This window comes from Pseudomonas crudilactis (genome assembly GCF_013433315.1).
Classification (GTDB): domain Bacteria; phylum Pseudomonadota; class Gammaproteobacteria; order Pseudomonadales; family Pseudomonadaceae; genus Aquipseudomonas; species Aquipseudomonas crudilactis.
In genome coordinates, this window is sequence record NZ_WXVV01000004.1 from 229,694 (window position 1) to 278,616 (window position 48,923).

The 48,923-nt window shown below is 58.8% G+C and carries 38 protein-coding genes and 1 rRNA gene (1 of these 39 cut by a window edge); 8 read left to right on the plus strand and 31 right to left on the minus strand.

What is annotated here, in order from left to right; genetic code table 11:
- Nucleotides 1-620, minus strand: partial view of an FAD-binding oxidoreductase gene (locus GTU76_RS06720; protein ID WP_016986533.1) — the start only. Its footprint begins 976 nt before the window's first position; 620 of the gene's 1,596 nt are visible here — the first part of the coding sequence; its start codon is at nt 618-620; its stop codon lies beyond the left edge, outside the window.
- Nucleotides 621-831: 211 nt separating this feature from the next.
- On the opposite strand from GTU76_RS06720, the gene gliR reads away from it, so the two are divergent.
- Both gliR and GTU76_RS06730 read left to right on the plus strand, forming a co-directional pair.
- Entirely contained in the window at nt 832-1,848 is a 1,017-nt protein-coding gene (gene gliR / locus GTU76_RS06725) for an AraC family transcriptional regulator GliR (RefSeq protein ID WP_016986534.1), read from the plus strand.
- 516 nt (nt 1,849-2,364) lie between these two features.
- Nucleotides 2,365-2,730, plus strand: a complete 366-nt coding sequence (locus tag GTU76_RS06730; RefSeq protein WP_016986535.1) for a DUF6124 family protein — start codon at nt 2,365-2,367, stop codon at nt 2,728-2,730.
- Nucleotides 2,731-3,110: 380 nt separating this feature from the next.
- Here GTU76_RS06730 and GTU76_RS06735 read toward each other — a convergent pair whose 3' ends face one another.
- The 8 genes from GTU76_RS06735 to mdaB form a co-directional block, all read right to left on the minus strand.
- Nucleotides 3,111-3,479, minus strand: a complete 369-nt coding sequence (locus tag GTU76_RS06735; RefSeq protein WP_180698286.1) for a glyoxalase superfamily protein — start codon at nt 3,477-3,479, stop codon at nt 3,111-3,113.
- Between the two features lie 118 nt (nt 3,480-3,597).
- On the minus strand, nt 3,598-5,055 hold the full coding sequence (locus GTU76_RS06740) for an N-acyl-D-amino-acid deacylase family protein (RefSeq protein ID WP_180698287.1): 1,458 nt from the start codon (nt 5,053-5,055) through the stop codon (nt 3,598-3,600).
- A gap of 1 nt (nt 5,056) precedes the next feature.
- Complete coding sequence (locus GTU76_RS06745; RefSeq protein ID WP_180698288.1) at nt 5,057-5,917, minus strand: MurR/RpiR family transcriptional regulator; 861 nt, start codon at nt 5,915-5,917, stop codon at nt 5,057-5,059.
- 16 nt (nt 5,918-5,933) lie between these two features.
- Entirely contained in the window at nt 5,934-7,283 is a 1,350-nt protein-coding gene (locus GTU76_RS06750) for a GntP family permease (protein ID WP_180698289.1), read from the minus strand.
- 662 nt (nt 7,284-7,945) lie between these two features.
- Nucleotides 7,946-8,563 (minus strand): Fic/DOC family protein, encoded by a 618-nt coding sequence (locus GTU76_RS06755; RefSeq protein WP_016984265.1) that lies wholly within the window; start codon nt 8,561-8,563, stop codon nt 7,946-7,948.
- Between the two features lie 140 nt (nt 8,564-8,703).
- Nucleotides 8,704-9,597 carry an NAD-dependent epimerase/dehydratase family protein gene (locus GTU76_RS06760; protein ID WP_016984264.1) on the minus strand — a complete coding sequence of 298 codons (894 nt, stop codon included), beginning with the start codon at nt 9,595-9,597 and terminating at the stop codon, nt 8,704-8,706.
- A gap of 103 nt (nt 9,598-9,700) precedes the next feature.
- Nucleotides 9,701-10,612 (minus strand): LysR family transcriptional regulator, encoded by a 912-nt coding sequence (locus GTU76_RS06765; RefSeq protein WP_016984263.1) that lies wholly within the window; start codon nt 10,610-10,612, stop codon nt 9,701-9,703.
- Nucleotides 10,613-10,672: 60 nt separating this feature from the next.
- Nucleotides 10,673-11,263, minus strand: coding sequence for an NADPH:quinone oxidoreductase MdaB (gene mdaB / locus GTU76_RS06770; RefSeq protein ID WP_016984262.1), 591 nt, complete (start codon nt 11,261-11,263; stop codon nt 10,673-10,675).
- A 184-nt stretch (nt 11,264-11,447) separates the two neighbouring features.
- Between mdaB and GTU76_RS06775 the strand changes: the two genes are divergently transcribed.
- Nucleotides 11,448-11,762, plus strand: a complete 315-nt coding sequence (locus tag GTU76_RS06775; protein ID WP_016984261.1) for a putative quinol monooxygenase — start codon at nt 11,448-11,450, stop codon at nt 11,760-11,762.
- Here GTU76_RS06775 and GTU76_RS06780 read toward each other — a convergent pair.
- A complete protein-coding gene (locus tag GTU76_RS06780) occupies nt 11,752-12,516 on the minus strand; it encodes a sulfite exporter TauE/SafE family protein (protein ID WP_016984260.1) in 765 nt (254 codons plus the stop codon). The genes GTU76_RS06775 and GTU76_RS06780 overlap by 11 nt on opposite strands.
- 216 nt (nt 12,517-12,732) lie before the next feature.
- Between GTU76_RS06780 and GTU76_RS06785 the strand changes: the two genes are divergently transcribed.
- The 3 genes from GTU76_RS06785 to GTU76_RS06795 all read left to right on the plus strand — a co-directional run bounded on the left by GTU76_RS06785 (nt 12,733) and on the right by GTU76_RS06795 (nt 14,855).
- Nucleotides 12,733-13,614, plus strand: a complete 882-nt coding sequence (locus GTU76_RS06785) for a LysR substrate-binding domain-containing protein (protein ID WP_016984259.1) — start codon at nt 12,733-12,735, stop codon at nt 13,612-13,614.
- Between the two features lie 55 nt (nt 13,615-13,669).
- Nucleotides 13,670-14,245, plus strand: coding sequence for an NAD(P)H-dependent oxidoreductase (locus tag GTU76_RS06790; RefSeq protein WP_016984258.1), 576 nt, complete (start codon nt 13,670-13,672; stop codon nt 14,243-14,245).
- Nucleotides 14,246-14,444: 199 nt separating this feature from the next.
- Nucleotides 14,445-14,855, plus strand: a complete 411-nt coding sequence (locus GTU76_RS06795; RefSeq protein WP_100846316.1) for a MerR family transcriptional regulator — start codon at nt 14,445-14,447, stop codon at nt 14,853-14,855.
- 69 nt (nt 14,856-14,924) lie between these two features.
- Here the strand turns inward: GTU76_RS06795 and GTU76_RS06800 are convergent, their stop codons facing one another.
- The 11 genes from GTU76_RS06800 to GTU76_RS06850 are packed head-to-tail and all read right to left on the minus strand — an operon-like array spanning nt 14,925 to nt 29,611.
- The gene (locus tag GTU76_RS06800) at nt 14,925-17,540 is read right to left on the minus strand and encodes an efflux RND transporter permease subunit (RefSeq protein WP_180698290.1); all 2,616 of its coding nucleotides are present in this window, start codon (nt 17,538-17,540) and stop codon (nt 14,925-14,927) included.
- Between the two features lie 33 nt (nt 17,541-17,573).
- A complete protein-coding gene (locus GTU76_RS06805) occupies nt 17,574-18,410 on the minus strand; it encodes an outer membrane lipoprotein-sorting protein (RefSeq protein ID WP_093442334.1) in 837 nt (278 codons plus the stop codon).
- Between the two features lie 57 nt (nt 18,411-18,467).
- Nucleotides 18,468-19,766, minus strand: coding sequence for a DUF1302 family protein (locus GTU76_RS06810; RefSeq protein ID WP_180698291.1), 1,299 nt, complete (start codon nt 19,764-19,766; stop codon nt 18,468-18,470).
- Nucleotides 19,767-19,768: 2 nt separating this feature from the next.
- Nucleotides 19,769-20,533 (minus strand): SDR family NAD(P)-dependent oxidoreductase, encoded by a 765-nt coding sequence (locus GTU76_RS06815; RefSeq protein WP_180698292.1) that lies wholly within the window; start codon nt 20,531-20,533, stop codon nt 19,769-19,771.
- The gene (locus GTU76_RS06820; RefSeq protein ID WP_016987257.1) at nt 20,530-21,267 is read right to left on the minus strand and encodes a 3-oxoacyl-ACP reductase family protein; all 738 of its coding nucleotides are present in this window, start codon (nt 21,265-21,267) and stop codon (nt 20,530-20,532) included. The genes GTU76_RS06815 and GTU76_RS06820 overlap by 4 nt, the downstream gene beginning before the upstream one ends.
- 9 nt (nt 21,268-21,276) lie before the next feature.
- On the minus strand, nt 21,277-24,147 hold the full coding sequence (locus GTU76_RS06825) for an aminotransferase class III-fold pyridoxal phosphate-dependent enzyme (protein WP_180698293.1): 2,871 nt from the start codon (nt 24,145-24,147) through the stop codon (nt 21,277-21,279).
- A 54-nt stretch (nt 24,148-24,201) separates the two neighbouring features.
- On the minus strand, nt 24,202-25,410 hold the full coding sequence (locus GTU76_RS06830) for a beta-ketoacyl synthase N-terminal-like domain-containing protein (RefSeq protein ID WP_180698294.1): 1,209 nt from the start codon (nt 25,408-25,410) through the stop codon (nt 24,202-24,204).
- Nucleotides 25,407-26,702: a beta-ketoacyl-[acyl-carrier-protein] synthase family protein gene (locus tag GTU76_RS06835; RefSeq protein WP_175555442.1), complete on the minus strand. Its 1,296-nt coding sequence runs from the start codon at nt 26,700-26,702 to the stop codon at nt 25,407-25,409. The genes GTU76_RS06830 and GTU76_RS06835 overlap by 4 nt, the downstream gene beginning before the upstream one ends.
- Entirely contained in the window at nt 26,699-27,757 is a 1,059-nt protein-coding gene (locus GTU76_RS06840) for a beta-ketoacyl-[acyl-carrier-protein] synthase family protein (RefSeq protein ID WP_180698295.1), read from the minus strand. Before GTU76_RS06840 ends, GTU76_RS06835 begins: the two co-directional genes overlap by 4 nt.
- A gap of 1 nt (nt 27,758) precedes the next feature.
- Complete coding sequence (locus GTU76_RS06845; protein ID WP_175555444.1) at nt 27,759-29,033, minus strand: beta-ketoacyl-[acyl-carrier-protein] synthase family protein; 1,275 nt, start codon at nt 29,031-29,033, stop codon at nt 27,759-27,761.
- An 8-nt stretch (nt 29,034-29,041) separates the two neighbouring features.
- Nucleotides 29,042-29,611 carry an acyl carrier protein gene (locus tag GTU76_RS06850; RefSeq protein WP_175555445.1) on the minus strand — a complete coding sequence of 190 codons (570 nt, stop codon included), beginning with the start codon at nt 29,609-29,611 and terminating at the stop codon, nt 29,042-29,044.
- Nucleotides 29,612-30,123: 512 nt separating this feature from the next.
- On the opposite strand from GTU76_RS06850, the gene GTU76_RS06855 reads away from it, so the two are divergent.
- Nucleotides 30,124-30,468: a cupin domain-containing protein gene (locus GTU76_RS06855; protein WP_016987264.1), complete on the plus strand. Its 345-nt coding sequence runs from the start codon at nt 30,124-30,126 to the stop codon at nt 30,466-30,468.
- A gap of 94 nt (nt 30,469-30,562) precedes the next feature.
- Here GTU76_RS06855 and mmsB read toward each other — a convergent pair whose 3' ends face one another.
- Nucleotides 30,563-31,465, minus strand: a complete 903-nt coding sequence (gene mmsB / locus GTU76_RS06860) for a 3-hydroxyisobutyrate dehydrogenase (protein ID WP_016987265.1) — start codon at nt 31,463-31,465, stop codon at nt 30,563-30,565.
- A gap of 9 nt (nt 31,466-31,474) precedes the next feature.
- A complete protein-coding gene (locus tag GTU76_RS06865; RefSeq protein ID WP_180698296.1) occupies nt 31,475-33,001 on the minus strand; it encodes a CoA-acylating methylmalonate-semialdehyde dehydrogenase in 1,527 nt (508 codons plus the stop codon).
- 149 nt (nt 33,002-33,150) lie between these two features.
- Between GTU76_RS06865 and GTU76_RS06870 the strand changes: the two genes are divergently transcribed.
- Nucleotides 33,151-34,098, plus strand: coding sequence for a LysR family transcriptional regulator (locus GTU76_RS06870; protein WP_180698297.1), 948 nt, complete (start codon nt 33,151-33,153; stop codon nt 34,096-34,098).
- A gap of 673 nt (nt 34,099-34,771) precedes the next feature.
- Here the strand turns inward: GTU76_RS06870 and GTU76_RS06875 are convergent.
- From GTU76_RS06875 to rrf, 8 genes are all read right to left on the minus strand, one after another.
- A complete protein-coding gene (locus GTU76_RS06875) occupies nt 34,772-36,643 on the minus strand; it encodes an AAA family ATPase (protein ID WP_180698298.1) in 1,872 nt (623 codons plus the stop codon).
- 119 nt (nt 36,644-36,762) lie between these two features.
- Nucleotides 36,763-37,257, minus strand: a complete 495-nt coding sequence (gene yfiB / locus GTU76_RS06880) for an outer membrane lipoprotein YfiB (RefSeq protein ID WP_180698299.1) — start codon at nt 37,255-37,257, stop codon at nt 36,763-36,765.
- Between the two features lie 5 nt (nt 37,258-37,262).
- Entirely contained in the window at nt 37,263-38,531 is a 1,269-nt protein-coding gene (gene dgcN / locus GTU76_RS06885; protein WP_016987272.1) for a diguanylate cyclase DgcN/YfiN, read from the minus strand.
- A complete protein-coding gene (gene yfiR, locus GTU76_RS06890; protein ID WP_016987273.1) occupies nt 38,528-39,103 on the minus strand; it encodes a regulatory sequestration protein YfiR in 576 nt (191 codons plus the stop codon). Before yfiR ends, dgcN begins: the two co-directional genes overlap by 4 nt.
- Nucleotides 39,104-39,222: 119 nt before the next feature.
- Nucleotides 39,223-41,331, minus strand: coding sequence for an exodeoxyribonuclease V subunit alpha (gene recD, locus GTU76_RS06895; protein ID WP_180698300.1), 2,109 nt, complete (start codon nt 41,329-41,331; stop codon nt 39,223-39,225).
- Entirely contained in the window at nt 41,328-45,017 is a 3,690-nt protein-coding gene (gene recB / locus GTU76_RS06900) for an exodeoxyribonuclease V subunit beta (RefSeq protein WP_180698301.1), read from the minus strand. The genes recD and recB overlap by 4 nt, the downstream gene beginning before the upstream one ends.
- Nucleotides 45,014-48,466, minus strand: coding sequence for an exodeoxyribonuclease V subunit gamma (recC, locus tag GTU76_RS06905; RefSeq protein ID WP_175555454.1), 3,453 nt, complete (start codon nt 48,464-48,466; stop codon nt 45,014-45,016). The genes recB and recC overlap by 4 nt, the downstream gene beginning before the upstream one ends.
- Nucleotides 48,467-48,619: 153 nt before the next feature.
- Nucleotides 48,620-48,735, minus strand: a 5S ribosomal RNA gene (gene rrf / locus GTU76_RS06910).
- Nucleotides 48,736-48,923 lie beyond the last annotated feature (188 nt).

Below are 48,923 nucleotides of genomic sequence, written 5' to 3' on the forward strand. Positions count from 1 at the left end.
TAGCGCAACGACTGCTGACCGCTGGAACGACTGGCCACCCAACCGCCCAGCGTCGACAACTCCCACGACTGCGGGAAATGCCCCAGGGTGTAGCCCCGCGCCCGCAGCTGACTTTCCACCTGCGGGCCACTCGCACCGGGGCCGAACGTCGCCAGCAGGCTCTGTTCGTCGAGGTCGATCAGGCGATTCATCCGCGCCAGCGACACCGTCACCACTGGCCGCGCCGAATCCGGCGGATTGATGTGCCCGGCCACCGACGTGCCGCCGCCGTACGGGATCAGGCACAAGTCCTGTTCGTGAGCGAGCGCCAGCAATTGGCGAATGTGTTCGGCCGTCTCCGGGAACGCCACCGCATCCGGATAATTGCCCAGCGCACCTTCGCGCAACGCAAGCCAGTCCGGCAGGCTCTGACCCCGCGCATGCAGCAAACGATCATGGGCATCGACGCTGTACAAACTGTGCGCCGGCAATCGCGAGGCTGGCACGCGGGCCAATGCGGTCTCCAGTGTCGCGTCGGGCAGCGCTCGCCCCTCGCCCAATCGCTCATGAAGAAACTCCGCGCCCTGGGCCGGCAGTTCGACCACCGTGGTTGCATCTCCCCAGCCGTTCCAGCGTCGCATGCGTGTGTCCTTTTTTGCCGTCAGATCAGTGATATTTCAGGCCCCCATACTAGCCAGCGGCCGTAAAGTGTCACGGTCGCATCCGGCCAGTTCGTGTAGCCAATTGAGTCAAACGTCGCGCAAGCGTCAGCCATTTACTTTAGTCGGGGTTTCAAATTACCTTTCAGGCTATTCGTCCGCCTCCGCCGCCATTGATCAAAGGAATGGGATCATGCAATCGCTTGGCTTCACCTCGGTTCCGCCGCTGCTCAAGTACCTGCGCCATGCCGAACAACTGGGTATGGATATCGAGCCTGCGTTGGCGGCGGCGGGTTTGCAGGCGCAGCAGTTGAGCGACAACACCCTGCGTTTGCCCGGTGAGGCACACGAACGCTTGCTCGATTATTTTTGCGAGCACTCGGGCGATCCGTTGTTCGGGCTTAACGCGGCGAATTTCGTCCTGCCCAATTCGTGGAGCGTGCTCGGCTACATCACCATGAACTGCGCGACCCTGGGCGATGCGATGAGCCGGATCATGCCGTTCGAGAAACTGGTCGGCGACATGGGCGTCAGCCGCGCCGAGGTGCTGGATGGCCACGTGCATTTGATCTGGACGTGCCGTTATCAGCGCCCACGGATTCGCCGGCATCTGGTGGAGAACGTGCTCGGTTCATGGCTGCACTATGCGCGCTGGATCGCCGATACACAGATGTCGCCGGCCGGTGTCTGGCTGGAACATTCGTGCCCGGCCGAAGCGACGCCTGCGCAATACGAGGCGTTTTTCGATTGCCCGGTGTTGTTCGATCAGCCGTATTCGGCGCTGGTTGTGCCGCTGGCGTATTTGCAGTTGCCGTTGCGTCAGGCCGATGCGCAATTGCTGCGCACGCTGGAAGAACATGCGTTGGGATTGATGGCGACGCTGGAGGATGCGTCGCTGGAACAGCAGGTGAAGAACATTCTGCGGCAGTTGCTCAAGGAGGGCTTGCCGCGCAAGGAGCAGGTCGCCGAGCAGCTCGCCGTTTCAGTGCGCACGTTGCAGCGGCAGTTGCATCAGGCGGGGACGTCGTATCAGCAGATTCTCGATGATTTGCGCCAGGAACTGGCTGAGCATTATTTGCTCAACAGCACCTTGCCGATTCAGGACATTGCGCAGTATCTGGGGTTTACCGAACCGAGGTCGTTTCATCGCACGTTCAAGAGTCGGCGGGGGATGCCGCCGGGGGAGTTTCGGCAGATGCATCGGGGATGATTGTTCTGGCCCCTTCGCGAGCAAGCTCGCTCCCACAGTTGATCTCGGCTGCTCACCAATTCGATGTTCACTGCAGATCCATTGTGGGAGCGAGCTTGCTCGCGAATGCGCCAGTTGCAGCAACCGATTCCTACAGGCAAATCTTCGATACTTGAGCGCAATAAACATCCCACACCACTGGTGTTTAATGACACTCAGCGTTACGCGAAACAGCCCACAAATCCTTGCGCCGTAACCTACGCCTAAGCCAGAATCCGCCGGCTTGTGCGCCCTGAGCATGCTGCGTAACTTGATTGCGTCACTGATTCCCAGTGATCGAGCTTAGCGGCTCGGCTACATTCGCTCCCCGCTGCACGAGTATCATCCAGTCAGGTATTTGCCTGCGCTTTATGGTGGCTGTGCGCATGGCACCTTCGGGTGCGCCGGGGTGGGATGCGACCGGTCCGCTAACTTGCGCACAGCTGCCTCCCTTTTGCTTAGCGGCGAAATGGATGCGGCTTTAAAAGGTACGCTCCCATGTTCAAAATAACACCAAACCCGCCGGTCACCGACCCGGCCTCCCCCTACGAATCCGCCGATTCGAAGAAATTCCACGAAGCCGCCGAGCGCGCGCTCGACCACTATCTCGCCCCACCCACCGCGCAGATCATGGCCACGCCCTACCAACCCAACCGCCTCTACATGGCCAACCCGGCATCCGCGACTGAGCCCTTGCTGGTCGACGCCTGTGAAACGCTGGGCTCGGCCTCGGTGATGCTCAACGACTTCGCCGCCGTGCTCGAAGGCTCGCACCGCAAGACTTTGCAGGGTATTGCGCAAGTGGTGATGGTGGCGGAAATGGCCGTCAATCAGGTGCTCGATAAGTTCGTGCCGACCGAGTAACGAAAAAGCCCGCTGCCCGACTGTGATGGTCAGGTGGCGGGCTTCTTTTTGCGGCGGGCCATTTTCCCCTCACCCCAGCCCTCTCCCGGAGGGAGAGGGGGCTGACCGAGGTGTCTGGCGCTATACATCGACCTGAATGACCGAGTCGATTATGGATTCGACCGAGCAGGTTCAGGTCGGTGTCTCTCTCAAACATCCCCGGATCAGTCCCCTCTCCCTCTGGGAGAGCCGACTGTGGGATGCTCGCTAAATACAGCGACCTGAAAGTGCTGCCGTGAATCCATAATCGCTGCAGATCTTTCAGGTCGATGTACAGCGCCAGACACCTCGGTCAGTCCCCTCTCCCTCCGGGAGAGGGCTAGGGTGAGGGGCTTTTCGCTTCAGAGGCAGATCGCATTGGTGAACACCAGCCGATTACCAAACGGATCGGCAATCGTCATGTCCTGACTGCCCCACGGCATCGCCTGAATCTGCGGGTGTGAAAACTGGTAGTCCTTGGCGATCAGTTGCTGTTGGAAAGCCTCCAGCTCATCCGTCTCGATCCGCAGCGCCGAACCCGGGCACGCATCGCCATGATGCTCGGACAAATGCAGCACACACTCGCCCCGCGACACCTGCAGATACAACGGAAAATTCGCCTCGAAGCGATGCTGCCAGTCGATCTTGAAACCCAGAAAATCGACGTAGAACTCAACAGCCTTGGCTTCATCGAAGATCCGCAGGATCGGGGTGGTTTTGCCGAAGCTCATGGGGTGCTCCCTGACTGATTGGCCCCACAGTGTAGACGGGGTGGATGTCAGCAATTCGGCCCGTTGATGGCTTTCTTTAATCGCAATGTGCCATCACTGTGACGCAGTCCGCGAAACCTCAGTGAAAGTTGTCGCGCAGATCACCCTGTCGAGCGAGAAACCGCCCTTCCCTGCGACCGTTTGCCTGCCCGTCGCGATAGCTCAAGACACCGTTGATCCAAACCCCTTCGATACCCTGTGCGGCGCGTTGTGGATCATTGAAATCCGCGACATCACGCACCGTCGCCGGATCGAACAACACCAGATCCGCCCAATAGCCTTCACGAATCTCACCGCGCTCCTTCAAACCAAACCGTGCCGCCGACAAACCAGTCATCTTGTGCACAGCGGTGTGCAGCGGAAACAGGCCGACGTCACGACTGAAATGTCCGAGCACCCGTGGGAAAGCACCCCACAGGCGCGGGTGCGGGAACGGATCTTCGGGCAGTCCGTCAGACCCGACCATCGATAACGGATGCGCGAGGATTCTTCGTACATCCGCCTCGTCCATGCCGTAGTACACCGCCCCTGCCGGTTGCAGACGTTTCGCGGCATCGAGCAGCGGCAGACTCCATTCGGCGGCGATGTCGATCAGGTCGCGGCCGCTGACCTCGGGGTGCGGCGTCGACCAGGTGATGGTGATGCGGTGGGCGTCGGTGACTTGCTTCAAGTCCAGCGTCGATGAACTCGCCGCATACGGGTAGCAATCGCAGCCGACCGGGTGAGTTTTGGCGGCCTCTTCCAACGACGCGAGCAGTTGCGGACTGCGCCCCCAGTTACCGACGCCGGCACATTTGAGGTGGGAAATGATCACTGGCGATTTGGCGTGACGGCCAATCTGAAACGCCTCGTCCATCGCTTCCAGAACCGGTTCGAATTCACTGCGCAGGTGCGTGGTGTACACCGCGCCGAACGCCGTCAGTTCTTCAGTCAGTTGCTTCACTTCATCGGTGGAGGCGTTGTAGGCGCTCGCATACGCCAGGCCTGTGGATAAACCCAACGCACCGTGCTCAAGGCTTTCTCGCAGTTGCTCACGCATCGCGGCGATTTCTTCCGGCGTCGCGGTGCGGAACAAGTCATCCAGATGATTGCTGCGCAGGGCCGTGTGGCCGACCAACGCGGCAACGTTCAACGTGGCATTGGCCGCTTCGACCGCCGCGCGGTAATCGCTGAACCTTGGATAAACGAACGCCGCCGCCGTGCCGAGCAGGTTCATCGGGTCTGGCGGATTGCTCTTCAACGTCACGGGCGAAGCGCTGATCCCGCAGTTGCCGACAATCACAGTGGTCACGCCTTGGCTGAGCTTGGGCAGCATCTCTGGCTGACGAATCACCACGGTGTCGTCGTGGGTGTGCACGTCGATAAAACCGGGCGCCAGCACACGACCGGCCGCGTCGATTTCTTCGGTCGCCGTGGCCTCGTGCAAGTCGCCGATACGCTCGATGCGGCCCTCGCGAATCGCCACGTCAGCGCGGTAACCGGGGGTGTTGCTGCCATCGATGATCAGGGCATTGCGAATCAGGGTGTCGTACAGCATGTCAGTCTCCCAGCGGCAGGTGATCGTCGCCGCCACGGTATTCGTCGAGGGCGAGTTTGATTCGCCGCAGACGTTCTTGATTGTCTTCAGGATTGGCCAGCGCCAGCTCGGTCGCCAGCACGTCGATGGCGAGCAGCATGCCGTAGCGCGCCGCCGTCGGTTTGTAGATGAACGAGGTTTCCGCGCCTTGCAGCGGCAGGACGATGTCGGCCAGTTCTGCCAGCGACGAGTCGGCGCGGGTGATCGCCAGTATGCGTGCGCCGTAGTTGCGCGCCAGTTCCACGGTCTCCAGCAGCTCCGGGGTGATGCCGGTCAGCGAACAGACGATAAGCACTTGCTCGGCGTTGAGGCTGGCGGCAGTGACGCGCATCATCACCGCGTCATGGCACACCGCGATCGGGTAGCCGAGGCGCACCAGGCGGACCTGCAATTCATCGCTGCACAGGGTCGAGCAACCGCCCATACCGAAGGCGTGAATCATCCGCGCCTGGCCGAGCAGTTTCACCGCATCGGCGAAAAGTGATTCATCGAATCCGGCCAGATGCTGACGCAGCGTGGTTTCAATGTCGCCGACAATCTGCCCATAAAACGCCGACTGCTCAGGCGTGCCCGCCGGGTCGAGAAAACGGCTGCCAACGCCGCTGGCCTGAGCCAGTTGCAGGCGCAGATCACGCAGGTCGCGACAGCCGACAGTACGGGCGAAACGCGACAGCGTGGCGGTGCTGACTTCGGCGCGTTGGGCGAGATCTTCGAGGCTGGCGCTGGCGGCAAAACCGACGTCGTCAAGCATCAGCCGGGCGATGCGACCTTCGCCGGCGCTGAAGGAATCCTGACGGGCGCGGATCTGGTAGAGGATGTCCATGGGCGGCGGGCTCCGGTTACAGCAGATAAGAAAGGCCGACAGTCAGGCCGAACGCGACTACCGAGATCAGCGTCTCGAGCACGGTCCAGGTCTTGAACGTCTGCGCGACCGTCATGTTGAAGTATTCCTTGATCAACCAGAAGCCGCCGTCGTTGACGTGGGAAAAGATAACCGAGCCAGCGCCGGTCGCCAGCACCAACAGTTCAGGGTGTGGATAACCCAGACCAATGGCCACCGGCGCGACCACGCCGGACGCGGTAGTCATGGCCACGGTCGCGGAACCGGTGGCGACGCGCATTAACGCCGCGAACAACCAGCCCATGATCAGCGGCGACAGCTGGAATTCGTGAGCGAGGCCGACGATCTGATCGGTGACACCGGCATCCACCAGAATGCGGTTCAAACCACCGCCAGCACCGACCAGCAAGGTGATACTGGCGGTCGGCGCCAGACATTCGTTGGTGAATTTTAGAATCGATTCGCGGTTGAAACCCTGGGCGATGCCCAGCGTCCAGAAACTCAGCAAGGTCGCCAGCAGCAGCGCAATCACCGAGTTGCCGATGAACAACAGGAACTGGTTGAAGCCGCTTCCAGGCGTGGAAATCAGGTTGGCCCAACCACCGATCAGCATCAGCACCACCGGCAACAGAATGGTCGCCATGGTAATGCCGAAACCCGGTAATTTGTCGCGCGGTTCGCGGTCGAGAAATTGTTTTTCCAGCGGGTTATCTGCCGGCAGTTGAATGCGCGGCACGATGAATTTGGCGTACAGCGGCCCGGCAATGATCGCGGTGGGAATACCGATGGCAATCGCATACAGCAAAGTCTGCCCGACCGACGCCTGATAAGCCTGCACCGCGAGCATCGCCGCCGGGTGCGGCGGCACCAGCGCATGCACCACCGACAAGCCGGCGACCATCGGCAGGCCGACCATCAGAATCGACACGCCGACGCGCCGTGCCACGGTAAATGCAATCGGCACCAGCAACACAAATCCGACTTCGAAGAACAACGGCAGCCCGACCAGAAAGGCGATGCAGACCATCGCCCAGTGCGCGTTCTTCTCGCCGAATTTATCGATCAGCGTGCGCGCCATCTGCTCGGCGCCGCCGGACTCGGCCATCATCTTGCCGAGCATCGTCCCCAGCGCGACCACCAGCGCAATATGCCCCAGCGTCTTGCCCACCCCGGCCTCATACGCCCCCACCACGCCTGACGGCGGCATCCCCGCGACCAGCGCAAGACCAATGGAAATCAGGGTGATGACGATGAACGGATTGAGCCGGTAACGGGCGATCAACACGATCAGCGCGATGATGGCGACGGCGGCATAGACCAGCAGCCAATAGCCGAAGGAAGGCGTCATGCGGTACTCCTCGAAAGGGTCACGTTCGAATGGGTTGTGAAACTCATAAATCATTTCGAGATCGAGATTTCAAACCGCATGAAAGTAATTTTCGTGGAGAGGCAAGGCGTGTCGCTGATGGATATGTCTTGTCGTGATTAATGAAAATCGTAGGCCGGGATTTACATGGCTTTTCGGTGAACGAGAAACCAATGTGGGAGCGAGCCTGCTCGCGAAGGTGACTTCACATTCAACATCTTTGCCGACTGATCCACCGCTTTCGCGAGCAAGCTCGCTCCCACAGTTTTGATCGCATTCCTCCAGACAGGATGCGCAAAACCTGCGGGAGCTGGCTTGCCAGCGATGATGGCTGCACATTCAACTTAAATGCTGACTGGCCGACCGCTATCGCTGGCAAGCCAGCTCCCACCGGTTCGGTGTCCAGCCATACGTTATATTTTTCAAATCCAGCCAAGCGCTATACTCGCCTGACAACCTCCGCGGAGTCCCTGCCATGAGCCCCACACCTCGCACCAAAAAAAAACTGACAACCGAAACGTTGATCCGCGCAGTTGCCAGTTCGACAGCCATCGAGACGGGTCAAAGCGTGGAGACCATTGAGCGCAAACTCAAACTCAGATCCAGTAAATTTCTGCATTTGTCCCTGGCCAAGTAGCCCCGCCTCAAGTCCACAACGCCTGTCGTACCCAATACTCCATGGGTTCGTAGTTGCATTTCAGCCCTTGGTTGATGGCTGCAAAATAAGCCTCTTTATTCCGCTCCCAACTGCTGTAGTCCAGCGGCACGTAGCCCGCCTGCACGGCCATGACATCCGCCAGTAATCGCGACAAGCGTCCGTTACCTTCACGAAAGGGATGAATCAGGATGAACTCGACGTGCGTGACAGCAATGGCGCGAATCAGGTTCTCGTCCAGATCGGGCCGACATGGCGTGTATTTGGCAAGACAGTCCCTTTCAAATACGTCGAGCAACCGAGGAATTTGCGGCGCAGCGGCGAAGAAAAATCCATCCTTGCCCAAATTTACCGCACGGACATCGCCCGCCCATGGATAGATGTTCCCGAGCCAGTGTCGATGCCAATCCTTCAGATCCTGAACAGTGATTGACCGATCAGGCAAATGCTCGATGAGCACAGATTGGTAGAGCTTTTCCAACAAAACCAGCTCTGCATCATCCATGTCTTCGGGTTCGATAACTCCCAGTTTATTGCTCAGCACTTGCTCATTCGAGCCGGGCTGAAAGCTGCTTTGCGCCCCTTCTGCGTCATAACGGTTAATCATCCTTGTACCTGCTGAACTGGCAATGTTCAGAGCACCATAGGTCTGACGTGACACAAGCGCAAAGCCCGAAACGAAAACGGCTGCACGATGGCAGCCGTTCTAAAGGGTGATCACAAAGCCCGGCGGGGCTCAAACTGCGATCACACCATTTCGTTACGAATCCATTCAACGACTGAAGTGCGTTTCGGTGCCCAGCCGAGCAGTTCGCGGGCGTGTTTGCCGCGTACGCGGCTGTTGGAGCCGAGGCCGTAGTTGGCCATTTCGTAGCCCCATTCGGCTTCGGCGTCTTGCAGTGGCCAGTCTTGTGGTTGGCCGAGATTCAGCGCTTCGGCCATGGCGCTGGTCATGTCGATGAACGACGCTTCGCCACTTTCAACGAAGTAGAAAGTACCCGGTACGTTCTTGGTCAGCGCCAGCAGATACAGAGCAACGACGTCTTCGATGTGCACGTTGGACCAGATGTTCTGGCCAGTGCCGACATGGCGCACCACGCCGCTTTTGCGTGCCTGTTTAAGCAGACGCGGCAGTTGCACGCTGTCGCGATTGACGCCCAGGCTGTGGCCGTAGATCAGCGTGTTGCAGATGACGGCGGAATTCACGCCGTCCTTCGCCGCTGCGAGGATCAAGTTGTCGATGGCCACGCGGGCGGCCTTGTCGACGGTCGGCTCCGGCAGGTTGTCTTCGAAATAGATGACGTCGCTGGACTTGCCGCCGGATGCATCGCCAACAATGCTCGAACCGCTGGTGTGCAGGAATACTTTGTTGGTACCGCGCAAGGCATCAAGCAAGGCTTCGACGGCGCCGCGATGGTCGCTGCTGGCGGCGTTGATCACGGCGTCAGCGGCGCGGGCCTGTTCGGCGAGCAGTGCTTTGTCATCGAGGGTGCCGATGACCGCGTTGATCCCGATGGCTTTCAGCTCTTCAGCCTGTTCGGCGCTGCGAACCAGGCCTGTGACTTTGTGCCCGGCCTTGACCAGACCGGTAGCGATCGAGCCGCCGATAAATCCGGCAGCGCCGGTGACGAATACGTTCATGGAGTAATTCCCTGCGTGAGTAAGTGATGGGACGAGTATCGACCTGTGGGTCGGAGGGAAAAACCCGCCCCCGGCCAATTCACTCTTGCGCAGAGGTCACGAATCAGCCCTTGAAGTCGGCGCTGGCGTAAGCGGCGAGTTTGCTCTGGATGAAGTCGAGGAAGCATTGAATGCGCAGCGCCAGTTGCGAGTTACGGTAGTACACGGCGTTGATCGGCTGGCGATAGCCGCTGTTGAATTCGCCGAGCAGGACCTTCAGGCGCCCGGCCCGAATGTCGTCGATGGTCATGAAGTGCGACAGGCAAGCGATGCCCTGCCCTTCCAGCGCCAGATGGCGCACGGTCTCGCCGCTGGAGGCGCTGATGGCCGGGGTGATTGGCCAGCGGTCGCCGTGCACGTAGCGCAGCGGCCATTGGTTGAGACCTTCATTCTGGGTGAAGCCGAGCAAGGTATGTTCGCTCAGATCGGCGACTTGCTGCGGCGCGCCATGTTTTTCCAGGTAGGCGGGGCTGGCGACGATCAGCAGCGGGCTGCAGCCGAGCGAGCGTGCGTGCAGCGTCGAGTCGGCAAGGGTGCCGATACGGATGGCGACGTCGGTGCTTTGTTCCAGCAGGTCAATGATCAGGTCATTGCTGTTGAGTTCGAGCTGGATGTCCGGATAGAGACGGCGGAATTCGTCGATGTACGGGACCACCGCGTGGAGCATGAACGGTGATGCGGCGTTTATCCGCAAGCGCCCGGACGGGGTTTGCTGGCGTGAAGACAGGCGCTCTTCGAGTTGCTCCATCTGATCGAGAATCAGCTTGGCCTGCTCGAAGAAATACTTGCCCTCCTCGGTCAGGTCCATGCGCCGCGTGGTGCGGTTGATCAGCGTGGTGTCGAGCTTGGCTTCCAGCTTCGACAACGTGCGGCTGACCGCCGACGGCGTTTGTCCGACCTGTTCGGCGGCGGCGGAAATCGAACCGCATTCGATCACGCAGACGAAAATCTGCAACTCATCGGATCTGGCTTTCACGGGTGTCCTCAAATCGATTGGCCTGCCCCGCAGGCTCAGGCCTTCGATAGTAGCCGAGCATCAGCCCTTGAGGCCAAACACCTCGGTCAAATGCTGCTCATAGCGCGCCACATCAGCCTCGATGTTCGGCCGCTTCATCACGTCCACACAAAGGAACGTCGGCAACCCGGTCATGCCCAGAAATTCGTTGGCCTTGTGAAACGGGAAGTACACCGCGTCGACGCCTTTGGCTTCAAAGAAATCAGTCGGGTCATCAAAGGCCTGCTGCGGTGCGTTCCAGGTCAGCGACAGCATGTATTGCTTGCCCTGAATCAGACCGCCGCTGCCGTACTTCTGCGACGCATCGGAACGGGTGCGGCCATCGCTGGCGTAGAGGCTGCCGTGGCCTTCGGTGAAGACTTCGTCGAGGTACTTTTTCACCGTCCACGGCGCGCCCATCCACCAGCCCGGCATCTGATAAATGATCACGTCGGCCCAGAGAAATTTCGCCACTTCTGCGGCGACGTCATAGCCCTCGTCGATGAAAGTGGTTTTGACGTCGACACCGCCACGATCCAGCACGCTCAGCGCGGCCTCATGCAGGGTGGTGTTGTAGCGACCGTCGGAGTGAGCGAATTTTTTACCGCCATTGAGCAACAGCACTTTTTTCATGAGAAAGCCTCGGCGCAGCCATTGGGCTGGATGGAGAAGGGAAACTGGAATGGCGGCAGATTAACGATCCGCCTCGCGCGGAATAAGCCGGTTTTGCGCAAAATACATTTGATCAAAAAGCACGAATCGAATGCCGATTGTTGCCATAGCATTTGCGGCCATCAGAATTTGAGGAGTTGCTGCGATGAGTGAACGCCAGGGTTTTATCCTGCACGCCAAGACCCGCCCGGAAAAAGCCGAGGCCTTTGAGGCGCTGTTTCGCGCCTACGTTGAGCCGAGCCGCGCCGAGCCCGGCTGCATCGAATACCACATGCTGCGCGACAAGGAAGATCCGACGCTGTTTATCTTCTACGAGATCTGGGCATCGCAAGCGCACCTGGATGAGCACTCGAACCTGCCGCACATGAAGGCATTCTTCGAGCGACGCATGGATTATCTGGAGCGTGATTTTGATATCCGCCAGATTGAAATGCTCAGCGAAGCCTCGGCTAACCGCTGATCAACAAATGAACGCCAAGCGCGCCCATACCAATAAAGAACACCCGCTTGAACAGCACGGCGCTGATCCGTTCGCGTAGCCATTGGCCAAGCAACATGCCGAGAATGGCCGGGATCAGCGCCAGCAGCGAAGCACTCAGTTCGTCGCCACCGAGGGCGCCACGCCAAAGCAATCCACCGGCCAACGCCAGCGTCGAAACGGTGAAGGACAGGCCCAGCGCCTGCACCAGTTGATCGCGATTCAAGCCCAGCGCTTGCAGGTACGGCACCGCTGGAATCACGAAGACGCCGGTGGCCGAGGTGATGACACCGGTGATCAAACCGCACGCCGGACCCAGCCAGCCTTCATGTCGGGGATTGACGCTCAGCGTTGGCAGAAACAAACCGCTCAACGCATAAAGCAACAGCGCCGCGCCGAGCCCGCGCACCACCCAATGCCCGCCTGCCATGCCGATCGACAACGTGCCGATAGCGGTGCCGAGGAAGATCATCAGCAGCATTGGCCAGAGGCGCTTGATCAGTCCTTTGAGGTGACCACCAAAGGCGAGTTGCCAGACGTTGGTCAGGGTTGCCGGGATGATCAGCAAAGCGGCTGCCTGCGACGGTGCCATAGCCAGACCGAGCAAACCCATGGCGACGGTGGGCAGGCCGAGGCCGATCACGCCTTTGATCAGGCCGGCGAGGATGAAGGTCATGATGACCAGCAGGGACAGGGCCAGACCGAGGTGCTGGTAGAAATCTGTGAGTGTGTTCATGGCGCTACTGTGCGCTGGTCGGGGTTGGCTGAAAATCTGCCATATACTGAGGGTGCCTCTGCCCATACAAGAGGCTGATATTTTCTTTGAAGCCTCTGGCCCCTTCGCGAGCAAGCTCGCTCCCACATTGGATGTGTGTCGTACACAACTCCCTGTGGGAGCGAGCTTGCTCGCGAAGGGGCCAGCCCGAACACCCTAAAACCAGAGGCCACCCTCATGCACTTCGACCTCACCGACCTGCGCCTCTACCTGCACATCCTCGACACCGGCAACATCACCGCCGGCGCAGCCCGCAGCCATTTATCCCTGGCCGCCGCCAGCGCCAGAATCCGCGCCATGGAAGCCTCGCTTGGCGTCGATTTTCTTGAGCGCGGCCGCCGTGGCGTCACACCGACGGCCGCCGGAAAGGCGCTGGCCCAGCACGCGCGCATCCTCCTGCAACAGGCCGAACGCCTGCAGCAGGATCTGGCCGACTATGCCCAAGGCGTCAAAGGTCAGGTGCGTTTGCTATGCAACACCACGGCGATCACCGAATACCTGCCGGAAGTACTCGCGGACTTCCTGCGCGATCATCCCAATCTCGACATCGACTTGCAGGAACTGCCCAGCGCGCGCATCACTCACGCCTTGCGCCAGGGCGCGGCGGACCTGGGGATCGTCTCCGATGCGGTCGACACCCACGGCCTGCAAACCCGACCCTTTCGCGATGATCCATTGGTGCTGATCCTGCCCCCCGAGCATGTTTTGGCGAGTCAGGCGTCGCTGACGTTTGGTGAAACCCTGGCGCACGACTACGTGGCGCTTGGCAGCCACAGCGCGCTGGCGATTCACTTGGAGGAACAAGCGCTGCACATCGGCCAGCGCATGTCGATCCGGATCCGTGCCGATGGCTTCGAGGCCGTCATGCGCATGGTGGCGCGAGGTGCGGGGCTGGCCATCGTGCCCAAGGTGGCCATCGAGCGCTGGGCGGCGGTGCACTCGATAACGTGCCGGCCGCTGGACGAAGTCTGGGCCCATCGCACTCTGCAATTGTGCGCGCGGGACTTCGACCACCTGCCCGGTTACGCCCGGGCCTTGTTTGATGCGCTGGTGCCTTGACTCTACCGCTAGGGGCAGACTCTATCCTGTGCGCTTCATTTCAGGAGTACACACAATGAGCAAACGAATGCTCGTGATACTGGGTCACCCCTCCACCGACAGCTTTTGCGGGGCATTGAGTGAGACTTACGTTCAGGCCGCCAAGGACGCCGGGCATGACGTGCGGCTGCTGCGTCTGGATGCGCTGGAGTTCGACCCGGTCCTGCACGAAGGCTACAACAAGGTGCAGCCACTGGAGCCGGACCTGCTGCAAGCGCAGGCCGATATCACCTGGGCCGAGCACCTGACATTCGTCTATCCGATCTGGTGGGGCGGGATTCCGGCGCTGTTGAAAGGCTTCGTCGACCGGATTTTCCTGCCGGGTTTCGCCTTCAAATATCGCGAAGGCAAAGCCTTCCCCGACAAGCTGCTCAAGGGCCGCACCGCGCATTTGCTGGTGACCATGGACACGCCGTACTGGTACTACAAATGGATCTATGGGATGCCGGGGCTGAATCAGATGCGCAAGACCACGCTGGAATTCTGCGGCATCAAGCCACTGAAGACGCTGACCTTCGGGCCGATCCTTGGCTCCAAGCCAAACCAGCGCGATGCCTGGCTGGAAAAGGCGCGCGTGACCGCCGCCGTCTAGGGTTTTCCAGCCGCCTCAACTGACGGCGCACCCGCCGCCGTCAGTGCCTCTTCGGGTTCCCTTCACGAGCCCGTCCGTCGCCTGTGCACGTCATTTACGCGCAGTTGCAATTTTCCGATGGTATTGGACATATAATCGCCGTCGATCCGGCATGACGCCTGATCGCGCTACGCTATGTTTGACCATCGAGACGGACCTTATGTATATCGGCAAAGCCGCCCAGCTGTCGGGCACCACAGTCAAAAGCATTCGCCATTACGAAGAAATCGGCCTATTGCCAGAGCCCAAGCGTGAAGGCAAATACCGCATCTACAGCCAGCAAAGTGTCGAGGTGTTGACGTTCATCAAGTGCGCCCAGCAACTGGGTTTCAAGCTCAAAGAGCTGCAGGTGATCCTCAACAACTACCGCGGCGACGAATTCCCATGGGACATGGCGCAACGAGCCATTGCCGAAAAAAAAGCCGAACTGGTGACCCAGATCGGCGATTTGCAGCAGTTGCACGACGGCCTCGAAGCGTTCGAAAACAACCTCAACGATGCGCGACAGGAATGTCAGTTCGAGCGCATTGCCCGTTATGGCGAAAAAAACCCGGGCACTACCCTGAACTGAAAACCCTGCTGCGCCGCATGACCGGGTTCGCCTGTCGTCTCAGGGCAGGCGCGCCCGGTCGTTGGCGAGTCAGCCCGGTACCGCCTCCCCTTCTGTGCGCAGCGCTTGAACCGGCGCATGCACCGGCGTAATCGCCGCAAAGAACCACGGCGATACCAGCGTCACCAGGACAATGGTCATGACCCCGCTGGAAAACAGCGCCATCGCCACCAATGCGCCGAGATCGACAATCGGCTTGAAGTCGGAAAACAGCAGCGCCATGAAGCCCACGGAGAAGATCACCACGTTGATCACCGTCGAACGGCCGACGCTGTGCATCGCCTGCAAGATAGCCGCGTCGATCTCAATGCCCTGCTGCACCAGCAACTTGATGCGCGACAGCAGGTGCACCGCGTAATCCACCACGCCGACCACCAGGAACGTCACCAGCGTCGTGCCGATGTTCAGCTCAATGCCGAACAGGAACATGAAGCCATAGACCGTCACTGACGTGGTCAGCAAGGTCAGCATGCCGAGCACCCCGAGGCGCACCGATTTGAGCCAGTACATCATCATCAGCGTGACGACCAGCAAGGCCAGGGAAAAACTCAGCACCTGGCCCTGAGTGATTTCCTGCAACACCCCGGTCCAGATCAACGGCGTGCCGGCGTGGGTCACTTCCAGGTTGGCCGGTTTGTTGACCAGCAACCAGGCATCGAGGCGGTCGAGCATGCCCTGATAGTCGCTGGCGACCGACGAGGTCATGGTGTACAGGGTCAAGGCCTTGGAAAAATCGGCGTTGAGCACGTTGTTCAGGTCCGAACCGCCACCGTTCTCGAACAGCATCACGTGCTGCTCGATCAGCGAATTGCCCGGCACTTCAAACTGCTCGACCTGCCCGTCGTCATTGACCGAGGTGACCTTCTCCACGGCATTCGGCACCCGCAGATACTCCGGGTTCATGTCGTTGAGCACCAGGTTCATGCGCTTGACGTACGTGGCCAGCGAGTAGCCGTAACTGACGTTCGGTTGCTGCTTGATGAAGTGGTCGAGCTTGTCGATGAACTGCACCACTTCGGTGGTCAGCACGCCGCGCGGCTCTTTGCTGTCGATCGCGATCCAGCCCGGCGCCGTGCCCGCTACTTTGGCGTGGTTGATGAACTGATCCGACACGCGAATGTGGCTTTCCGGCTTGAAGTAAGCAATGCCGGAGTCTTCGATATCGACGCGGAAGGTGAACACGGTGGCCAGTGCCAGCAGCGGCAGAATGACCATCAGGATCGGTTTGCGAAAGCGGATCATCCAGGCACAGAACGCCACCAGATACCGCGAGATGATCGATTCCTTGTGTACTTCAGCCTTGGCCTGCTGCGGCTGATCCTTGCCCCAGATCGCGATCCACGCCGGAATCAGCAGCAGCGAAATGATTAACGCTGCCGTCAGACCGATCGACATGAACACGCCGAAATTGCGGATGCTGACAATGTTGTTGGTGGTGGAAATCATGAACGTGGCGATGGTCGTCACGGTCGTCAACACCACCGGCACCACCATCAGACGCTGGGTTTCACGGTTGGCCTCACGATTGCTCTTGCCCGCGTTTTTCTGCTCGTAATATTCAGCCATCACGTGGATCGCATCGGAGCAGCAAATGGTGAAGAGGAACACCGGCAGCACACTGGTCAACAGGTCGAACGGCACCCGCAACAGCGCCATCAGGCCCAAGGTCCAGATGGTGCAGAACAGAATGTTGAACAGCGGCAGCAGCACGCCCAGTGGTTTGCGGAAGAAGAAAATCAGCAGCAAGGTAATCAGCAAAAACACGATCGGGAACAGCACGGCCAGGTCGTGATCGATGATCTCCTGCTGCGCGGCGATGAAGATCGGCATGCCGGCAATGAAGATTTCGTCCTTGTACTCGGGGTGCTCGGCCTGATATTGCGCGACGATGCCGCGCACGATCTGATAGGCGCGCAATTGCGCCTGAGCGTCGTCCTGCTTGGTGCCAAGTTCGGCCACCAGCATCGCGACTTTCTTGTCCTTGGACACCACCCCGTCGACCATCAATTCGTTGCCCATGATCTGCGACTCGACCAGCGCCGGGTCCATGTCATAGGCATTCAGGGTTTTGTGGATCAACAGCTCGCCGTCGTCGGTCAGGACGATGTTTTCCAGGTCGCCCATCGAGGCCATTTCGCGGATCGGGTTGATCCGCTCGGCGAGAAAGGTCAGGAACAGCTGATCATGGGAATCCCAGTTTTGACTCTGGGCATGATCACGCAAGGCCTTGGCGTTAGCGTAATCGTTCTGCGAAAAACCGCCGTCGAGAATGTCCCGGGTCAACAACTGCGCACGGCTGTCGTCTGCATGCCGGGCGACGATCTGTGCCAACTGCTCCTTGTCGGCATCGTTGGCCAGAATCATCTTGCGCACTGATTGCGACATCGAAAACAGTGCGTTGAGCGTCGATTTGTTGAACACCGTTTGCGGGTTGTTCAGCGCCACCATGACCGAGTCGAACGTGCCGGTGAATTCACCCTGCAAATCGATGATGGTCTTGCGCGCCGGGTGGCTTTCCTTGAGCAGATAAGGGTTGGTGTCGGACACCAGCGCGCCCAGCGTATAAGTGAAATACGCCGTAATCGCCACCAGCAGGAAAACAATCGCCCGCGCATAGCGCTCGACGAAATTCAGATATCTTTCCATGATCATGCGGTTCCAGGTCGTCGGGGTCGGCGCTTAGCGGGCAGACACGGCAAAGTCCGGCAGGTCACCGGTTTTCAGCCCGCGTTTGATGGCGGTCTGGGTGAAGAGGCGGTCTTCCAGAGAGACGTTGTACTGCAACTGGTTGAAGCGCATTTCCGAACGCGTGCCGTCGATGAAGTGCTCGGTTTCACTGAGCACGATGCTGTCGATCGAGTCGATGGTCGCGACTTTCTGCGTGCGCATCTGCTTGATCAGCACACCTTTGACGTCGAAGAAATCCTGACGCATGACCAGGAAATTCTGCTTGTCGATCCACACCTTCAGCTTGTTGTAACCAGTCTTGGCCAGCACTTCGGGGGACGCCGGTTCGCGCTCGATCACGTAGCAGTCGCGGCCCTTGATCTGTTCTTCGCCGACGAGTTTCTGCGAATAGTCTTTGACGCGGATCTTGTCCAGGTCGGCGTACGAATACTCACTGCCCATGAACGAGCCGCGCTTGTCGGTGGTGGAGATGCGGCGGGTCTGGCGGCTGACTGGCAGGTACATCCACTGGCTGTCTTCCAGGCCGAGGGTTTCGTGGGGGTTTTCGATGTGAAAGGCCACGTCACGGACGTCAGTCGGCGCGGAAAAGTACATGCTGAACTTGTCGCTGTCCGGGTAATCCTTTTGCAGGTAGGTGAACTCGCGAACGCGGGTATTGCCTTTCTTGTCATGCAGGATCAGCGAAACCTGGGACATGAAGCTGTTCCCGTCATTGCGATCGCGTACCTGACGGATGATCTCATCGGCATTGCCAGCCTCGGCGGCACTGGCGCAGGCGCTACCGAGGATCAATGCGGCGGTGGTCAGACTTTTCAAAAACGGCAACATAACAACTTCCTTTTCGTTGGATGAGTGCACCTGCGCGAGCGCGGCAGGCGTGATGGGTCAGAACAGATAACCGGCCGACAGCCGCACTTGATCGCGCTTGCTGTACTCGCCAAAAGACCTGTCGGGTTTGCCGAAGAACACATCCACTTCCAGGCCGAGCTTGATGTAGTCCACCGGCTTGTAGGTGAAGATGCCTTGCAGCAAGGCGTTGTCCTGAAACGGTGGTGAGGCAGCAGCGACCAGACGACTCTTGAGGCGGTCCTGCCAATGGGTGCCTTCGGCCGACAGGGTGAACAGCGGTTCGCGTTTGTCCTGCAACATGCCGTCCTGCCAGTCGAGCAACACCTGCTCCTGCCATTGCGCGGAGATCAGCCAGTCGCGCAACAGGTAGTCGACACCCAGCAGTGACTTGACCATAGGCGTGCTGTCCGCACCGTAGGCACGCGTCGGATTGGTCACGCGCCAGTTGTCGAAATACGCCACCTCGCTGCGCACCACGATGCTGTGCCCGGCGTCGATCGCCAGCCCGGCACCGCCCATGGTGTAACGGGGAAACTGCCGTTCCAGCCGCGTACGGCCGTCGTCGGCGAGGCCTTCGACCGCGTACACCGGGTCCTGCTGACGCGCGCTCAAGGCGACAAAACTGGTGTCCACCGCGCCGATCCGGCCGTTGGCGCTCAGGCCATAGGAATAGCCCTTGTCGCCGTCATAGCCGGGCTTGGAGTCGAGCAGGAAATACTGCGGGTCCGGCGTAGCAAACAGTGGCGCGGCAAATTCACTGCCCTCAACCGGCGCCTGGTTTTTCACGAAGTCAGTGATCCACAGCGCCTCCAGTTCCCACTCGCCCACCGGTTGCGCAAAACGCACCATGGGCACGGCGATGCGGCTGTCTTCGAGCAGCGGCGTCAGACCGTCGCGATAGTCCAGCGGGTTGATCTGATCGAGCACGCGCAATTCATCCGCGCGGCCCCAGACCACTTGCTGCCAGCCCACCGTCACTTCGCCGTCACCCAGCGAATGACCAACGTAGAGGTGCCGCCAATCGGCGTCGAAACGGTACTTGTCTCGCGCCCGTTCGCTGTACGGATTGTTGCCGTCATAGCGCGCGTCGTAACGCACACGACCCTTGGCTTTGTAGTACCCACCCTCCCAGTTGTCTTCCAGGTTGGCTTTGAAATACACGGCTTTTTGCGTGACCTGATCGTCGCCGTGCAGACGCATGGCCGTGGCCACACCGACTTCACCGTCGGCGTAATCGGGCTTCAGATCAGCGACGGTAAATTCGGCCATCGCGGCGGGCGCAGCCATGCACGCCCACACCGCACCCACAATGTGACTGTTGTGAAATCGAAGCATCGCTACATTCCCAACCCGACACCGCCATCGATCACCAGACTCTGCGCGGTCACCCCGCCAGCCTCGGGGCTGGCCAGGTAACGCACCATCGCCGCCACTTCTTCGCTCTGGATGAAACGGCGCATCGGCAGTTTCTTCTTCGCGTTGCGCACGATCTGTTCCTGGGTCAAACCGGCAATTGCCGCTTGCGTCGCCAGTTCACCCTGCAACATCGGCGTATCGATCCACGCTGGCAGAATCGCGTTGACGGTGATCTGCCGCGAAGCGAGATCCAGCGCCAGCGCCTTGGTCATGCCGACGATGCCGTGTTTGGACGCGCAGTACGCGGTGTTGCGCACCTTGCCGGCACGACCGAGGATCGACGACATGTTGATGATCCGCCCACGGTCGGGCATCAGCGCCAGACACAACGAGGTCACGTAGAACGTGCCATTGAGGTTGACCGAAATCACCTTGTGCCAGTTGTGCAGATCTTCCGGTTCGTTCTCGTTGCAGATGCCGGCGCTGTTGACCAGCACATCGACGTATTCGACTTGCGAACCGAGGGTTTTAAAGAACGCTTGCATGGCCGGCAGGTCGGCAATGTTCGCCGCGTGGGTTTCGACCCGCGCCTTGATTTGCTCCTGTTGCTCATCGACCCAGCTCTGCAGTTCGGCCAGATCGAGATCCAGCAGGATCAAGCGATTGTCGGCGTCGGCGGCAAAGTTCTCGGCAACCGCGCGGCCGATGCCTTTGGCCGCACCGGTGATCAGAATGGTCCGGCTCATGGCATTTTCAACCCGCCGTTGACCGACAGGACCTCCCCGGTCAGGTACAAACCGCGATCGGCGAGGTACAGCACCGCTTCGGCGATTTCTTCCGGTTCGGCGTAGCGTTTGATCAACAGACGCGACTGGATTTCTTCTTCCTGACTGCCGATCAGCGCCGTACTCATCTCGGTCTTGACGATGCCCGGGGCGACCGCGTTGACGCGAATATTGCGTGGCGCCAGCTCCACCGCCAAGGCACGGGTCAACGATTCGACCCCGCCCTTGGCGGCGGCATAGTTGCTCTGCCCTTTGCCAGGCTTCTGCGCCGCCACCGAACTGATGTTAACGATGCAACCTTTGCGCTGGCGCAACATGCCCGGCACCACCTGCTGACAGCAGAGCATCGTGCCGATCAGGTTGGTCTGGATCACGTCGATCAGGTCACGCGACGACATCGTCGCCAGCAGACCGTCGCGGGTGATGCCGGCGTTGTTGACCAACAGATCGATACGCTGAAAATGCTGATCGACCCGCTCGAAAAACGCCTTGATGCTGTCGCCGCTGCTGACATCGCACTGCAATGCCAGGCAATCGATCCCCGACGCCTGAACTTCATCGCGCAAGGTCATTGCCGCGACTTCATCGCGCACGTAACTGAACGCGATCTGATAACCCGCCCCGGCCAGGGCCAGGACAATCGCCCGACCGATGCCACGACTGCCACCGGTCACCACTGCTACTTTATTCGGCATGACCGTTCCTTAGAGCGAGTTGTCGGTTTTGAACTGCGCGAGGCTGAAGCCGTGAGTCGCCGCCAGTGCACGAATTTGCTGAACCTGCTCACGGCTGATGTCGCCGTAGGAGTAGTGCTGTTTCATCCCGGACAGGCCCATCAGCACCGACTCGGCCATGCACGCGTACAACTGACCTTGCTTGAGATAGGCCCGTACGTTTTTCACCAGGCCATCGCCCAGCGGCGTCTGCACGATGCCGCCGTGCATGTAGAGCACGTCGGAGCGCTGACTGGCGAGGTTCTGGTCGACGTTCAACGGAACGGCGATGTCGCAGATCACGCTGTTTTCGGCGAAGTGCTCGGCAAAGAGAAACGGCTGCGGTGCGTTAGCGGCGCAGAGCACGATGCGCGCCTGTTTCAGCACATCAAGATCGTTACTGACGGTGATGAAGGCGTTCGCGCCCAAGCGTTCCTCGACCAGTTTCGCCACGCGCTGCCCCAGATCGGCACTGCTGCCATGGGCCTGCAACAGCGCATCGATGCCGTCGATTTGCTGCAAGCGACGGGCGAGGCGATCGTGCTCGGCCACGCCCTTGAGAATCGCGCGGGCGGCTTCGGCGTAAATCTGTTGCGCGGTTTTTTCCAGACGACGCAGGGAACCGTCGCGGCCGCTGCCGATGAGGATCAGGTGCTCGACACTGGTCGACAGCAGCGAAGCGTAGGTCGAGGCGATGTTGCCGGCGGCACCGACCACCGCAGCGGTCTGCTCGCTCAGTTCCAGGCCTTGCTGCTTGCAGCCCTGTTCGATGGCTTCCAGGCCCATGCCGATGGTCAGGGCGTTACCGGAGGTCAGCGCCATGTCAGGAATCTGCAGCGCCTGGCAGTTGTTGGTAACGATCGAGGTGTACATGCCCAGCCCGGCGACGGTGTAGCCATCGGCGCGGGCATCCTTGATGCGATTGCTGACTTCTTCGCGGATGGTCTGCAGATCACCGCTGGCGATATACGCCGCCATGGCATCGGAATCCATGCACAGCGGGTACAGGGTGAATTCCACGGCAGTGCCGAGTTTCGAGCGAATCTGCACCGGGCCGATTGGCGCGGCACGGCGCTCGGGGGCCATGCGCTTGATGAATTCGCGTTTCTGCTCAGCGCTCAGAGTCGACAGTGAAGGATCGACGTCACTGAGCATGTCCGAATCAATCAGATGGTTGATGAACGCCACGCGCGCCACCACGCGTACGTTCTCGTCAGACTTTGGGAGGCTTTCGTTCTCCTTGAAACTGACCTCACGAGCCGGCACCTGCGCGATGCTGTCGGCACACACACCGGCGGCCAGCGGGAAAGCATCGCGGCGGCGCAGCATGTCGCAGACTTTCTGCAAAGAACCGATCAAACCGTCGATTTCTTCGAAGGTGATGCACACCGGCGGTTCCAGACGGATCACATTGGCGTTGCTGCCCGACGGCGCCACGCGCAGCGATTCGAATTGCAGCAGGTAGCCGGCAATGATGTAGCCCAGCGCATCGTTGTACTGCGCCGATGCCTGAACCAGTGAGCTGGTGCCGGTCAGATCGTGCAGTTCGAAGCCCAGCAACAAGCCACGCCCGCGCACGTCGGCGATCACGTCCGGATAGGCCGCTTTGAGTTCCAGCAGCGAAGACTTGAGGTATTCGCCCTTCTTGTTCACGTCCTTGAGCATCGCGCTGTCGTTCTCGAACAGACGGCGCAGGGCCGACAGGGCGATATGGCAGGACGCATCATCTTCGGCAAAGGTCGAACTGTGGATGTAGCTGAAATCGTTTTCGTAGTGGCTGGCGCGAATCACCGTCGCGGCAATCTTCATCAAACCACCGCCCAAGGCTTTCGACAGGCAGTAGTAATCACCCTGCAAGTTGAAATGGCTGGCGCCGAGCAAGGTGCCGGTGCGGCCGAAACCGGATTGCACTTCATCGATGATCAGCGGGCATTGCTGCTCGTTGCACAGACGCCGCAGGCCCAGATAGAACTCATTGGCGAACTCGTTGATGCCGCCCTCGCCCTGAATCGGCTCGAGCAATACCGCGGTGATCGCGCTGAATGCTTCGCGGCGGACCTGCAGGGTTTCGCCGCTCCATTCCAGGCTCAGCCAGTGACGCACGTGACGGGCCGGCAGATCCTGCAATTGCTGTGGCTGCTGCGGGTCGATGAACTCGACGTTGAGGCCGAAACGGGCGAACGGTTTGCGGTACTGCTTGCCGTACGTCAGTTGAACGGTGTTCACCAGTTTGCCGTGGAAGCTGCCGCGCACAGCGAGGAATACCGGTTCGACATGCAGTTGCGCCAGGTTGTGCTGGCGCACCGCTTCAGCCACTTGGCGCACGGTGACGCAGGACAGATTCTGCGGCAGCAGGCCGGCGGGCAAATCGAGATCGTCGATGTCCAGTTCGACGTATGCCTTGTCGCTGGCGACCAGATTGGCGAGGGCGAAATCGAGCTCGTCGAATTGCTTCTGCAGGTTTTTCTGACGACGGTATTCGGCGTGCTTGACGGCGATTTCCACCGACTCGGCGCCACTGTTGGAGAAGGTCGAGATGTAGCGTTCGCTGTTGTTCAGTTCACGGTTGAACGCTTCACTGAGTTCACGCCCCAACTGCCCCGCCGCACCGCGCACCGACATCTGCGCGTTGAACGGCACATCGGCACGCAGCAGGTCGACGAGTTGATCGACAAATTGCGGATCGTTGTGGCCATACAGCGCGGCGCCGTAACCCCCAAGGAAGTCGGTGACGGTCACTTCGTCGCCCTGGCGGTCGCGGTAAAACAGTTTGCTGCCCAGCGCTCTGTGGAACTGGCATTCGAGGCCCAGGGCCTGCATCAATTCTACGAATTTCGGCCGTACGTAATCGCGGTAATCCATGACAGTTCTATCCCTTAAGTAAAAAATCAGATGCGTTTCGTTGCGTGCCGACGGTCAGTCGGCCGCGTGAAATTCGAGTTGGTAACCGGCGCTGAAACCGTTGTCGTCGCGGTTGATCACCAGGCAATCGTGGAGCACGGCATCGCGCGGACCGCCGAGCACAAACGGCAGGTGCGCATCCAGCGGTTGCTGCAGACCACTGACCGGCGGGATGCTTTGCGCCTGCAAGACCTGCCGGGCAAAGATCAGATCAACCAGGCTCGGTGCACCACTTAGAATGCCGGTCAGCGGCGTGCTGCTGGTGATGTGCGCAGCGCCGGTTCGCGCCAGCGTGCGGGCCAGATCGGCATCCTTGTGCGGATCGCCAGTGGCGCTGCTGACCAGCAGATCCACCTGTTTGTCTGGCAGATTCAGCGAGTCCAGACGCGGATGGGCGAAGAGCGCCGTCAGGCAGGTTTGCGGGCCTGCCGGCAGATCATCGGCGCGGCGCAGTACCAACGCTGCCGCGCCTTCGCCGGCAATACCACCACGGCCCTGGCGATCAAAGGCACGCAGGCTTGGCGTTCCTTCGGTGCTGATCACCCCCGCCTCGGCCAGCGCGGCGAGCGCCAACGGATCCAGTTCACTGCCCGCGCCCACCACAATGGCCGCATCGATCCGACCGCTCTGCAACGCCGCGCAGGCTTCGCGCAGCGCCGCCAGGTTGCCGGCCACGCCTTGCATGTAGGCGTTGCATTCGCACTCAAGCTTCAAGGCCAGACTGACGACGCCGAGCAAACCGTTGCTCAGGCTTTTGAGGACAAGAAACGGATCGAGCGCGCGCTCCTGCAACACGCGTTTGGCCAGACGCTGCATGTCGGCACCGGTCTCGGTCTGACACTCGTGCAACAGTTCGCCGTAGGACGCGAGCGAGGGATGGGTGTGACCGCCCTGGCAGCAATAGAGACCAAAACGCACGTTGTCGCGGCCCGGTTCAAGCCCGGCCTCGGCCAACGCCTGGCGCACGGCACTGACGCCCCAGATCACTGCCGGCGGACAGTAGCGCTGGAGGTTTTGCGCAACGTCCTGACGGCTACGTTGATGGTCTCGATCAGCGATGTGTCCGAATGCAGTGACCCGCTCGCTGTGGAACAACGACGAGTTCAGAGGCGAGATCGCGCTACGTCCTTCGCGGGCCGCCGACCAGAAGCCCTCAACGCCCCAGCCGGTGGGCAACACACAGCCGCTGCCGGCGATCGCTACACGTACAGTGGCGTCAGTCATTGTCCGTGCTCCCGATATTTGCCAAGGGCCAGCGAGGTATTGAGGCCACCGAAACCGAAGGAATTGCTCAACGCGTAATCCACTCGGCGGCTGACGGCTTGACCGGCGCAGTAATCCAGATCGCACTGTTCGTCGGCGTCATGCAGGTTCACCGTTGGGGTCACCAGATCGTTGAGGCAGGCCAACGCGGTGACGATGCATTCAGGGGCGCCAGCGGCCGCGATCAGGTGACCGAACTGTGATTTGTTGGCGCTGACGGCCAAGGCTTGATAATGCTTGTGTTCGGCGAACACACTTTTGATCGCCAGGGTTTCGGCGACGTCATTGAGTGGGGTCGAGGTGCCGTGGGCGTTGATCAGATCAATCTGCTGCGCGCGCAAACCGGCGTCATCCAGCGCGGCCTGCATCGCCAGTGCCGCACCGCGTCCTTCCGGTTGCGGTGCGGTGACTTTGTAAGCGTCCAGACTGCTGCCGAAACCCAACACTTCGGCATACGGCGTGGCGCCACGGGCCAAGGCATGTTCGAGGCTTTCCAGCACGACGAAACCACCACCCTCGCCGGCAATCAGACCGCTGCGGTCACGATCGAACGGACGGCACAGATCCGCGCCCCAGCGCTGCTCGCTCGACGCGGCACCGAGTAAATACAACGCGGCCATGGTGTCGAGGTTGAGCACCGAGTCGGCGCCACCCGCCAGCGCAACGCTGACTTCTCCGCGACGAATCATCTGAAAGGCATTGCCGATGGCTTGTGAAGCGCCGGCACAGGCACTGCTGATGTTGATCACCGGCCCTTCACAACCCAGGTCGTCGGCGATTACCCGCGCCAGACGGTCGTTGCTCTGACGCAGCGAGCCATCGGCATTCACTTGCCCGGCCCGCGACATCAGGTACGACCAGCTCGGGGTGCCGCCATTCGGGGCTTCGCTCAGCAGCATGTCGGCGAGCATGTGCTGCGGTGCTCCCGAGGCACACAGCACCGCCGCGCCCCGCAACTGTTCTGGCTGCAAGCCGCTGTCACCGACGGCCTGCGTGGCAGCCACCCAGCCAAAGCGACTGCGCTTTTCCAGCGGCATCGTCCAGGCCGGATGGCTTTGCAGTTTTTCCGGCAACAGGCGCATGTCGACAGGCGCTGCATAACGCACCGCGAACGAGGCCTCTTGCAGGTCGTCCGGCTGCCATGGCCGTACGCAATGTTCGGCGCCGAGCATTTTTTCCCAGAGGGTCTGCCATTCGAAACCGAAACCGGTGACGGCGCCCATGCCGGTGATCACAATCCGTGTCGCACTCATGCGTGCTTCTCCATGGTTTCACTGGCCAACAGCAATGCGCCCCAGTGACCGGCGCGAGTGTGGCTGACAAGCAACGTGTAGCCCGGCGTCGCCGCGACTTCACGGCTGAGGTGCAAGGTCAGTGCGACCTCTGTCAGCAAGGCGCTGGCGCCCAGTTCACCGGTCATGGCGCGGGTGCTGCGAATCTCGCGCGGGAAAGCTTCGAGCAGCTTCATCACTTGCCCGTCAGCGCAATTGCCGACGATATGCTCGACGTCGCCGACCCGCAGTTTTTCGACGCTCAGGACCTGATCGATGACGCGCCGACCCACCGCCACAGACCGTTGCGGATCGGTGCTGTAACCACGGGCAAACCCGGCGATGCGCACGGCGTGTGCCGCACCCGGCGGTGGTGTCGACGCCAGCAACAGCGCGGCGGCGCCCTCACCGAAAATCGGTTCGCTCGCCTGATCGGGCTCGCGCAGGTACAGGGCCGGGGTCAGATTCGGACTGCTGCTGACCACCAACGCGGCGTCGGCATGCCGCTCGCCGATCTGCTGGCAGGCTTCGATCAGCGCATCCAGCCCGGCGTTGTCCTGGGAACAGAACCCGCCCATCGGCCCGTGACAATTGAGCGCTTCAGCCACATAGGCCATCACGCTGCTGTTGAGCAGGGTCAACGCATGCAGGGGCGGCGTGTTGGCCAATAACTGCGCCAGTTGTTTTTGCGGCTGTTCGATGATCGCCTGCACCGCATCCCAGCAAGGACTCGGCGCATCGACTTCAGGAATGGCCGCTGTCAGGGCAATGCGCGACGCGGGCAATTGCAGCGCCGCCAGTGCTGGCGCCAGCCGTGCGGCGCAATGCAACAGGCGCAAGCCCTGCGGTTCGACGCTGCGCTGGATCTTGCGATCAAACAGGTCACTGGCCAGTCGCGGCGTCGGCAATGCAAATGCCTGACGCTGTGCGTCAAAGGCCAGCGGTTGCGCCGCGCAGGGCGTGCCGAGCAAGTCAGCGCAATCACTGCCCGCCACATTCAGCACCGTCGCGGCATTGAGATAGATGGCTCGGTTCATGTCATGCCCTCCCCAAAACCAGCGAGCTGTTGATGCCGCCAAAGCCGAACGAGTTGGACATCACCACGCTGATCGGCTGTCGCACCGGCTCGCTCAGGAACTTCAGCGAAGGGTATTCGGCACGCTCGGGGTCGTAATTCAGGGTCGGCAACAGCACACCGTCACGCAGGCTCATCAGCGACAGCACTGCTTCGATCGCGCCACTGCCCGCCAGCGAATGGCCGATGGCGGACTTGTTGGCGGTGAAGGTCATGAAATCCTGGCAGCCGTCGAACAGACGCTGCAGCGCCAACGCTTCACAACTGTCATTGGCCTGCGTGGAGGTACCGTGGGTGTTGACGTGTTGCACGGCGCTGCGCAACAGCCCGGCATCTTCGATTGCTGCTTCCATGCATTCCTCGTATTTACTGCCATCGCGGCTGCTGGAGGTCATTTTCTGCGCCTCGCAGACATTCGCGTAACCCAACACCCGGCCCAGTGGCGCAGCCTTGCGCCGTTGTGCGTGTTCAGCGGATTCGAGAATGACCATCGCCGAGCCTTCGCTGAGGACAAAACCGCTACGGTCCGGCATGAACGGGCGGCTTTGTTCGCTCGCCGGCAAGTCGGCCTGACAGAGCGCGCCAAGGCTGTTGAACATGTAATAAGGCAGTTCGTTGGCCATCAGTTCGACGGCGCCGCAGATAGCCAGATCGATCTCTCCGCGCTCGATCGCCCGGTAAGCGCTGCCGATGGCCATGGTGCCGGCGGCACAGGCATCGGAATGGGTCGAGATGTGATCGCGGATGCCGAGCCAATCGGCCAGGTGTTGTGTCTGTTGATCGACCCGCCGGGTGAAAGTCGCGCTGGACGGTGCCGGACTGTCCAGCAGACGATCGAGGTCGACGCGTCCGGCCTCATCCATGCAACGGCTGAGCCGCTGCAGATCGTGGCTGTCGGCACAGTACTTGTTGGCGCCCAGAAACAGACCGCTGCGACTGTGAGCAAAGTCTGCCGGCGTCAAGCCGGCGTGCTCCAGCGCCTGCCGGGCAACGTACTCGGCCAGCACACTTTGCCGTGGGTGCAGCGCCGCGTTGCCGCCGAAACCGGCCTCGATCCGCTGCCACTGCGTATCGTCGATAAATCCGGCTGCGCTGTTGTTGAATCCCAGCGCCTTGAATCGAGGATGTTCGCGGACACAGGATTGCTTCCGGCAAATCCGCTCGAACAACGTGGCAGCGTCCAGCGCCATGGGCGCCACCAGACCGAACCCGCTCACATAGACTTCTCGTGCCCGCATGAGAACTCCTACACCGCTTCTTTGGCGTGAGTGGTAACAAACTGCTCAACCAATTGACGGGACACTTCATCGCCATCCGCCGGCACCAGGCGCGCACTGCACGCGCCACAGACCACTTGTTGGCGCTCGTTCAGCACCGCCTGGTGAGCATTGCAATCCGGGCAGGTCGCCGGCAGGTAGTTGAAGAGATTGCGGCACTGGTTGGCCCAGTTACGCACGGTGGTCGCGGCGAACACCTGAGCCGGTTGCATGCCCGCCTTAAGTTGATCCGGGGTGTAGGCGCTCAGGCTTTGCTCAAGCAGGCGCTTGCCGCTTTCGGTAATACGACCGTTGGCGAGAAACTCGCTGGCATCACCGCAAACCGTCAACGCATGATCAAGCACGCTGGTTTTCGGCAGTGTGCAGCCATATTGGCGGCCCAGCTGGAAGCTCAAGTCGACGATGTCCAGCGAGTCGGCACCGAGGTCTTCGACGATGCTGCTGTTTTCTTCGATGTCATTCGCATCCATCACCAACAGCTGTGCGAGGATTTCGCGAGTGCTGGCAACAACATGTTCCAAGTCCAATGGATTGTTCATTTCTATCTCCCTATATGTCGTGACTACTTCATGAATTCGACTTATGAAAAGTAACTTTTCCCACAGCAACTTCTCACGCGGCGGGAATCTAAACTCTGCCCTTAAGGGGAGAGTCAACGAACTATTCAAGGTTTTTTTACAATTCGAAAAAAGTCTGAAAAACCCCACGGATACCGCACCCCTTGGTGCGGTGAACGACTTATTTACTTAACAAAGACGGGGTAAGGTGGGGCGCCCGCGGTATCAGGCAGGCTGACTATCGAAAGTAACTAAGCACGCAACGGAACAGACGTACTAAAAGCAAAAACCAGACAAGTAAAATAGTTATAACTTCATAACCTTTGTTGTAGATCAGTACTGCCGTTAATTGATTTTGCTGGAAGGTTCAGGCCTTCATCCGTAAATCGCTGGCAGCGTTTATGGATATCTGCATGTCGAGCACAGACATCTGGGCCAAGGCTCGGCGCTATAGGGTGCAGCTTCCGTTTGATCGCCTTGTCTGGAGCCGACACATGACCGCCCCTATCACCGTTCTACGCGACACTCATCCGCTGCCGGTACTCGATGCCTGCAAATGGGAAAAACTCGAAGGCGACCCGCACACCGTCAACCTCAACGCCTACACCAGCGAAGACGGCAGCAAGATCATGGGCACGTGGATCTGCACGCCGGGCAAGTGGCGCGTTGAATACGTGAAGTGGGAATACTGCCATTTCCAGGAAGGCTACTGCGTGATCACCCCGGACGGCATGGCGCCGATCCACCTGCGTGCTGGCGATATCTTCGTGATTGAGCCGGGCATGAAGGGCACGTGGGAAGTGGTCGAAACCGTGCGCAAATATTTCGTGTTCGCCTGATGCAAAAAAGCCGGGAGATCACCCGACGTGATGTCCCGGCAAACAATGTCTGATACACACAAGCCCCCTGTGGGGGCTAACTCCCACAGCTTGTTCAGCGCTGTCCTTCTATTGCAGGCTTGCGATAGCTGTTGATGATCGCCGAGAAATCCTTCCCGCCATCCCCACGCTGACTCATCGCCTGATACAACTGCTGCGCCACTGCCCCGAGCACCACCGGTTGGTGCGCCTGACGCGCTGCTTCCGTCGCCAGCCCCAGATCCTTGAGCATCAGTTCCGCGCCAAACCCGCCGGTATACCCGCGCGAAGCCGGCGCCGTTTCAACAATCCCCGGCCACGGGTTGTACATCTCCGAACTCCAGCAACGCCCGGTCGAGCTGTTGATGATCCCGGCCAGTACCGAGGTGTCGATCCCCAGCGCATCACCCAGCGCCATCGCCTCGCTGACGCCGACCATCGAGATCGCCAGCAGCAGGTTGTTGCAGATCTTGGCGATCTGCCCGGTGCCGACTTCGCCGCAATGCACGATGTTACGGCCCATCTGCGCCAGCACCGGTTGCAGGGTGGCGAACAGTTGCGGGGTGGCGCCGACCATGAAGGTCAGCGTGCCGGCAGTGGCACCACCGGTGCCACCGGACACTGGCGCATCGGCCATGGCCACGCCTTGTTTCGCCGCAGCCGCTGCCACATCGCGAGCTGTCTGCGGGTCAATGGTGCTGCAATCCACCGCTGGCACACCTTGGCGAATGCCAGCCAGCACACCGTCCTCGCCGAGCCAGACGCTGCGCACATGCACGGCGGCCGGCAGCATGGTGATCACCAGTTCAGCATCCTCGGCCGCCTCACGCGCCGAAGCGCGAATAGTGCCGCCCAGTTGTTCCAGTTCCGCCAGCACGGTTTTGTTCAGGTCGACCAGATTCAGCGAGTGGCCAGCCTTGATCAAGTTGCGCGCCATCGGCGCGCCCATGTTGCCCAGACCGATAAATGCGATTTTCATGGCAGTTCCTCAGCGCAGGTTGATAGTGGTGTTCACGCCGTCGTTGACGCTGTCGTCATCGAACCAGCGCGCCGTGACCGTTTTGGTCTGCGTGTAGAACTGCACCACTTGCTTGCCGTACGGGCCGAGGTCGCCGAGTTTCGAACCGCGCGAACCGGTGAAGCTGAAGAACGGCACCGGCACTGGAATCGGGATGTTGATACCGACCTGACCGACGTCGATTTCCGTCTGGAATTTACGCGCAGCCGCGCCGCTCTGGGTGAACAGGCCGGTGCCGTTGCCGAACGGGTTGGCGTTGACCAGGGCGATGGCTTGATCAAGGGTGTCGACTTCCAGCACCACCAGCACCGGGCCGAAGATTTCCTGGGTGTAGATCTGCATGTCGGTGGTCACGCCCGAGAACAGGGTCGGGCCGACAAAGTTGCCTTGCTCGTAGCCCGGCACCTTGATGTCGCGACCGTCCAGTTCCAGCTTGGCGCCTTCCTTGATGCCGCTTTCGATCAGATCGAGAATGCGTGCTTTGGCTTTCTTCGAGATCACCGGGCCGACATCGGTGCCCGGCTCGCTGCCAGCGTTGACGGTGAGTTTCTGCGCCAGCGCTTTCAGATCCGGCAGCCATTGCTTCGCCGCGCCGACCAGCACCACCACGGAGGTGGCCATGCAACGTTGCCCGGCGGCACCGAAACCGGCGCCGACCAAGGCATTCAGCGCTTGCTCGCGATTGGCATCGGCGAGCACCACGGCATGGTTCTTCGCGCCCATCATCGATTGCACGCGTTTGCCGTGCTTGCCGGCCAGGTCGTAAACGTGAGTGCCGACAGCGGTCGAGCCGACGAAGGACACCGCTTTGATGTCTTTGTGCGTGCACAGACCATCGACCACGTCTTTACCGCCGTGGACCACGTTCAACACGCCCGCCGGAACGCCAGCCTCGATTGCCAACTCGACCAGCAACATGGTCGACAGCGGATCCTGTTCGGACGGTTTCAAAACGAAGGTGTTGCCGCAAGCGATGGCCATCGGGAACATCCACAGTGGAATCATCGCCGGGAAGTTAAACGGTGTGATGCCGGCGCACACGCCGATCGGCTGGCGCAGGGTGTAAGTATCAACGCCGCCGGCGACGTTCTCGGCGAACTCACCCATTTGCAGAGTGCCGATGGAGCAGGCGTGCTCGACCACTTCCAGGCCACGGAAAATATCGCCCTCGGCGTCGGCAATGGTTTTGCCTTGCTCGGAGCTCAGGACGACGGCGATGCGTTTGGAATGCTCGCGGATCAGCGCTTGCAGCTTGAGCATGATGCGCATGCGCGCGCCGATCGGGGTCAGTTTCCAGGTCTGGAAGGCGCGCTGTGCAGCGCTGACGGCGGCATCCACTTCTGCGGCAGTGGCAAACGGCACTTTGGCCAGCACTTGCTGGGTCGCCGGGTTGACGATGTCGTGCCACTCGGTGGACTGCGACTCGACCCACTCGCCGTCGATCAGCAGCTTGACCTTCTGGACCGTGGTTTCGTTGGGCGTAAGCGATGCGTTCATGCTGGTCTCCGAAACTTGTTTTTATCGTAGGAGCCAAGGCGAAAGGTTCGCCTTGAGATGAGGCGTGTGTCACGAGTTGGTTGTCGGACTGTTTTTGGAGTATAGATGTGCAAACTTCTAATAAGAACGCACATATAAGCCCGTCCATCATGCAAAAAAACATCACCTCTCTAGGCTCGCTGAACTGGGACGACCTGAAGTTTTTCCTTGAAGTCGCCCGCACCCGCAAGGCCAGCACCGCCGCCAAACGGCTGGCTGTCGACTACACAACCGTGTCGCGGCGCATCAGTTCGCTGGAAGCGGCATTGGGCACTTTGCTGTTCGAGAAGTCGCGCACCAGCGGCTTCGTCCTGACCACCGAAGGTCAGCGTTTGCTCGGTTATGCCGAGTCGATCGAAAGCACCTTGCACATGGCCTGCGAGCAAGTGTCAGGTTCCGGCGTGGCACTCTCCGGGCATGTGCGCATGGGCTGCACCGAAGGTTTCGGCAGCTTTTTCATCACCCCGCAGCTAAGCCATTTCGTCGATGCTTACCCGGCGATCTCGGTGGACATCCTGCCGCTGCCGCACTTCATCAGCCTGTCCAAGCGCGAAGCCGACATCGTTATCGCCCTGGAACGTCCGGAGCATGGGCCGTATGTGTGCTGCAAACTCTGCGACTACCGCTTGCAGCTCTACGCAACTCAGGAATATCTCGACAAACACCCACCGATCCGCCGCCCGGCAGACTTGGGCAGGCATCAATTCATCAGTTATGTGGATGACCTGGCGTTCAGCTCCGAGCTGCTCTACCTGGCGAACGTGTTGCCGGGCGCCAGCGCCAACTTGCGCAGCACCAGCGTGATCGCGCAGTTCGTCGCGGCGCAGCAGGGGCGCTCGCTGGCGATTCTGCCGTGCTTCCTCGCCGCGCAGGATCCGCGCCTGCTGCCGGTGTTGCCGGAGGAAATCGACATCACCCGGCAGTTCTGGATGTACTGCCGGGAGGATCTGAGGAAGTTGAAGCGGATCACCCTGTTGTGGGATTACATCAGGGAGGTGACTGAGCTAAACCGCCCGTTATTGCTGGGCGAAACGCGAGATCTTCGATTTACAGACTGAGCGCCTGCGAGTCGTGAGGGAGTCTAATCCTAACGATGTCGGAGAGGACTTAGAAACGGGTTGTGACGCCACTTGTGACAATTTAAACGCTGCTTACAGTGATGCGCATGCGCGCTATAAGATCTTGTTAGGGCATGTACTTAATTCAAAATGAGACCGCACGGAAAAACTTAAACATGTAAGTGCAATGAGATGATCTCTGAGCTTTTTCTGCCGAATCTTCATTAGTCTCCCTTCACGCGCTCATGCAGCCATAGTGACATATGGGCGTGAAAAGCCTGATGAAGGCTGCAATGGCTGAGGATGAAATAGGGTGCATGCTTAGAAGTCATTTGATTATCAAGCACATTAACCCTTATAAAAAACAGTTTAGACACGCCTGCATTTATCACCAGACCTACGATACCGCCCGCATCTTAACAGGCCAAACGAATCGATACATTCAAGCGATACCGAAAGGTGACTTGGTTACCAATTTAATAATTATTCGGACACAATCATGAATTGAATTCCCACATCCAAATCATATAAAATTGAAGAGCAGTTCCAATAAACCTATTATCCACCACTAGCAACGCACGCCAAATCCAAAACTAACCGATCAACTCACTATTAGCACTAGAGCAAGACAAAAGGCAGATTGCCCCGCCCCCCTACTTACCAAGCCAACTCATCAAGAAAAAAAATCCCTAACGGTACTAATCCAAAAAGGAGTAATTGTCGCTTCATAACTCTCAGAAATTATGTATTTATTCTGAGGATTAGTAATCAGCTCCTTCACTTTATTTCTAACCCTTATCCTATCTGTTTTCAAAAAATCCATGTCATGGTTAACCATTGCGTATTTACTAAGCTTATTTCTTATCATGCTTACCGAACTGTCAATGCCCTGGATAGTTCTTTTACACGCATCGAAATAATCCACAGAAGGGAGGCAGTCTTCCAAGACAGTAGGCAAATAGTAGCCATTATTTATTGGCTCCACCAATCTTGCTTCCCCCCCCTCAATCTGAAAGCGCTTTATCTGCAGTATCTTTTTTTCTTCTGTCTTATGGCACCCTGTAATTTCGATACGAGAGGCATCCGTATCGATCAAACAGAATATCTTGCCTTTTATAAGTTTACGCTCCGAAGAATCCTCGACGGCAATCTTCAGGTAATTATGTAGTTTAATTACATTTGCCACCCCTCCAACTGGCAAAATTGTCAAATCCGGTATGGAATCATCAATAAGTTTATCAAGATAGTTTTTATCATCAGAGCCTTCGCAGATGATCCAATTCCCACCTGTACTTTTTATAATTGAGAGCATTGATGAAACCAAATCAAAAAAGCTTTTCATCGTGACAGAATCGGGAAAATCTCTTCTTGACTCATGCACATTCATAAGATCAAAACTTTTTATCTCAATCTTCGTGGAGTCGTTACTTATATGATGAAGGGCTGCTTTTTGTGATGTGATGAGCAATCCATACCAATGAGTTGCAATAATCGCCTGACAGTCAGCTTGCTCCGAAATCTCGAAAATCCTCCTAAACTGCTCGTAGCTAGATTTATTTACGAGAGATGCTTCCGGCTCATCTATAGCGATGATTAGCTTTTTCTGACGGGCAGAACTGCTCGTTATGAATGCATGAGCTACATCTATTAAAGCTCGCCGCTGCTCCCCAGAGCTTAATGCCGATATTGGCTTCTTATCTTTCTGCAGCGTTCGATTCGAGAAATAACTTTCTATGATTGAAAATACAATATCCGCTGCATAAACCTTCTTTTGACCTATTACGGGAGTTGAGTAGGTATAACTATCCTCCGAAAGCACCTCATTTATCTCTTTAAGAAAAACATCAAGCTTTGAATTTATCTCATCTACTATGCTTGCTCCATTCCGCGGAGACTTTAGAATAGCCTCTATCTCACTAATCAAGTTTTTATCCATCAGCCCCTGAAACTCCAGCGACTGAATATCCAAAACCTCTTTAGTTGTAATCTCTACTGGAATATAGATGTATCTGTAAGCATCAAAAATTTGTTCCTTAAGATCATCAAGATCCGAATAAGACACACCCTTTGTTTTAAATCTTGTTCTAATGGTAGTATCAAGTGTAGATGTAAAATACGTACCACGATCCGAGTCAACACCGACACTTATAAAATAGTAATCAGACGGATGAGCCCAGCTTTTAATATGCTCTCGAAACTCAATAAGTTTTTCCATCCCTTCGTACGCCACGACACTCGGTGCGGAAGGAATTTGGTATTGCCAAAAATAATCACTTACCAACGCAAGTGCTTTATTTGAAATCTTACATTCACTTTTCTTAATTAAAAAAACAGGACAAATAAAAGACTCAGACCTTTTCGACCCAATATTATAATTCCACTCCCTATTATTAAAACAGACGTCTATAGCTTCGAGAACAGATGACTTTCCAGCACCATTATCACCAATAAAAATCGAAAGCTTATGCTGCCCTTCTTTTATCAATGGTATAAAGTTCACATTAGAATAAGTTTTGTAACCTCGAACAAGACATCCGACTAGCATTTAACACCCCTCCTTCTTGATTTTTTATTTTACTTAATTCAAAGCAAAGCAATTACATAAAACAACAATCCAGCAGTCAAACAGACAATATATCTTCCTAGGGCGATACAGTTCACCGACTAGTCGGCGCTGACCACAATCGCCACGCGACGGTTTTCCGTGCGGCCCGCTGCCGTATCGTTGGACGCCACCGGCTCTTTGCTGCCCAGGCCCTGCAACTGGATGTTCTCTTGCTTCATGCCGACAGTGCCCAGCACGTTGGCGACACTTTTCGCACGACGCAGCGATAGTTGCTGATTGTAGGTTTCCTTGCCCGATGCGTCGGTGTGGCCATCGACGCGCACGCGCTCGATGCCGACACCCAGCAGGGCCTTGCCGATGCGTTCGACGATTTCGGTACTTTCCTTGTTCAGGCTTTCGACGTCGCTGCCAAACAGCACTTTGCCGGACAGGCCAAATTCCCAGCCCTCGTCGGTCAGTTCAAAACCCTGTTGTTTGAGAACGGCGACCTGCGCTGGCGTCAGGCCTTTTTGCGGCGCTGTCTGGCAACCGGTCAGGGCCAGTACGGCGATCAACAGCACAGCGTAAAAAGATCGAATGGACAGTGTGAACACGAGGGTCAGCTCCTGGTTTGAACGGAATCGACCGGAAGCTCCGCCCCGGCCGTGAATTGGGCGCCACGCGAAAGACGCTTGGCTTGATACATCGCCGCATCGGCAGCATCGAGCAAGGCGCCCGGCGTGACCCCATGATCGGGATAAACCGCGATACCGATACTGAGCGAGGTCACGACACTGGTGTCGCCCGGCAGCGCGATGGGCATGTCCATGCTGGCGAGGATCTTGTCGGCGATGCGTTCGGCGTCTTCGATCCTGTGCAGCGGCGTGAGCAGGACGGCGAACTCGTCACCGCCCAGGCGCGCCACCAGATCCTCTTCGCGCAACTGTGCGCGAATGCGATTGGCCACGGCGACCAGCACAGCATCACCGGCAGCGTGGCCGAAGTTGTCGTTGATCCCCTTGAAGCGGTCGCTGTCGAGAAACAACACGGCAACTCGTTCATTGTGTTTGCCGGCGTTGCGCAAGGCGCGGATCAACCGCCCTTCGAAAAAAGCGCGGTTCGGCAGACCGGTGAGGCTGTCATGGCTGGCCTGGTGAGCGAGGGTTTCGTTTTCGTTCTGTAGATGGCTTTGCCACGACTCCAGCTCATCGAGCAAGGCGTTGAAGTCATTGCCGAGGTTATCGAGTTCGGCGATCTGTGCCGGCGGCACGCGGCGGTCCAGCGCTCGTTCGCTGCGGGCGGCGTGAGCCACATTGGCCAGACTGCGCAGAGGACCGGTGATCGCGCGTAACTGGCGACGCGCCAGGTAGAGCGCAACCCAGGCGCTGATCGCGGTACAGAGAATGATCCCCGCCAGACCGCTGAGCAGAAAGCGCATCAGGCTACCGCCATGACCGGTGAGCAATACGCGACCGATTTCACGGTCCTGATGCTCGATAGGCAGGCTGATGGGTTTTTCCAGGACTGCGCGGGTGATCTGCATTTCCAGCTCAGAGAACAAGCCGTTTTCCGGGCGTTGCCAATGCGCGAGCAGTTGTCCCTGGCTGTCCAGAACCTGGGCGTCAGCAACCTCTTCGGCAGAAGCAATCAGTGCCAGCGATTCGTTGGCGGCGGTCTTGTCGTTGAACACCACTGCGGCTTCCACGGTGTAGCTGATCGAACGGGCGATCAAGTGCAGGTTGTGATCGGCGTACACCCGTAATGCCAGTACGCCGAGCAACGTCAGCGAAACACTGGCCATCGCCACACCCACCAGCGCGACCGTCAGATGCCCTCGGCCAATGACCGAACCCAGCGTTGGGCGGCTATTCGATCTGAACAGGTTCATGGTGCCGCCGGTTTGCGACGCGACAATTGCAGCACGCTGGGGTGAATGCGTACGCCGCTGCGGGCAACGGAGTCGAGATTGACCTCGAATGAAACCTGCTCATCGCCAACACGCAGACAGAACAGGCTGCCGACCGTGCATTGATCGCCACCTTCACTGATGCTCAGCACCGGATGACCGATCAGCGAAGCGAACAGCCGAGCGCGTTCATCGGCCGTGAGTTTGCCGATGTACACCGCATCGCATTCGCTGACGATGGCCGGATTATCGGCCAGCAGGCGACGTACGGTGACCGGACGGCCAGTGGCTTGAGTGGTGCCTTTGACCAGATCGTCGGTGTATTCGGTGGGGCCAACGATGCACAGACGCAACTGCGCAGGCTCAACCGGCCAGCGCGCGTAGCTGAGAATACCAAGAACAACCTGCGTGACAGATTTGGCCCGTTGTTCGGCCATACCCGTCGGCGCTTGCGGCTGCGCGACAGCCGCGCCCGTCAACAACCAGAGCAGACCGACAAGCAACGCGTGCTTGCAGACAACTACGCGCCCTGTCGCCCAGACAGACACCTTCATGCAGGGATTCTCTTGGATCGTAGCGAAATGATGCCGCAACGATAGCACAGCAGTGAAACACCAGCGAGACACTGACCTCTGACCGGTTGGTCAGTAATCGCCGTCAATTGTCTGGATTTTCACCCCCGAGGCACGTTGCCCTCCTCCAGTTCCAGCATCAGCCCGCTCAGGCGTTTGACCTTGCGCTGCACCGCCTCCTCAAACACGCCGGCCCGGGGCTCGATCAAGGTGAACCAGTGCTTGGCCCGGGTAATGCCGGTGTAGATCAATTCTTTGGTCAGCACCGGATTCAAGGCATCCGGCAGAATCAGGGCCGTGTGGGCAAACTCCGAACCCTGGGATTTGTGCACCGTCATGGCGTAGACGGTTTCGACGTCGTTGAGGCGGCTTGGCAATACGAAGCGCACGCCGCCCTGACCGTCGTTGCGCGGGAACGCCACGCGCAACACCGGTTTGCCCGCATCAGGTCCTTCGCGCTCGGGCAGCTTGAGGGCGATGCCGATATCGCCGTTCATCAAACCCAGACCGTAGTCGTTACGGGTCATCAAGACCGGACGACCCTCGTACCATTGCTGATCGTTTTCGATCAAACGTGCTTTGAGCAGCGCGGCGGTGACCCGTTGATTCAGGCCTTCGACGCCCCAAGGCCCTTTGCGTACGGCACACAGCAACTGGAAGGTGTCGAACGCTTGCAGGACGTCACGAGCCCAGACGATCCAGTCAGGATGTTCGAGTGGCCTACCCGGCGGCGGACGCTGATTACGCAGCACAGTCAGGTAATGGCGGTAGCCTTGTGGGCCGTCGCCATGTCCCTCAAGCAACAGGCGCTCGAGCTTGTGATCATGTTCGCCCTTGAGCGGCAACGAATACACATCGTCATAGTGCCCGGTCGTGAGCAACTGCCGCGCCTCATCCGGCAACTGTTGGTTGACCCGACGCGCGAGCTGACCGATCCCGCTACCCTCGCCGAAACGCCGGGAGTGACGCAGCATCACCACTTGCTGGGCCAATGGGTGGGCGCCGCCGACATCCTCATGCAAGTCGCTGTCCTGTAACGACTCACCGCTGACCGACTCCAGCCACTGTCGGGTCTGCGGGCTGTACCAGCCACTTTCGGCGTCACGGCACAAATCCCCCAGCACCGCCCCGGCCTCCACAGAGGCCAATTGATCCTTGTCACCCAGTAATACCAGTCGAGCATGCGGCGGCAAGGCATCGAGCAGGTTGGCCATCATCTCCAGGTCGATCATCGAGGCTTCGTCGACTACCAGTACATCCAGTGGCAGGCGGTTGCCGGCATTGTGGCGGAAGTGCCGGGTGCCGGGACGGCTGCCGAGCAGACGATGCACCGTGGTGACGTCACAAGGGATTTTCGCCCGCACCTCTTCGCTGACTTCCAGCGACTGCACTTGTTGGCTGATGGACTCGGTCAATCGCGCCGCAGCCTTGCCTGTCGGCGCCGCCAGACGAATCCGCAGCGGATGACCGGAGGCGACTGCTGGGGCTTGAAGCAACGCCAGCAAACGCACCACCGTGGTGGTTTTACCGGTCCCCGGCCCCCCGGTGACGATGCTGAAGGCACCACGAGTAGCAAGGGCGCAGGCCAGCTTCTGCCAGTCGATCACTTCACCGACCTTGGCTGATCCGAACAGTTCGTTCAAGCGTTGTGGCAGATCATCCGGCGTTGGCTCAACCTGCTGCAAACGCTGGCGCAACGCCGTATCAATCCGCCGCTCGTAGGCCCAGTAGCGTCGCAAATACAGGCGTTTGCCTGACAACACCAACGGGCGTTGTTCTGCTGAATCACTGGTATCCGCCGCCAGTGCGACCAGAGAACTGCCCGCCAGAACCTTGCACCAGTGCGCGCCCTCAAGTGCCTCAAGCAATTGCGAAGGCAGCAACAGCACACCACCTTGCACGTCACCTTCAGGGGGCAACGACAGCGCGAAGTCGGGCGCTTTCAGGGTTTCATAAAGATCGAGACAGACATGACCGTGGCCAAGTTGATGGCTGGTCAGGGCGGCTGCGAGCAACACCAGCGGATCCGTGTCGCGCTCGAGCTCGTGAAGGAACGCGACGAATGCTTTGTCCAGCGCTCGCAACCAGCCGCGCTCGACCCAACGCGTCAGCAATATCAGAAGATCGTCGGCGCTGGTCAGCGGCGACAGCCTCGACAGACTGTCCGCTGCCAGCGGCGTGGGTAGCAGGTCGGCAAAGGTGCGGCTCATAGCAGGACTCCCTGTTCCCAGGCGGGCTCGGTCTTGGGTTCGGGTTTGCCTTGGAACATCCGGTCGAGACGCTCGATCAGCTCACGGGGCGGACGTACAAAATAGACACCGCGACTGTCAGCACGGGTGCCGCGCAGAAATAGATACAAGGCCCCGCCGACATGCCGGTCGTAATCGTAATCAGGCAGCCGGGCCTTGAGTTGGCGGTGCAACGCCAGCAGGTACAACACGTATTGCAGGTCATAGCGGTTGTCGAGGATCGACAGTTCCATGGCCTGCTCGGTGTAGGCCAGATCATCCACGCCGAGCCAGTTGGACTTGTAGTCGGCCACGTAGTAACGGCCATTGTGTTCAAAGGTCAGGTCGATAAAGCCTTTGAACATGCCATTGAGTTGCACCGGTTCTGCCGCCACGCGGGCCACGCCTCTGTGAGTGTGCTGACGCACCAGTTCGTCGAGTTTGAGGACATCGACTTTATGGCTGGCGAACCAGAACTCCATCTCGACCCGATATTGTTTCAGTTGCTCAAGAACAACCGGTGGTTGCCCGCCAGCAATCGGCAGTGGCGATTTGAGCAGGTGCTGCAGCCAGTCGCTCAGGGTGGTGATCCAGCCTTCCCAGCCACGCAGGTTACAGCGTCGGGCAATCGCATCTTCCAGCGCTTCGCGGGCAACGGCAAAACCGTCATCACCTGCCCATTCCAGCAAACCATGGAGAAACGTTCCCGGATTGGGGCCACGAGGAAAGCGGTGGATATCGGCGCCACCGGCAATGATTTCTCGCGGGGCGTCGGGATCGAGGCGCTCATCATCGAATAGTTTTTGCGCTTGCGGACTGTCCGGAGCCTCATCGCTGCCGACACTCAACACGTCGCTGATGCGCAAGGCGCTATAGGAGGCGATCCACCAGTTTTCGCTGGCCTTGCGCTTGGGCAACAGCGTGGCACTCAGCACGGCGTCATTTTGTGGCGGCTGGTAATGCTCGTCGGTGGGTTGTGGCATTTCATCGATGTGGATGGCCGGGCAGTCTTGTTGCAGGTCTTGCAGCCAGCGTTTCAGTTCGCTGGACTCACCCAGCGATACGCCACCGCCGAGCAGATAACCCAGTGCCGAAAGGTGCAGCACCGAACTGTTGTTATTGCCTCGCTTGAGGTCCGTTACGCCCAACCAACAGGCGTGCTGCGCGCGAGTCAGAGCAACGTAGAGCAAACGCAGGTCTTCGGCCAGACGCTCATCGTCCGCTTGCGCGATCAGCTCAGCGGTTGGTTTCAGACTCACCTGGGCCTTGCCCTCGGCATCGTGGTAATGCAGTGGCAAGCGACTGCCATCCACGGGTTTTGCCGAACAGATGAACGGCAGGAACACCAAGGGATATTCCAGGCCTTTGGACTTGTGGATGGTCACGACTTTGACCAGTTGCTCGTCGCTTTCCAGACGCAGAATCTGCTCTTCGCCGGCCTGACCGGACACTGCCAGCAGTTCGGCCAGATGACGAATCAGCGCTTGTTCCCCGTCCAGCTCCGCAGCCGCTTGCTGCATCAATTCCGACAGGTGCAAAAGGTTGGTCAGTACCCGCTCGCCATCCGTGCGCGTCATCAAGGTTTGCGGCAGATGGAAGTCGTGCAGCAGGCGGCGCAACATCGGCAGTACACCTTGTTTGCGCCATAGCTCGCGATAGCCACGGAACTGCATGACCCGGGTTTCCCATACCAGCTCGTCCTGGTTCAGACGTTCCAGCTCTGCCAGTGGCAGGTTCAGGGTGATACAGGCCAGAGCAGCTTTCAGTGAACGTTCGACATCCGGCTCGGCACAGGCCTTGAGCCAGGACAACAGGTCGTGGGCTTCTTGCGCCGCGAACACAGAATCCTTGTCCGACAGGTAAACGCTGCGCACGCCACGGGCGGCGAGTTCACCGCGTACAGCCTGGGCTTCTTTGCCGTCGCGCACGAGAATCGCGATGTCGGACGGCCTCAGACCTCTGAAGTCTTTGTCGTCCTGAACAAACCCCGCGCTAGCGTTTTGCCCGCCATTGAGCAGCGCAGTAATTTCGCTGGCGCACGCCGCTGCTAACTGCTGACGATAGACCACGCCCGACAGTGGCTGGTCGGTGGACAAGTGCCAGACATTCAACGCCGCGACAGCCTGCCCGGCAACTTGCAGATGTTCCTTGCGACCTTGAGATTCGACGGGAAGAAATGGCACCGGATTGTCGCCGTTTTTCTCGCGGAACAAAAATGCGCCGCGCCCCAGCTCACGGGACTCGGCGCGTGCGAATACATGATTGACCGCGTTGACCATGCCGTGGCTGGAGCGGAAGTTGGTGCCCAGCGTATGCAGCCGGCCAGTGGTGGCCTGACGTGCGCGCAGGTAGGTGTAGATGTCTGCACCGCGGAAGGCGTAGATCGCCTGCTTCGGATCACCGATCAGAAACAGGCCGGTGTCAGGGCTGTTGTCTTCAATGCGATAGATGCTCTCGAAGATTCGATACTGCACCGGGTCGGTGTCCTGAAACTCATCGATCAGCGCGACCGGGAACTGCTCGCGAATCAACGTCGCAAGACGTTCGCCTCCGTCGGATTGCAAAGCGGCATCCAGCCGCAACAACATGTCGTCGAAGCCCATTTCGGCGCGACGCCGCTTCTCTTCTTCAAAGCGTGCGCCTACCCATTTGGCGGCATGTTGCAGCACAGCGGCATCGGGAGTCGGCAATGCATCGAGGCTCGATTTGAGCTTCGGCATCGCGTCCAGGCCCGGGTGAACTGGAGCCTGGCCTTTCCACGCTTCGGCCATGCCGTCGGGCGTCAGTCGGGTGAAACCGGTGCCGATATCCAGTTGCTCCAGGGTCTCGTCTTCAGCCCATGCCTTGAGCTTTTCGAACCACGGTTCGAAGTAACGCGCCTGCATCTTGCGCCCGTCGACGGTTTTGCTCGCAACGCCTTGCTGGCAGATGGCGAGCAACTCGTCTGCCCACTGGCGCCACGGCATTTTCAGTTCGATCAGCGCTGCACGGCGTTCTTGCAGGCATTCATCGATCAGCTCTGCGGGAGCCTTTCCCTCATCGCTGTCACGCTCACTGGCGAACAGGCCGCGCACGCGAGGCAACAAAGCCGCCGGCCCCCCCCAATTGCTGCGAACCCAGTTCAAGGCATCGCCCTGCATCGGGTAACAGAACAGTCGCCAGTAATCGCGCAGCACTTCGCCGAGCAAGTCGCTGTGATCAGTTTCCAGAGATTGAGTGAACAAGCTGCCACTGTCGAACGCGTGCTCCCGCAGCATGCGCTGACACCAACTGTGGATGGTCGAAACAGCGGCCTCGTCCATCCATTGCGCGGCGACATCGAGGCGGTTGGCACAACCAGGCCACTGCTGTGGTTCGAATTGGTCGCGCAGTTCAGCAATCAGTCCGTCAGGAGCAGGTGTTTCGTCACGAAAGAATCGAGCGGCCTCAGCCAGACGCGTGCGTATGCGCTCACGCAGCTCCTTGGTCGCGGCATCGGTGAAGGTCACGACGAGAATCTGTGGTGGCAGCAATTCACGACCAAAGCCGCTCGACTTGCCACCGTGCCCAAGAATAAGTCGCAGATACAAAGCTGAGATGGTGAATGTTTTGCCGGTACCGGCACTGGCTTCGATCAACTGACTGCCCTGTAGCGGAAAGGCCAGTGCGAGGGGTGTCTTTGTGCTCATGCGCGAGTCCCTTCAGTGGACAGTGAACGCCATGATGCTTCAAGCAGTGGGCGATACAACGCGTCGCACCAACCGGCGAATGTTTCGTCCTCAAGCAATGCATCGAAGTCGGCATATTGCCGTGACAACGCGGGGCTCTCGCGACGCTCGCCTTCGCTAGTCTGCCCGTCACCTTCATAGGCTTTACGCGCTGCCGCTTCGGCCTTCAGCGGATCAGTTTGGGAAAGCCACGCAAAAGCGGTTTTTACCGCGACCGGCAGTGGCTGTCGCATGCCTGCCTGCCAAGCGAGGAGCAAGTCACCAAGGAAACGTATCGCTCGTGCTGGCTCCATGGGTTCAAGCAGCAATGTATCGTCGCTGGCTACCAAGGCTGTCGTCAGCGAAAGTCCGCTGGCGCAGGCCACCAAATGATTAACCCAAGGTTTGGTCAGCCGATGCCATTTGCGGCTTTTGATTGAGCCGATGCTGTTGGGAATGGTCGTGACCGACAACAGGCCTGCGTCAGCGCGCTGGTGCAAACCCGCGAGCCAGCCTTCAAGACGCAAGCCCTGCAATTCAAGGTTGACCGGCATCGCACTGTTCAAAGGGGTAGGCCAGAGTGCCAGCAATTGTTGATAACGCTGTAGCAAGTCAGGCAAAGGTTCGATCAGCTCACGTTGCAGGCACTCGCCAAACCCGGCCATAGGCAACAGACCACTGTTTTGCAGACGTCGGGCCTGGGCTGTCAGTGCTTGATCGATATTGTCGGGTTGCCTGAGAGCGGCTTCGAGCAAGCTGTCGCTGAGCGTGTAACGCTGTAATGCATCCAGCACGAAGGGTTCTTCGTCGGCCAGCGGTGCTTCGGCGGCCTCGAAATAAACCTTGAGGCGCTGGGTGAAAAAGTGCCGAACCGGGTTGCGTAAAAAGTCCTGCAACAGAGCCAGGCTCAGCGGCTCTTCTTGTACATAAGGGCTGAGTAACTGAGTTTCGTTTTGAGGCTCATGCTGTTGATGCAGAACCTGCCATTCACTGGCATAGCTAAACAGGTGATCGCCTTCATGAAAATAGCGCGCACTGAATGGTTGCAGCGGATGCTCTTGCGTCATGTCACTCAACAGATCGCGGTTTTCGTCGAGCAATCGCCAGCCACTTGCGAGGTGATCCCGCAATTGCCCGATCAACACTGAAGCCGGTCGCTCACTGTTATCACGGATGCTGCGACCAACCCAACTGATGTAAAGCTGGTTGCGCGCAGACAAAAGCGCTTCAAGCAAAAGGTAGCGGTCGTCTTCACGCCGGGAACGATCTCCCGGACGGTAGTCGCTACCCATGAGGTCGAAATCCAGTGGCGGCTGCGCACGGGGATAATCGCCGTCGTTCATACCCAGCAGGCAGACCAGTTTGAATGGAATGGCGCGCATGGGCATCAACGTACAAAAATTCACGGCGCCGGCCAGAAAACGCTGAGACAAGCGCCCCTGATCCAGCCCCGCGAGCCAGGCTTCACGAACCACAGTCAGTGGTAGCTCATCCGCCAGGCCTACTGCCTCGCACGTTTCCAGCCAGGTCTCACGTAGCTCTTCGAGTTGGGTCAACAGGTAGTCGTCGTGCTCGTTGCTGGCTTTGAAGAACAGTTGCATCAGCGCTTGCAATCGATATCCCCACTCCTTGGGCTGAGCGGATTGGGTGAGCTGCTGATGGGCGAGTTCCAGAGCATCGAGCAAAGCCACCAACGGCCCGATCAGGGCGGCGTCTAGTCCACCAATTTCATCATAGGGTTCGATCCCTTCACACGCGTTGGCGCTGCCTACGGCGTAGCCCAGAAGCATGCGTCGCAGACCGAAATGCCAGCTGTTTTGCTCGAGTTCGTCGGGTAAACCCAGACCCGCGCGTTGCTCGGCATTCATGCCCCAACGCACGCCTGCGCCTTCTATCCAGCGGTGCAGTGTTGGCAAGTCACGCTCCTCAACACCAAAGCGCGCGCGAAGTGCAGGAACGTCAAGCAGGTCGAGGATTTCACTGACCGGAAAGCGGCTATCGGGAAGCTTGAGCAGGTGTTCGACTGCGATCAGCAGTGGATCACGACCACGCTGCCCCTGATCCGCCAATGTGAACGGGATGAACCGCGCATCGTGGCGATCAAGCTGACCAAACACCGCGCGGATATGCGGTGCATAGCTATCAATGTCAGGCACCATCACGATCACATCGCGAGGACGCAGATCCGGGTTGGCACTAAAACGCGCCAGAAGCTGGTCATGCAGTATTTCAACTTCACGCTGAGCGCTGTGGGCAATGTGAAAACGGATCGACTCGTCTTGTGTCAGATCGACAACAGGCCAGTGTTCGCGAGTCTCATTGAGTGGGCGCAACTCAAGGATGTCGTCCTGAAGTTGATTGAGCAGATTGTGTGGTTGAGTTTCGCTGAACAGGTCTATGCGGCCGTCGCGGAAAGCCGCCCGATAGCTATTAGGATCGTCATAACTGTCGAGCAGGTTGATGTAGTCCCGGCCTTGTTTACCCCATGCAGCCAATAGTGGATGAGCGTGTTGATGCAGTGCATCAGGGTCCAGCACTGTGGGCATTCCAGTCTTGCGCGATTGCCGCTTATATTGATGCCGCAACAGATCCTTGTCGGCAACAATATCGGCCCAGTGGTGACGGCACGGGTTGTGTACACACAGCAGGACCTGGCTGAAACGCGCAAGCCCGGCCAGTGCTTCAAGCACTTGGGCTGGCAGCGAAGAAATCCCGAAAACGATCACCCGCGAAGGTAGTCCCCCAGGAGCTTCGATAAGGTTATTGATGCGCTCGATAAACCGTTGGTGAACGCCGGCGCGGCTCTGCGCCATACCTTGTTCGCCTACGTCATCCAGCAGCGCACGCCACAACTCTGCCTGCCAGCAACTGGTCGGGGGCAGTGGTTTGACTTCGCCCCTGACGTTGCGCAATTGATGTCGGCCTTCGGCCCAGTCTTCAAGCCAGTCGGCCCGGTACACCTGATACTGGTCGAACAGATCCGCCAAGCGCTCGGATAATTGGTAGCGCTTGCGCAGGTCGGCGTCATTGATGAGAAAGCGTTGTAGCGGTTCGAAATGAGGTCGATCAATAACCTGAGGGAGCAGACGCATAAGGCGCCAGGTCAACGGGGCTTTATCGAGCAGGGACTTGGGAGGAATTTCATCTCGCCCCAATACCATGCGATACAACTGCCACATGAAACTGCCCGGCAGTTGCACATCAATCGCTGCGGCAATACCGCAACCGCCAAGGTCGTCTTCCTCAGGGTCTTCGGCCAAGGCCAATTTGAGCCATTGGGCAATGCCGTTGCTCTGCACCAGCGCTATTTCGTTTTCCAGGGGAGCAAGCGGATAACGCCGCATGATGCTGATCACAAGGCTGCGCAGTTCGTCCAGGCTGTTGCTCTGGACCACCATGAATGCAGCGTTGAGGGACTGAGCGTCCTGCATAAAGGATTCCTTGGAAAGTACGAAAGCCAGGGCAGAACCTTAGCATTGTCGGCAGGTTGTGACAGCCGGACGGCGCCTGCGAATGTTGTAAGAACTTTCCTGCGGACAAAACAAAACCCCAACTGCTTTCGCAATTGGGGTTTCGGAATTTAATCTTGACGATGACCTACTCTCACATGGGGAAACCCCACACTACCATCGGCGATGCATCGTTTCACTGCTGAGTTCGGGATGGGATCAGGTGGTTCCAACGCTCTATGGTCGTCAAGAAATTCGGGTACCGAATCGTGGCCAGTTGGCCTCGCTTCAGCAAATTGGGTATGTGACAGCTAGGTGTTTGTGAACATCGAACTTTCGGTTCGTTTCGTCTTCACACACCGCAATCTGGCTTTTAAGCGCAAATTGCTTGGGTGTTATATGGTCAAGCCTCACGGGCAATTAGTATTGGTTAGCTCAA

What these genes read in the sequence shown, in the direction of transcription:
- GTU76_RS06805 (WP_093442334.1), bottom strand. Translation starts at nt 18,410, where the DNA reads ATGTTGCCGTTTTTGAAAAGTCTGACCACCGCCGCATTGATCCTCGGT.
- GTU76_RS06750 (WP_180698289.1), bottom strand. Translation starts at nt 7,283, where the DNA reads ATGACGCCTTCCTTCGGCTATTGGCTGCTGGTCTATGCCGCCGTCGCC.
- GTU76_RS06780 (WP_016984260.1), bottom strand. Translation starts at nt 12,516, where the DNA reads ATGAACACACTCACAGATTTCTACCAGCACCTCGGTCTGGCCCTGTCC.
- GTU76_RS06795 (WP_100846316.1), top strand. Translation starts at nt 14,445, where the DNA reads ATGTATATCGGCAAAGCCGCCCAGCTGTCGGGCACCACAGTCAAAAGC.
- GTU76_RS06840 (WP_180698295.1), bottom strand. Translation starts at nt 27,757, where the DNA reads ATGAACCGAGCCATCTATCTCAATGCCGCGACGGTGCTGAATGTGGCG.
- GTU76_RS06800 (WP_180698290.1), bottom strand. Translation starts at nt 17,540, where the DNA reads ATGGAAAGATATCTGAATTTCGTCGAGCGCTATGCGCGGGCGATTGTT.
- mmsB (WP_016987265.1), bottom strand. Translation starts at nt 31,465, where the DNA reads ATGAAAATCGCATTTATCGGTCTGGGCAACATGGGCGCGCCGATGGCG.
- GTU76_RS06855 (WP_016987264.1), top strand. Translation starts at nt 30,124, where the DNA reads ATGACCGCCCCTATCACCGTTCTACGCGACACTCATCCGCTGCCGGTA.
- GTU76_RS06835 (WP_175555442.1), bottom strand. Translation starts at nt 26,702, where the DNA reads ATGAGTGCGACACGGATTGTGATCACCGGCATGGGCGCCGTCACCGGT.
- gliR (WP_016986534.1), top strand. Translation starts at nt 832, where the DNA reads ATGCAATCGCTTGGCTTCACCTCGGTTCCGCCGCTGCTCAAGTACCTG.
- recD (WP_180698300.1), bottom strand. Translation starts at nt 41,331, where the DNA reads ATGAGCCGCACCTTTGCCGACCTGCTACCCACGCCGCTGGCAGCGGAC.
- GTU76_RS06820 (WP_016987257.1), bottom strand. Translation starts at nt 21,267, where the DNA reads ATGCCGAATAAAGTAGCAGTGGTGACCGGTGGCAGTCGTGGCATCGGT.
- GTU76_RS06745 (WP_180698288.1), bottom strand. Translation starts at nt 5,917, where the DNA reads ATGGACATCCTCTACCAGATCCGCGCCCGTCAGGATTCCTTCAGCGCC.
- GTU76_RS06810 (WP_180698291.1), bottom strand. Translation starts at nt 19,766, where the DNA reads ATGCTTCGATTTCACAACAGTCACATTGTGGGTGCGGTGTGGGCGTGC.
- mdaB (WP_016984262.1), bottom strand. Translation starts at nt 11,263, where the DNA reads ATGAAAAAAGTGCTGTTGCTCAATGGCGGTAAAAAATTCGCTCACTCC.
- GTU76_RS06850 (WP_175555445.1), bottom strand. Translation starts at nt 29,611, where the DNA reads ATGAACAATCCATTGGACTTGGAACATGTTGTTGCCAGCACTCGCGAA.
- GTU76_RS06870 (WP_180698297.1), top strand. Translation starts at nt 33,151, where the DNA reads ATGCAAAAAAACATCACCTCTCTAGGCTCGCTGAACTGGGACGACCTG.
- GTU76_RS06775 (WP_016984261.1), top strand. Translation starts at nt 11,448, where the DNA reads ATGAGTGAACGCCAGGGTTTTATCCTGCACGCCAAGACCCGCCCGGAA.
- GTU76_RS06760 (WP_016984264.1), bottom strand. Translation starts at nt 9,597, where the DNA reads ATGAACGTATTCGTCACCGGCGCTGCCGGATTTATCGGCGGCTCGATC.
- GTU76_RS06790 (WP_016984258.1), top strand. Translation starts at nt 13,670, where the DNA reads ATGAGCAAACGAATGCTCGTGATACTGGGTCACCCCTCCACCGACAGC.
- GTU76_RS06735 (WP_180698286.1), bottom strand. Translation starts at nt 3,479, where the DNA reads ATGAGCTTCGGCAAAACCACCCCGATCCTGCGGATCTTCGATGAAGCC.
- GTU76_RS06875 (WP_180698298.1), bottom strand. Translation starts at nt 36,643, where the DNA reads ATGCTAGTCGGATGTCTTGTTCGAGGTTACAAAACTTATTCTAATGTG.
- recC (WP_175555454.1), bottom strand. Translation starts at nt 48,466, where the DNA reads ATGCAGGACGCTCAGTCCCTCAACGCTGCATTCATGGTGGTCCAGAGC.
- GTU76_RS06825 (WP_180698293.1), bottom strand. Translation starts at nt 24,147, where the DNA reads ATGGATTACCGCGATTACGTACGGCCGAAATTCGTAGAATTGATGCAG.
- GTU76_RS06740 (WP_180698287.1), bottom strand. Translation starts at nt 5,055, where the DNA reads ATGCTGTACGACACCCTGATTCGCAATGCCCTGATCATCGATGGCAGC.
- GTU76_RS06785 (WP_016984259.1), top strand. Translation starts at nt 12,733, where the DNA reads ATGCACTTCGACCTCACCGACCTGCGCCTCTACCTGCACATCCTCGAC.
- GTU76_RS06755 (WP_016984265.1), bottom strand. Translation starts at nt 8,563, where the DNA reads ATGATTAACCGTTATGACGCAGAAGGGGCGCAAAGCAGCTTTCAGCCC.
- GTU76_RS06730 (WP_016986535.1), top strand. Translation starts at nt 2,365, where the DNA reads ATGTTCAAAATAACACCAAACCCGCCGGTCACCGACCCGGCCTCCCCC.
- GTU76_RS06830 (WP_180698294.1), bottom strand. Translation starts at nt 25,410, where the DNA reads ATGACTGACGCCACTGTACGTGTAGCGATCGCCGGCAGCGGCTGTGTG.
- recB (WP_180698301.1), bottom strand. Translation starts at nt 45,017, where the DNA reads ATGAGCACAAAGACACCCCTCGCACTGGCCTTTCCGCTACAGGGCAGT.
- yfiR (WP_016987273.1), bottom strand. Translation starts at nt 39,103, where the DNA reads ATGAAGGTGTCTGTCTGGGCGACAGGGCGCGTAGTTGTCTGCAAGCAC.
- dgcN (WP_016987272.1), bottom strand. Translation starts at nt 38,531, where the DNA reads ATGAACCTGTTCAGATCGAATAGCCGCCCAACGCTGGGTTCGGTCATT.
- GTU76_RS06815 (WP_180698292.1), bottom strand. Translation starts at nt 20,533, where the DNA reads ATGAGCCGGACCATTCTGATCACCGGTGCGGCCAAAGGCATCGGCCGC.
- GTU76_RS06845 (WP_175555444.1), bottom strand. Translation starts at nt 29,033, where the DNA reads ATGCGGGCACGAGAAGTCTATGTGAGCGGGTTCGGTCTGGTGGCGCCC.
- GTU76_RS06865 (WP_180698296.1), bottom strand. Translation starts at nt 33,001, where the DNA reads ATGAACGCATCGCTTACGCCCAACGAAACCACGGTCCAGAAGGTCAAG.